At 61.5% G+C, this 57,671-nt stretch carries 45 protein-coding genes and 1 pseudogene (2 of these 46 only partly in view); 21 read left to right on the top strand and 25 right to left on the bottom strand.

The annotated features are described in order from the left end of the window. Positions 1-1,009: the 5' portion of a Na+/H+ antiporter family protein gene (locus tag HKK53_RS30870; protein ID WP_169374322.1), read on the bottom strand. It extends 308 nt beyond the left edge of the window; 1,009 of the gene's 1,317 nt are visible here — the first part of the coding sequence; its start codon is at positions 1,007-1,009; the stop codon falls past the left edge of the window. Between the two features lie 396 nt (positions 1,010-1,405). On the opposite strand from HKK53_RS30870, the pseudogene HKK53_RS33135 reads away from it, so the two are divergent. The 3 genes and pseudogenes from HKK53_RS33135 to HKK53_RS30860 all read left to right on the top strand — a co-directional run. Beyond that, positions 1,406-2,695, top strand: a pseudogene (locus HKK53_RS33135) (HAMP domain-containing protein); the annotation flags it as partial. Between the two features lie 102 nt (positions 2,696-2,797). Then, a complete protein-coding gene (locus HKK53_RS33130; protein ID WP_429527938.1) occupies positions 2,798-3,553 on the top strand; it encodes a methyl-accepting chemotaxis protein in 756 nt (251 codons plus the stop codon). 286 nt (positions 3,554-3,839) lie between these two features. Continuing rightward, positions 3,840-5,522, top strand: a complete 1,683-nt coding sequence (locus HKK53_RS30860; protein WP_169373880.1) for an MFS transporter — start codon at positions 3,840-3,842, stop codon at positions 5,520-5,522. Between the two features lie 60 nt (positions 5,523-5,582). Here the strand turns inward: HKK53_RS30860 and HKK53_RS30855 are convergent, their stop codons facing one another. The 4 genes from HKK53_RS30855 to HKK53_RS30840 are packed head-to-tail and all read right to left on the bottom strand — an operon-like array spanning position 5,583 to position 8,178. Beyond that, positions 5,583-6,896 (bottom strand): sensor histidine kinase, encoded by a 1,314-nt coding sequence (locus HKK53_RS30855; RefSeq protein WP_169373879.1) that lies wholly within the window; start codon positions 6,894-6,896, stop codon positions 5,583-5,585. Further along, positions 6,893-7,561 carry a response regulator transcription factor gene (locus tag HKK53_RS30850; protein ID WP_169373878.1) on the bottom strand — a complete coding sequence of 223 codons (669 nt, stop codon included), beginning with the start codon at positions 7,559-7,561 and terminating at the stop codon, positions 6,893-6,895. The genes HKK53_RS30855 and HKK53_RS30850 overlap by 4 nt, the downstream gene beginning before the upstream one ends. Positions 7,562-7,564: 3 nt before the next feature. Then, complete coding sequence (locus HKK53_RS30845; RefSeq protein ID WP_169373877.1) at positions 7,565-7,870, bottom strand: PepSY domain-containing protein; 306 nt, start codon at positions 7,868-7,870, stop codon at positions 7,565-7,567. After that, a complete protein-coding gene (locus HKK53_RS30840) occupies positions 7,870-8,178 on the bottom strand; it encodes a PepSY domain-containing protein (RefSeq protein ID WP_169373876.1) in 309 nt (102 codons plus the stop codon). Before HKK53_RS30840 ends, HKK53_RS30845 begins: the two co-directional genes overlap by 1 nt. Positions 8,179-8,420: 242 nt before the next feature. On the opposite strand from HKK53_RS30840, the gene HKK53_RS30835 reads away from it, so the two are divergent. From HKK53_RS30835 to codA, 6 genes are all read left to right on the top strand, one after another. Then, a complete protein-coding gene (locus HKK53_RS30835; protein WP_169374321.1) occupies positions 8,421-9,500 on the top strand; it encodes a patatin-like phospholipase family protein in 1,080 nt (359 codons plus the stop codon). A 75-nt stretch (positions 9,501-9,575) separates the two neighbouring features. Continuing rightward, positions 9,576-9,932 (top strand): 6-carboxytetrahydropterin synthase QueD, encoded by a 357-nt coding sequence (gene queD, locus HKK53_RS30830; RefSeq protein WP_123409926.1) that lies wholly within the window; start codon positions 9,576-9,578, stop codon positions 9,930-9,932. A gap of 111 nt (positions 9,933-10,043) precedes the next feature. Further along, entirely contained in the window at positions 10,044-10,496 is a 453-nt protein-coding gene (locus HKK53_RS30825) for a GNAT family N-acetyltransferase (RefSeq protein ID WP_169373875.1), read from the top strand. A gap of 110 nt (positions 10,497-10,606) precedes the next feature. Then, on the top strand, positions 10,607-11,431 hold the full coding sequence (locus HKK53_RS30820) for an alpha/beta fold hydrolase (RefSeq protein WP_169373874.1): 825 nt from the start codon (positions 10,607-10,609) through the stop codon (positions 11,429-11,431). Positions 11,432-11,701: 270 nt separating this feature from the next. Then, positions 11,702-12,973: a cytosine permease gene (gene codB, locus HKK53_RS30815; protein ID WP_169373873.1), complete on the top strand. Its 1,272-nt coding sequence runs from the start codon at positions 11,702-11,704 to the stop codon at positions 12,971-12,973. 13 nt (positions 12,974-12,986) lie between these two features. Beyond that, on the top strand, positions 12,987-14,231 hold the full coding sequence (codA, locus tag HKK53_RS30810; protein WP_149661325.1) for a cytosine deaminase: 1,245 nt from the start codon (positions 12,987-12,989) through the stop codon (positions 14,229-14,231). 99 nt (positions 14,232-14,330) lie between these two features. On the opposite strand, the gene HKK53_RS30805 is transcribed toward codA, so the two are convergent. Continuing rightward, complete coding sequence (locus HKK53_RS30805; protein WP_169373872.1) at positions 14,331-15,323, bottom strand: diaminopimelate epimerase; 993 nt, start codon at positions 15,321-15,323, stop codon at positions 14,331-14,333. A gap of 205 nt (positions 15,324-15,528) precedes the next feature. Here HKK53_RS30805 and HKK53_RS30800 point away from each other — a divergent pair, with 205 nt between their 5' ends. Continuing rightward, complete coding sequence (locus HKK53_RS30800; protein ID WP_169373871.1) at positions 15,529-16,185, top strand: carboxymuconolactone decarboxylase family protein; 657 nt, start codon at positions 15,529-15,531, stop codon at positions 16,183-16,185. On the opposite strand, the gene HKK53_RS30795 is transcribed toward HKK53_RS30800, so the two are convergent. Beyond that, on the bottom strand, positions 16,172-16,948 hold the full coding sequence (locus HKK53_RS30795) for an AraC family transcriptional regulator (protein WP_169373870.1): 777 nt from the start codon (positions 16,946-16,948) through the stop codon (positions 16,172-16,174). The genes HKK53_RS30800 and HKK53_RS30795 overlap by 14 nt on opposite strands. Before the next feature lie 92 nt (positions 16,949-17,040). On the opposite strand from HKK53_RS30795, the gene HKK53_RS30790 reads away from it, so the two are divergent. Continuing rightward, positions 17,041-17,292, top strand: coding sequence for a hypothetical protein (locus tag HKK53_RS30790; protein WP_169373869.1), 252 nt, complete (start codon positions 17,041-17,043; stop codon positions 17,290-17,292). A 137-nt stretch (positions 17,293-17,429) separates the two neighbouring features. Then, positions 17,430-18,581: an MFS transporter gene (locus tag HKK53_RS30785; RefSeq protein ID WP_169373868.1), complete on the top strand. Its 1,152-nt coding sequence runs from the start codon at positions 17,430-17,432 to the stop codon at positions 18,579-18,581. A gap of 84 nt (positions 18,582-18,665) precedes the next feature. Here HKK53_RS30785 and HKK53_RS30780 read toward each other — a convergent pair whose 3' ends face one another. From HKK53_RS30780 to HKK53_RS30755, 6 genes are all read right to left on the bottom strand, one after another. Beyond that, entirely contained in the window at positions 18,666-21,089 is a 2,424-nt protein-coding gene (locus tag HKK53_RS30780) for a TonB-dependent siderophore receptor (protein ID WP_169373867.1), read from the bottom strand. Between the two features lie 97 nt (positions 21,090-21,186). Next, a complete protein-coding gene (locus tag HKK53_RS30775; RefSeq protein ID WP_169373866.1) occupies positions 21,187-22,161 on the bottom strand; it encodes a FecR family protein in 975 nt (324 codons plus the stop codon). 40 nt (positions 22,162-22,201) lie between these two features. Next, positions 22,202-22,702: a sigma-70 family RNA polymerase sigma factor gene (locus HKK53_RS30770; RefSeq protein ID WP_054617329.1), complete on the bottom strand. Its 501-nt coding sequence runs from the start codon at positions 22,700-22,702 to the stop codon at positions 22,202-22,204. A gap of 103 nt (positions 22,703-22,805) precedes the next feature. Beyond that, complete coding sequence (locus tag HKK53_RS30765) at positions 22,806-23,189, bottom strand: c-type cytochrome (RefSeq protein WP_169373865.1); 384 nt, start codon at positions 23,187-23,189, stop codon at positions 22,806-22,808. Positions 23,190-23,817: 628 nt separating this feature from the next. Further along, positions 23,818-28,317 (bottom strand): hemagglutinin repeat-containing protein, encoded by a 4,500-nt coding sequence (locus HKK53_RS30760; protein WP_169374320.1) that lies wholly within the window; start codon positions 28,315-28,317, stop codon positions 23,818-23,820. A gap of 92 nt (positions 28,318-28,409) precedes the next feature. Continuing rightward, the gene (locus tag HKK53_RS30755) at positions 28,410-30,128 is read right to left on the bottom strand and encodes a ShlB/FhaC/HecB family hemolysin secretion/activation protein (protein WP_169373864.1); all 1,719 of its coding nucleotides are present in this window, start codon (positions 30,126-30,128) and stop codon (positions 28,410-28,412) included. Positions 30,129-30,365: 237 nt separating this feature from the next. Here HKK53_RS30755 and HKK53_RS30750 point away from each other — a divergent pair, with 237 nt between their 5' ends. Continuing rightward, positions 30,366-31,484: an HlyD family secretion protein gene (locus tag HKK53_RS30750; protein WP_169373863.1), complete on the top strand. Its 1,119-nt coding sequence runs from the start codon at positions 30,366-30,368 to the stop codon at positions 31,482-31,484. Then, entirely contained in the window at positions 31,481-33,070 is a 1,590-nt protein-coding gene (locus HKK53_RS30745; protein WP_169373862.1) for a DHA2 family efflux MFS transporter permease subunit, read from the top strand. The genes HKK53_RS30750 and HKK53_RS30745 overlap by 4 nt, the downstream gene beginning before the upstream one ends. Here HKK53_RS30745 and HKK53_RS30740 read toward each other — a convergent pair whose 3' ends face one another. The 3 genes from HKK53_RS30740 to HKK53_RS30730 form a co-directional block, all read right to left on the bottom strand. Beyond that, a complete protein-coding gene (locus tag HKK53_RS30740) occupies positions 33,071-33,511 on the bottom strand; it encodes a carboxymuconolactone decarboxylase family protein (protein ID WP_169373861.1) in 441 nt (146 codons plus the stop codon). Between the two features lie 92 nt (positions 33,512-33,603). Next, positions 33,604-35,046: a mechanosensitive ion channel family protein gene (locus tag HKK53_RS30735; protein WP_169373860.1), complete on the bottom strand. Its 1,443-nt coding sequence runs from the start codon at positions 35,044-35,046 to the stop codon at positions 33,604-33,606. 72 nt (positions 35,047-35,118) lie between these two features. Beyond that, positions 35,119-35,985, bottom strand: a complete 867-nt coding sequence (locus HKK53_RS30730) for a pirin family protein (protein WP_169373859.1) — start codon at positions 35,983-35,985, stop codon at positions 35,119-35,121. A gap of 205 nt (positions 35,986-36,190) precedes the next feature. Here HKK53_RS30730 and HKK53_RS30725 point away from each other — a divergent pair, with 205 nt between their 5' ends. Further along, positions 36,191-36,730 carry a PaaI family thioesterase gene (locus HKK53_RS30725; RefSeq protein ID WP_169373858.1) on the top strand — a complete coding sequence of 180 codons (540 nt, stop codon included), beginning with the start codon at positions 36,191-36,193 and terminating at the stop codon, positions 36,728-36,730. A 158-nt stretch (positions 36,731-36,888) separates the two neighbouring features. Further along, positions 36,889-37,692 carry a 2,5-didehydrogluconate reductase DkgB gene (dkgB, locus tag HKK53_RS30720; RefSeq protein WP_169373857.1) on the top strand — a complete coding sequence of 268 codons (804 nt, stop codon included), beginning with the start codon at positions 36,889-36,891 and terminating at the stop codon, positions 37,690-37,692. Positions 37,693-37,699: 7 nt separating this feature from the next. Here dkgB and HKK53_RS30715 read toward each other — a convergent pair whose 3' ends face one another. The 8 genes from HKK53_RS30715 to HKK53_RS30680 all read right to left on the bottom strand — a co-directional run bounded on the left by HKK53_RS30715 (position 37,700) and on the right by HKK53_RS30680 (position 49,316). After that, complete coding sequence (locus tag HKK53_RS30715) at positions 37,700-40,912, bottom strand: transporter substrate-binding domain-containing protein (protein ID WP_169373856.1); 3,213 nt, start codon at positions 40,910-40,912, stop codon at positions 37,700-37,702. A gap of 12 nt (positions 40,913-40,924) precedes the next feature. After that, positions 40,925-41,545: a response regulator transcription factor gene (locus HKK53_RS30710; RefSeq protein WP_169373855.1), complete on the bottom strand. Its 621-nt coding sequence runs from the start codon at positions 41,543-41,545 to the stop codon at positions 40,925-40,927. A 142-nt stretch (positions 41,546-41,687) separates the two neighbouring features. After that, complete coding sequence (locus HKK53_RS30705) at positions 41,688-42,122, bottom strand: response regulator (RefSeq protein ID WP_169373854.1); 435 nt, start codon at positions 42,120-42,122, stop codon at positions 41,688-41,690. A gap of 76 nt (positions 42,123-42,198) precedes the next feature. After that, positions 42,199-43,404 carry an EAL domain-containing response regulator gene (locus HKK53_RS30700; RefSeq protein ID WP_169373853.1) on the bottom strand — a complete coding sequence of 402 codons (1,206 nt, stop codon included), beginning with the start codon at positions 43,402-43,404 and terminating at the stop codon, positions 42,199-42,201. Positions 43,405-43,529: 125 nt separating this feature from the next. Further along, positions 43,530-43,919: a response regulator gene (locus HKK53_RS30695; RefSeq protein WP_169373852.1), complete on the bottom strand. Its 390-nt coding sequence runs from the start codon at positions 43,917-43,919 to the stop codon at positions 43,530-43,532. Between the two features lie 217 nt (positions 43,920-44,136). Next, on the bottom strand, positions 44,137-46,842 hold the full coding sequence (mgtA, locus tag HKK53_RS30690; protein ID WP_169373851.1) for a magnesium-translocating P-type ATPase: 2,706 nt from the start codon (positions 46,840-46,842) through the stop codon (positions 44,137-44,139). A gap of 522 nt (positions 46,843-47,364) precedes the next feature. Beyond that, positions 47,365-48,702 carry a lysine N(6)-hydroxylase/L-ornithine N(5)-oxygenase family protein gene (locus HKK53_RS30685; RefSeq protein ID WP_169373850.1) on the bottom strand — a complete coding sequence of 446 codons (1,338 nt, stop codon included), beginning with the start codon at positions 48,700-48,702 and terminating at the stop codon, positions 47,365-47,367. A 131-nt stretch (positions 48,703-48,833) separates the two neighbouring features. Then, positions 48,834-49,316: a sigma-70 family RNA polymerase sigma factor gene (locus tag HKK53_RS30680; protein ID WP_149661304.1), complete on the bottom strand. Its 483-nt coding sequence runs from the start codon at positions 49,314-49,316 to the stop codon at positions 48,834-48,836. 318 nt (positions 49,317-49,634) lie between these two features. Between HKK53_RS30680 and HKK53_RS30675 the strand changes: the two genes are divergently transcribed. From HKK53_RS30675 to HKK53_RS30665, 3 genes are read left to right on the top strand one after another with little or no spacing between them, the layout of a single operon-like run. Further along, positions 49,635-50,807 carry an efflux RND transporter periplasmic adaptor subunit gene (locus HKK53_RS30675; RefSeq protein ID WP_169373849.1) on the top strand — a complete coding sequence of 391 codons (1,173 nt, stop codon included), beginning with the start codon at positions 49,635-49,637 and terminating at the stop codon, positions 50,805-50,807. Next, on the top strand, positions 50,808-52,781 hold the full coding sequence (locus HKK53_RS30670) for a MacB family efflux pump subunit (protein WP_169373848.1): 1,974 nt from the start codon (positions 50,808-50,810) through the stop codon (positions 52,779-52,781). A gap of 7 nt (positions 52,782-52,788) precedes the next feature. Beyond that, the gene (locus HKK53_RS30665) at positions 52,789-54,177 is read left to right on the top strand and encodes an efflux transporter outer membrane subunit (protein WP_169373847.1); all 1,389 of its coding nucleotides are present in this window, start codon (positions 52,789-52,791) and stop codon (positions 54,175-54,177) included. 137 nt (positions 54,178-54,314) lie between these two features. Here HKK53_RS30665 and pvdP read toward each other — a convergent pair whose 3' ends face one another. After that, positions 54,315-55,934: a pyoverdine maturation tyrosinase PvdP gene (pvdP, locus tag HKK53_RS30660; protein WP_169373846.1), complete on the bottom strand. Its 1,620-nt coding sequence runs from the start codon at positions 55,932-55,934 to the stop codon at positions 54,315-54,317. A gap of 251 nt (positions 55,935-56,185) precedes the next feature. On the opposite strand from pvdP, the gene pvdM reads away from it, so the two are divergent. Together pvdM and pvdN are read left to right on the top strand one after the other, a co-directional pair. Continuing rightward, positions 56,186-57,556 (top strand): pyoverdine-tailoring dipeptidase-like protein PvdM, encoded by a 1,371-nt coding sequence (gene pvdM, locus HKK53_RS30655; RefSeq protein ID WP_169373845.1) that lies wholly within the window; start codon positions 56,186-56,188, stop codon positions 57,554-57,556. Then, on the top strand, positions 57,553-57,671 hold the 5' portion of the coding sequence (gene pvdN, locus HKK53_RS30650) for a pyoverdine-tailoring periplasmic protein PvdN (RefSeq protein ID WP_169373844.1). It continues 1,162 nt past the right edge of the window; the window shows 119 of its 1,281 coding nt (coding positions 1-119); its start codon is at positions 57,553-57,555; its stop codon lies off the right edge, out of view. Before pvdM ends, pvdN begins: the two co-directional genes overlap by 4 nt.

Here is a 57,671-nt window from a genome sequence, read left to right as displayed (position 1 = left end):
ACATCAACAACGCGCCGACGCCTTTGCTGTGACCAATCCACGACGCCGAAGCCTGCACCAGCGACTGCACGTCACCGGTGGCTTTCATCACTTCGGCAAACCCCGAGGCGGCGATCATGATGAAGCCGATCATCGCCATCATCTTCATGCCTTCGGTGAACAGGTCGTCGGTGTCGCGCCACTTCACGATGCCCGACACCGAGAAGATCAGGAAACCCGCCAACGCACCGATGATCATCGAATCCAACAGCAACTGAATGATGAACGCCGCCGCGATGGCCACGCCGGCGACCATCAGGCTCAGCGGGTTGTACTCCACCGCGACCTGCTCGACTTTCTCGATTTTTTCCAGGTCGTAGACGCGTTTCTTGCGGTAGCTGATGAACGCGACGGCCAGGCCCACCACCATGCCCAACGCCGGAATGCCCATGGCATGGGTGACGTTGATGCCACTGATGTCGACGCCGCTGCGGGCGACGTTGGCCAGCAGGATTTCATTCAGGAAGATGTTGCCGAAGCCCACCGGCAGGAACATATACGGCGTGATCAGGCCAAAGGTCATGACGCAAGCGATCAAGCGCCGATCCAGTTGCAGTTTGGTCAGCACATATAAAAGCGGCGGCACCAGCAACGGAATAAAGGCGATATGTATCGGCAGAATGTTTTGGGAAGCGATGGCCACCACCCACAGCAAGCCGATCAGCAGCCACTTGACCGAACCGCCGCCGCTGGCGTGTTGACGATCAACCATCGCCAAGGCTTTGTCCGCCAGGGCATGGGCCAGGCCGGACTTGGCAATCGCCACCGCAAAGGCACCGAGCAAGGCATAGGACAACGCCACCGTCGCCCCGCCGCCGAGGCCACTGTTGAAAGCTTTCAGTGTCGCGTCGATGCCCAGGCCACCAGTCAGGCCACCCACCAGCGCGCCGACGATCAGCGCGATCACCACATGCACGCGGGACAGGCTGAGTATCAGCATGACGCCAACCGCGGCAATTACAGCATTAATCATCGTTACCTCAGGGCAAGCGGAATGAGCTCCGCCGGCAGTCTGCGAAGCGCCGCCAGCGAAATAAGGAATGGGTTTTATTAGAGGGCGCGCACTGTGCCGCACGGTCGCCACCTTGTCAAAGCCAACGCCGCTCCTTTTTCAACGCGAACGCCGCCCCTTGTAGCAGCTGCCGAAGGCTGCGTTCGCCCGCGAAGCGGTCGTAAAACCTGTGTGCACGCTCCTCCTGACACACCGCGTCAGCTGGAACACGACTGCTGCGCAGCCGAACGCAGGCTTCGCCAGTTGCTACAGGGTTTTGTGTGACTTCTTATTTAGTTGAACAGATAAAGAAAGCCGATTCGCAGCCGTTACAGTGCAAAGTCTCAGATAAATATCGAATAAGGACGTCTCTCCATGTCGCTCAGACAACTCTCCATCCAATGGAAAATCACCCTGCTGGCCGGGCTCTGCCTGGCGGGGATCGTGACGCTGCTGGTGGGTCTTTCGCTGTATCGCATGGAGCACAGCTCCGCGCTGGTGAAAGCGTCGAGCATGGAGATGCTCACCGAATCCGCCCAGGCGCGGATCGAGTCCCAGGGTGAAAACCAGGCGCTGGGGATTCGCCAGCAGTTCATGGACGCCTATCAATATGGCCACGGCTTTTCGCGGCAGGTGCTGTTCCTGCGCGAGCAGGCGGAGAAGCGCTTTCTCGATGCCTTCGACCTGCGCGAAGACCTGACCCGCCAGGTCAAGTCGGCGCTGCAAGCCAACCCGGAACTGCTTGGCTTGTCCCTGGTGTTCGAAGCCAATGCGCTGGACGGCAAGGACGAACTGTTCGCCGGTCAGGCCGAGCTCGGCAGCAACGACAAGGGTCGCTTTGCCCTGTACTGGTCGCAGCCGACAGCGGGCAAACTGACCTCGATGTCGCTGCCCGAAAGCGACATGGCCGACACCAGCACCGGCCCCAGCGGCGAAGCGGCCAATGCCTGGTTCACCTGCCCGCGCACCACGCTCAAACCGTGCGTGATCGAACCCTACTTCTATGTGATCGACGGCCAGAACGTGCTGATGACCAGCATCGTGTTCCCGCTGATGGTCAACGGCAAAGTCATCGCCTCGTTGTCGGTGGACATCAACCTCAACAGCCTGCAAGCGGTCAGCCAGGGCGCGAGCAAAAAGCTCTATGACGGCCAGACCAGCGTCAGCATCCTCAGCCCGGTCGGCCTGCTCGCCGGTTACAGCCCGGACGCCAGCAAGCTCAGCCAGCGCCTGGATGCCGTGGACAAGATCAACGGCGCCGAGCTGATTCGCCTGCTCGGCACCAGCAGCAAAACCACCAGCCTGCACAGCAACGAGCAGTTGAAAGTGCTGTCGCCGTTCCAGCCGATTCCAGGCGGCAAGTCCTGGGGCGTGTTGCTCGACGTGCCGGAGAAAGTCCTGGTCGGCCCGGCCGAAGCGCTGAAAAAACAGCTCGATGACAGCAACCGTGCCGGCAGTCTGGTCGAACTCGGCCTCGGCGTACTCGCCGCGTTGATCGGCCTGTTGCTGGTGTGGTTGATGGCGCGCAGCGTGACCAAGCCGATTCTCGGCGTGGCCCACATGCTGGAAGACATCGCCAGCGGCGAAGGTGATTTGACCCGGCGCCTGGCCTACGACAAGCAGGACGAACTGGGCCAGTTGGCCGGTTGGTTCAACCGTTTCCTCGACAAGCTGCAACCGATCATCGCCGAAGTGAAGCGCTCGGTGCAGGACGCGCGCAGCACCGCCGACCAATCCTCCGCCATCGCCACCCAGACCAGCGCCGGCATGGAGCAGCAATATCGCCAGGTCGATCAGGTGGCCACCGCGTCCCACGAAATGAGCGCCACCGCCCAGGACGTCGCCCGCAGCGCAGCCCAAGCCGCTCACGCCGCGCGCGATGCCGACCAGGCGACCCGTCAGGGCTTGACCGTGATTGACCGCACCACCACCAGCATCGATAACCTCGCCGCCGACATGAGCGCAGCGATGGTGCAAGTCGAAGGGCTGGCGGCGAACAGCGAGAAGATCGGTTCGGTGCTGGAAGTGATTCGCGCCATTGCCGAGCAGACCAATTTGCTGGCCCTCAACGCTGCGATCGAGGCGGCCCGTGCCGGTGAAGCCGGCCGTGGTTTTGCCGTGGTCGCCGATGAAGTGCGCAACCTGGCGCGGCGTACCCAGGAGTCGGTCGAGGAAACCCGTCAGGTGATCGAGCAATTGCAAAGCGGCACTCAGGAGGTGGTCGGTTCTATGAACAACAGCCATCGCCAGGCCCAGAGCAGCGTCGAGCAAGTCAGCCAGGCCGTGACCGCCCTGCGCCAGATTGGTGAGGCGGTGACGGTGATTACCGACATGAACCTGCAAATCGCCAGCGCTGCGGAAGAACAGAGCGCGGTGGCCGAGGAGATCAACAACAACGTGGCGACCATTCGCGATGTGACCGAATCGTTGTCCGGGCAGGCAAATGAATCGGCCAGAGTGAGTCAGTCGCTTAACAGCCTGGCCAATCAGCAGCAGAGTTTGATGGACCAGTTCCGGGTTTGACCTGAGGTAACTGATCGTTCCCACGCGGCCCGTGGGAATGCAGCCCGGGACGCTCCGCGTCCCATTCAAACGCGGACGCAGAGCGTCCATTGAGGCATTCCCACGCAGAGCGTGGGAACGATCGACTGACTGGCGTTAGGGTTTGCGGGCCGGCGAGTGGATATTTGCGCGAAGCTGATTATGCTTCTAAGGGCAATCCGACAACATCAGCCCCAGGGCCTGGGTGCGGCAACACGGGTATTTTGAGGTGCTCCGGCCTACAACAAGAGCAAGACGGAGAAAACCCATGGCCGTAATCGACAGCACAACCACGGGCACAGGCAGCGCGCCCCACCACGGCATCACCAAGGAGGAGCGCAAGGTCATCTTTGCCTCGTCCCTGGGCACTGTGTTCGAGTGGTACGACTTTTACCTCTACGGCTCCCTCGCCGCGATCATCGCCAAGCACTTCTTCGCGGGCGTCAACGAGACCACCGCCTTCATCTTCGCCCTGCTCGCCTTTGCCGCAGGCTTTGCCGTGCGGCCCTTCGGCGCGATTGTGTTCGGCCGGTTGGGCGACATGATCGGGCGCAAGCACACCTTCCTGATCACCATTGTCATCATGGGTGTCTCCACGGCCGTGGTCGGTTTCCTGCCCGGTTACGCGACCATTGGCGTCGCGGCGCCGGTCATCCTGATTACCCTGCGCCTGTTACAAGGCCTGGCGTTGGGCGGCGAGTACGGTGGCGCGGCAACCTACGTCGCCGAGCATGCGCCGAAAGGCAAACGCGGCTACTTCACCTCGTGGATTCAAACCACCGCGACCCTCGGCCTGTTCCTGTCGCTGCTGGTGATCCTCGCCTGCCGCACCGCCCTCGGCACCGAAGCGTTCGAGGCCTGGGGCTGGCGGATTCCGTTCCTGCTGTCGATCCTGCTGTTGATCGTCTCGGTGTACATCCGCCTGCAACTCAGCGAGTCGCCGGTGTTCCTGAAGATGAAGGCCGAAGGCAAGTCCTCCAAGGCGCCGCTGACCGAATCCTTCGCCCGCTGGGACAACCTGAAAATCGTGATCATGGCCCTGCTCGGCGGCACCGCCGGCCAGGCTGTCGTGTGGTACACCGGGCAGTTCTATGCGCTGTTCTTCCTGCTGCAAACCCTGAAGATCGACCCGCAGACCGCCAACCTGTTGATCGCCGGTTCGCTGCTGATCGGCACGCCGTTCTTCGTCATCTTCGGCAGCCTGTCCGACCGCATCGGGCGCAAGGGCATCATCATGGCCGGCTGCATTCTCGCGGCGGTGACCTATTTCCCGATTTTCCATGCACTGACCCAGTACGGTAACCCCGACGTGTTCATCGCCCAGGAGAAAAATCCGGTGACGGTGATCGCCGATCCTGACCAGTGCTCGTTCCAGTTCGACCCGGTGGGCAAGGCCAAATTCACCAGTTCCTGCGACCTGGCCAAAACTCTGCTGGCGAAGCGCGCGATTCCCTACACCAACGTAAAGGCTGAGCCGGGCACCGTCGCCCAGGTGCGCATCGGCGACAAGGTGATCCCGAGCTTCGAAGGCACCAGCCTGCCGGCCGCGGACTTCAAGACCCGCAACGACGCGTTCACCGCGACCCTCGGCACGGCGCTCAAGGACGCCGGTTACCCTGAAAAGGCTGATCCGGCCAAGACCAACTACCCGATGGTGCTGTTGCTGCTGACCATCCTGGTGATCTACGTGACCATGGTCTACGGCCCAATTGCGGCGTGGCTGGTGGAACTGTTCCCGGCGCGCATCCGCTATACCTCGATGTCGCTGCCCTATCACATCGGCAATGGCTGGTTTGGCGGGTTCCTGCCGACGGTGGCGTTTGCGATGGTCGCGGCCACGGGGGATATCTATTACGGGTTGTGGTACCCGATAGTGATTGCGGTGATGACGGCGGTGCTGGGGATTTTCTTCATGCCGGAAACCAAGGATCGGGAGATTCATCACACGTAGACGACGTTTCGTACCACCCCTGTAGGAGCAAGCTTTGCTCCTACAGGAGGTGGTTCTGGATCAGCGCTTGGGCAATTCGATCACGACCTTCAACCCGCCCCACTCGCTTTCCTGCAACAGCAATCCACCGCCCCAGGTGTCGACGATGTCGCGCACGATGCCCAGGCCCAGGCCATGCCCATCGGTCTGTTCATCCAGCCGTGTGCCGCGACTGAACACCTGGTCGCGCTGGTTTTCGGGAATCCCCGGACCATCGTCTTCCACGCTCAGCTCAAACTTTTCAGGCATGTCGACCACGCTCAAGCGAACCTCGGCGTCCGCCCATTTGCAGGCGTTGTCCAGCAGGTTGCCGAGCAGTTCCAGCAAGTCCTCGCGGTCCCAGGGCAGCAGCAAACCGGCCGGGGCGCGGTAGCTCAAATCCAGGTGCTCACCGTGGATCATGTTCAACGTGGCGAGTAACCCTGGCAGCTCCGCATCGCAATCAAACAGCACCCCCGGCAACGCGTCGCCGGACAAGCGCGCGCGGTTGAGTTCGCGATTGAGCCGTTGCTGCACCTGTTCCAGCTGTTGCTGGATGACCTTGCGCAACTCCGGATGGGCGTCGAGTTTTTCGCTGGACGCCAGGCTGAGCAACACCGCCAGAGGGGTTTTCAAGGCGTGGCCGAGGTTGCCCAGGGCATTGCGCGAACGCTTGAGGCTGTCTTCGGTGTGGGCCAGCAAATGGTTGATCTGCGCCACCAGTGGCTCCAGTTCTACCGGCACCTGATCGTCGAGTTGCGAGCGTTGGCCCTGCTGCAATTGAGCGATCTGCTCGCGGGCTTTTTCCAGCGGACGCAAGGCACGCTGCACGGTAATGCGTTGCAGCAGCAGAATCAGCAGCAACCCCGCCAGACCGAGGCCCAGCCCGACCTGTTGCATGCGCATGAAACTCTCGCGCACCGGCGTGTAATCCTGGGCCACGCTGATGGAAATCGACTGGCCGAGCCGTCGGTAGTCCGAGCGCAAGATCAACAGTTGCTGGCCTTCCGGCCCCAGTTGCAGGTTGCTGTGCAACCCGGCGTGATCCAGTTTTGGCAGTTCCTGGTCCCACAACGAACGGGAGCGCCAGTGGCTGTCGGCAAAATCGATGCGAAAGTAATGCCCGGAAAACGGCCGCTGGTAGGCCGGCGCCAAGTGTCGCTCATCCAGTTGCAAGCCCTGAGGCCCGCGCACCAGGGCCGACAGCAGGTTCTCGCTGTCGTTGCGCAACCCGGCTTCGAGGTAGCGCTGCAAGCCCATTTCGAACAGCCACAAACTGGTTTGCGCCAGCACCAGGCCGACGATCACCATCACGCTGATCAGCCCCAGGCTCAAGCGGCGCTGGATCGACCTCACTGCGCTTGCCCACCGAACAGGTAACCCTGGCCGCGACGGGTTTCAATCACGCTGCGGCCAAGCTTGCGCCGCAAGTGGTTGACGTGGACTTCGAGCACGTTGGAATCGCGTTCGGTTTCGCCATCGTAGAGGTGTTCGGCGAGGTGGCTTTTGGAGAGGATCTGTTCCGGGTGCAGCATGAAATAGCGCAGCAGGCGGAATTCAGCGGCGGTGAGTTGAATGTCGGCACCGTCGCGGGTCACGCACTGACGGCCTTCATCCAGGTGCAAGCCGTTGGCCTTGAGCGTCGGCTGGTTGGCCTGGCCGTGGGACCGGCGCAGCAACGCCTGGACCCGCAGGTGCAGTTCTTCCGGGTGAAAGGGTTTGGTCAGGTAATCATCGGCGCCGGCCTTGAGGCCTTCGATGCGCTCGGCCCAGGAGTCGCGAGCGGTGAGGATCAGCACCGGCGTCGACAAGCCACCGGCACGCCATTGGGTCAGCACCTCAAGCCCCGGCAAACCCGGCAAGCCGAGGTCGAGGATGATCAGGTCATAAGGCTCGCTGCTGCCCTGATAGACCGCGTCGCGCCCGTCGGCCAGCCAGTCCACGGCGTAGCCCTGGCGGTTGAGGCCGGCCATCAATTCGTCGGCCAGGGGCACGTGGTCTTCCACCAGCAGCAATCGCATCGGTCAATCTTCCTTGTCTTTCAATAAACGGCCGGTTGCGGCCTCGATGTCCAATTCGCGGACCACGCCTTCGGTGGTCAGCAACTCGACTTCATAAATGTAGACGTCGTGTTTTTCTTCCAGCTCGGCTTCCAGCAATTTGGAGCCGGGATAGCGATCGAGCGCCTGCTGCAACAGCTGCTCCAGCGGCAGGATCACGCCCTGCTGCCGCAAGCGCAGCGCCTCGTCCTGATCCAGGTCGCGCGCCACGACCACCGAGCAAAACGTCAGCAACACCAACGCCGTGCGTGAAAATGAAAGCACCTTCATTACGTATCCTGATGATCCTTGAGAACCTGCCCGCTGACAGCGTCCAATTCCAGGTCCCACTCAATGCCCTGCGGGTCGCGCATTTCCACCTGATAGATGTACTTGCCGTACTCTTCTTCCAGCTCGGTTTCGGTGATGGTGGAACCGGGGTGTTTGGCCAGTGCAGTGGCGTTGAGCTTCTCGAAAGACACAATGGTACCAGCGTCGCGCAGTCTCAGGGCTTCATCGGGACCGAGGTCACGGGCGTGGGCGAGGTTGGCGGTCAGGCCGATGATGGATGCGGTGAACAGGGCAGTCAGGGTTTTCATGGGGTGTCTCCGTATTTTTTTGTGTGTTGCCTACGGAGTGCACCTTAACGGGGCGAACTTAACTGAAACTGAATTGCCATCATTGGTCATGACAACACAACATTACAGACCTGCACAAAACCCTGTAGGAGCCAGGTTTGCCGGCGAAGGCGTCCATGAAATTGCCTTCGCCGGCAAGCCTGGCTCCTACGGTGGACAAGACACATGTCTATAATCCCCGCCTGCCCGACATCGAGACCGGTATGACCGCTATCCACATCAAGTTCCCTTCCTTGACCCTCAAGGCCGGCCCTCGGGCCTTTGCGCGAATTCGTGAAAACGGCCTGGACGCTGCCGATGTCGGCACGCTGCCGGGAGCGGCCGGTGGCCCCAAGGCGTTGGGGATTCAAGGTCTGGACCTGGCGCTGTTCGGCGAATGGCTGCCCGCGGCGCCACGGGAGCGTTCGTTGATTGGCGCCTCGGTGGGTTCCTGGCGGTTCGCCAGCGCGTGCCTGCCGGATGCCGCCGAAGGTATCCGCCGCCTCGGTCATCTGTACACCGAGCAGAACTTCGACAAGGGCGTGACCATGGCGCAGATCAGCCAGAGCTCACGGCGCATGCTCGATGAGTTGCTGGACGGTCGCGATGCCTTGATTCTCGACAACGCCCATTACCGACTGAACATCATGGTGGTCAAGAGCCACGGCCTGCTCGCCCACGACCATCGCGGCCGCCTGGGGTTGGGCCTGTCGTCGGTGATCGCCGACAACCTGCGAGGCCGCGCGCGGCTATCGAAGCATTTCGAGCGGCTGATCATCCACGACCCGCGCCTGGCGCCGCCGGTCAATGCGCTGACCGATTTCCCGTCGCGCTTCGTCGCCCTGAATGCCGGCAACCTGCGTCAGGCCTTGCTCGCGTCGGGTTCGATCCCGATGGTCATGGAAGGCGTGCGCGACCTGCCGGGTGCGGGCGCCGGGACGTTCCGCGACGGCGGTCTGCTGGACTATCACCTCGACCTGCCTTACAGCGGCAATGACATCGTGCTCTATCCGCACTTCACTGATCGGGTGATTCCCGGTTGGTTCGACAAGACCCTGCCGTGGCGCCGTGCCTGTTCGAGCCGCTTGCAGGATGTCCTGCTGCTGGCGCCGTCCAAGGATTACCTGTCGCGCCTGCCCTACGGCAAGTTGCCGGACCGTAACGACTTCAAGCGCTTCATGGGCGATGCCCCGAACCGGCAGAAATACTGGCGCGCGGCGATGGATGAAAGCCGCCGCATGGGCGACGAATTTCTGGAGCTGGCCGCCAACGGTCGCCTCGGCGAACGCCTGCTGACCCTTTAGTCAGGACAAACTGGTAAACTCGCCGCCTGCCCACATCGCCGCGGCGATCGCCACCTGACAGAGCTGAAAATCACTGTGGAAATCTTCAAAGAGTTTACGTTCGAATCTGCCCACCGCCTGCCCCACGTACCGGAAGGCCACAAGTGCGGTCGCTTGCACGGTCACTCGTTCAAAGTGGCGATCCATCTCAGTGGCGACCTCGATCCGCACACGGGCTGGATCCGCGACTTCTCGGAAATCAAGGCGATCTTCAAGCCGCTCTACGAGCGCCTCGATCACAACTATTTGAACGACATTCCTGGCCTGGAAAACCCGACCAGTGAAGTGCTGGCCAAATGGATCTGGACCGAGCTGAAGCCCCTGCTGCCGGAACTCAGCGCGATTCGTATCCATGAAACCTGCACCAGCGGCTGCATCTATCACGGTGAGTAAAACCACCTGATCGAGAAGAACCACCGGCGACGGTGGTTTTTTTATGCCTGTCGTTTCGCTCTCACGCCGAGTACAGTCGGGCCCCATCCTTGGCCCAAAGGAACCCGTCCCATGTCACCGCTTATTCGCCCCGCTACGCTTGAGGATATCGCGCAGATCGAGGCCATCGTCGAGGCGGCTTACTCGCCGTACATCGAGCGCATCGGCCGAAAACCCGCGCCGATGCTGGACGACTACGCCAGCCAGGTGCTGGCCCGGCGCGTCCATGTGCTCGCCGATGAACAGGCACTCAACGGCTTCGTGGTGTTGATCGACACCGAAGAATACTTGCTGCTGGACAACATCGCGGTCAGCCCGGCAGTCAAGGGCCAAGGTTATGGCCGGCAGTTGCTGGACTTCGCCGAACGCCACGCGCTCGACGCCGGTTACCCGTCCATTCGGCTGTACACCAACGAAGCGATGAGCGAGAACATTGCGCTGTATCTGCGCCGCGGTTACGTCGAAACCCATCGAGTCGAAGAGAACGGTTTGCGCCGTGTGCACATGCGCAAGGCGCTGGGCTAAGGCTCCCACACCGCGCCATGCGTTTCGTCAGTTAGTCCAAAAGCCATCTTCAGCGGTGGTTTTTTTATGCCTATGCTTTTTGGCTCACATTTGCCAAGAGGACACCCCCGATGACTGACTGGCCGCTGCCCCAGACCTATCGCTTCAATGGGCATTCCGTGCGCTTTGCCGTACGGGGCGACGGCCCGCCGTTGGTGTTCGTGCATGGCACGCCATTTTCTTCTTACGTGTGGCACCGGATTGCGCCGCACTTCATCACCACCCATCGCGTGCATTACTTTGATCTGCTGGGTTATGGACAGTCCGCACAACCCGACAGCGACGTGTCCCTCGGTGTGCAAAACGAACTGCTGACGCAATTGCTCGAGCATTGGGGCCTGGATAGCCCGGACGTGGTGGCCCACGATTTCGGCGGCGCCACCGCCCTGCGCGCGCATCTGCTCAACGGCAAGCACTACCGCAGCCTGACGCTGATCGACCCGGTGGCGCTGACGCCCTGGGGATCGCCGTTCGTGCAGCATGTGCGCCAGCATGAGGCGGCGTTCAGTGGATTGCCCGATTACATTCAGCGGGCGATTGTGCCGGCCTATATTCGCGGCGCGATCCAGCGTGAAATCCCCGACCATGAGCTGGCGCCGTATGTGCAGCCATGGCTGGGGGAGCCGGGGCAAGCGGCGTTCTACCGACAGATCGCGCAGATGGACCAGCGCTATACCCGTGAGGCCGAAGGGCTGTACCCGACGATTCGGTGCCCGGTGCAGATCCTGTGGGGGGAGGATGATCAGTGGATTCCCATTGAACGCGGGCGGGCGTTGCATGGAATGATTCCAGGATCGCGGTTTCAGGCGATTCCGAATGCCGGGCATTTGCTGCAGGAAGATGCGCCCGAGGCCATCGTCGCGGCGCTGCTGCGGTTTTTGCCCTCGATCAGTTGATGATCGTTCCCACGCTCCGCGTGGGAATGCAGCCCGGGACGCTCCGCGTCCCCTCCAGAAGCGATTGCTGCGCGTCCATTGAGGCATTCCCACGCAGAGCGTGGGAACGATCATCACGCCATCATCGCTCCTACATGAGTCTTGAGGTCCATCCGTTGCACCGTTTTCGCGCTCTGGTTCCCCGCCTCGTCTATAAATAACCCCAGCACCCCACGCCTGGCACGACCACTGCAACCCCCTTCGCGTCTCTCATCCAGCAAGGAACGCCCCATGACGCAGAACGACCCGGGTAACGATTACCCCCTCAGCGAAGTCCCGATGCACGCCCGCAAAGGCCTGGCCTCCACGGCCATGGTACTGCTGGGTTTCACCTTCTTCACCGCGACCATGTTTGCCGGCGGCAAGCTCGGCGTAGCGTTCAGTTTTGGCGAGATGATGGCGGTGATTATCGTTGGCAATCTGCTGCTGGGGATTTACGCCGCCGGCCTCGGCTACATCGCCTTCAAGAGTGGCCTCAACTCGGTATTGATGGGCCGCTTCTGCTTCGGCGAAGTGGGCAGCAAGCTCAGTGACTTGATCCTCGGCTTCACCCAGATCGGCTGGTACGCCTGGGGCACGGCCACGGCCGCCGTGGTGCTGGGCAAGTATTTCGAACTGGAGCAAGGCTCGGTGCTGGGGCTGATGGTGCTGTTCGGCCTGGTGTTTTGCGCGACGGCGTATGTCGGTTATCGCGGGCTGGAGATTCTGTCGTACATCGCGGTGCCAGCGATGATGTTGCTGCTGATGCTGTCGATGTGGGTCGCAACGGTGAAGGTCGGCGGGCTCGACGGCTTGCTCGCGGTGCTGCCGAGCGGCACGCTGGATTGGTCGACCGCGATTACCCTGGTGTTCGGCACCTTCGTCAGCGGTGCGACCCAGGCGACTAACTGGACGCGCTTCTCGCGCTCGGCGCGGGTGGCGGTGTTGGCGAGCCTGATCGGCTTCTTCATCGGCAACGGCTTGATGGTATTGATCGGCGCCTACGGGGCGATCGTCTATCAGCAGCCGGACGTGGTCGAAGTGCTGCTGTTGCAAGGTTTCGCCATGGCGGCAATGGCGATGTTGCTGCTCAATATCTGGAGCACCCAGGACAACACCATCTACAATTTCGCCGTCGCCGGTTGCAACCTGCTGCGCACCGGCCGGCGCAAAACCGTGACCCTGGCCGGCGCCGTGATCGGCACGCTGCTCGCGCTGCTGGGCATGTACGACCTGCTGGTGCCCTACCTGATTTTGCTCGGCACGGTGATTCCGCCGATTGGCGGTGTGATCATGGCGGACTTTTTCTTTCGTTATCGCGGTCAATATCCTCGTCTGGCCGATGCCCGGCTGCCGGCGTTCAACTGGCCCGGCCTGAGTGCTTATGCGGTCGGCACGATCGCCGCGTTCAGCTCGCCGTGGGTCGCGCCGCTGGTAGGCATCGCCGCTGCCGCGCTAACGTATGTGATATTGACCGGCGTGCTGGGTGTCCGCACTGCCGATGCACCACTACAAGATCTCTAAAAGGATTCGCCTGATGCACATCATCAACGCCCGCCTGCGCAACCAAGAAGGCCTGCATGAGTTGCACCTGGAAAACGGCCTGATCGGCAACATCGCCCGCCAGACCGAAGCCCCGACCCTGGGGCCCGACGACCTCGACGCCGGCGGCAACCTGGTGGTGCCGCCCTTCGTCGAGCCGCACATTCACCTCGACGCAACGCTGACGGCCGGTGAGCCACGCTGGAACATGAGCGGCACGCTGTTCGAAGGCATCGAATGCTGGGGCGAGCGCAAGGCCACCATCACCCTGGAAGACACCAAGACCCGCGCCAAAAAAACCATCCAGACCCTGGCAGCCCACGGCATCCAGCATGTGCGCACCCACGTCGATGTCACCGACCCGACCTTGACCGCGCTCAAGGCGATGCTCGAAGTGCGCGAGGAAAGTCGGCACCTGATCGACCTGCAAATCGTCGCGTTCCCCCAGGAAGGCATCGAGTCCTACCGCAACGGTCGCGAGCTGATGGAAGAAGCCATTCGCATGGGCGCCGATGTGGTTGGCGGCATTCCGCATTTCGAATACACGCGGGATCAAGGCGTCAGCTCGGTGAAATTCCTGATGGACCTGGCCGAACGCACCGGTTGCCTGGTGGATGTGCATTGCGACGAAACCGACGACCCGCATTCCCGCTTCCTCGAAGTGCTCGCCGAAGAAGCCCGCAGCCGCGACATGGGTTCGCGCGTCACGGCCAGCCACACCACGGCGATGGGCTCTTACGACAACGCGTACTGCGCCAAGCTGTTCCGCCTGCTCGGGCATTCCGGTATCAGCTTCGTCTCCTGCCCCACCGAAAGCATTCACCTGCAAGGCCGCTTCGATAACTTCCCGAAACGCCGCGGCGTCACCCGCGTCAACGAGTTGCTCGAAGCGGGGATGAACGTGTGTTTCGGCCAGGATTCGATCGTCGATCCGTGGTATCCGCTGGGCAACGGCAACATCCTGCGCGTCCTCGAAGCCGGCTTGCACATCTGCCATATGCTCGGCTACCGCAACCTGCAAAGCGCGCTGGATTTGGTGACCGACAACAGCGCCAAAGCCATGGCCCTGGGTGATCGCTACGGACTTGAGCGTGGGCGGCCGGCGAACTTGCTGATCCTGTCGGCGGACAGCGATTACGAAGTGATTCGCAGCCAGGGCCTGCCGCTGTATTCGATTCGCGGGGGTGAGGTGTTGATGAAGCGGCAGATGCCGGTGGTGGAGTGGCCGCAACAGGTGTGAATGTTCGCTGACTGGGCGGGCCTCTTCGCGGGCAAGCCTCGCTCCTGCAGGATGCGTAACCTGTAGGAGCAAGGCTTGCCCGCGATGGCGATCCTGAATTCACCCCATCAACCGCGCCGAACCGAATAACCTCACCCGACTCAATTCACCGCCCTGCTCTTCCAACAAAATCGGCGCCGTGCCGCCCGGCATGACCACCTTCACCTCGCCCGCCTTCACCCAGCCCACCCGCCACGCCGCGCACGCCACCGCACTGGCGCTGGTACCTGAGGATGCGGTCGGACCTTCCCCGCGTTCGAACACTCGGGCCACGATTCGTCCTTCGGATTCGAGCATCGCCCATTGCAGATTCACCCCCGCCGCACAGGGCTGCCCGGCGCCGGTCGGCGTGGCATAAGCGATGCGTGTCAGCCCTTCGGATAACGCCGGTTCGCGCATCTGCTCATTGCTCGGCAGAGTGGCGGCGTCGGTGAGCAGCGTCACGCAATGGGGATTGCCGATGCGCACAAACTGACTCCGCGCCCAGGCTGGATCGAGCGCCGACAACGGTTGCACATGGCTGATATCTCGGCCATTCAGCGTCATGTTTTCAACCCCCAGCGCGCCCACCGCTTGCGGCCCGAACGAGGGTTGGCCCAAGTCCAGCCAGAACCCGCGAACGCCATCGACCTCGGCCGGTTTCACTGAGGTCTCCACCGGCGAAACCGCATCGCTTTTGTCGTGATGAACCCGCAGCACGCAAGTTTCCTCGCGCGGCAGCAACCCTTGCTCACTGAGTGCCTGAGAGAAAATCGTCAAGCCATTGCCACTGCGCTCGGCCAAGGTACCGTCGGTGTTGACGATCAGCAGGTCAAAGGGCGGCGCTGCCTGGAACGGGCCGACCAGCAGGCCGTCGCAGCGATGCTCCTTGCTGCCGGGCGGTCGGGTGCCCGGAGCCCAGCCGCAAAATGCCTCGATGGCCAATAACGCCCAATGCTCGCGGGTTTGCGCGGCATGGTCTGCCTGTGCGGGCACCTCGACACCGCAGTGCCGCACGGCATCAGGCGTCACGACCGCGTAGATATTGCCTCGGGCATCGTAAAACGGCGTCATGGATCGGTCCTTAAGTCAGCCGCAAAAGAGTCCGTACTGTAGGGGCTGCCGAGAAAAATCTCACCTGGCGCAAAAGACTGGCTAAGGTGAAATCATCGACGTACGCATGCCGTCGATGCCCACAAATCACCGAGATGGACGCCCTGTGATGCCGTAGTTCGCGCGTAGTTGAACAGACGCCATCCTCTTTGCAGAGGACGCGACAATGAGCAACAAACACCCTGCTTCCCCCATGGCCACGCTGTATCACGAGGGCCGGGAAACCTTTATTGATCTGGTCCCGGACGGCGGCGCTCGCCTGGATGCGCTGTTTCACACCGTTCCGGCCTTGGGCGAATTGGCGGTGGGGGTGGTTTATGGCCACTTGCACAGCCGCCCAGCCCTGGACCCGCGCCTGCGTGAGGCGGTGTCGTTTGCCGCGATTATCGCGGCGGGCATGGTCGGACCGCCGCTGAGTGTGCATTTCAAGACCGGACTGGCCTCGGGGCTCGCCCCCGGCGAGGTGGTCGAGGTGCTGTTACAGGCGTCGGCATTCACCGGGTTTCCCAGGGCGGTGGCTTCGGCGGATCAACTCAATCGGCTGTTCGATGACGCGGGCTTGGAGTCGCCGCCGGCTCCGTCGCCACGGACCGTTGTGCTGGTATTTTGCGAAAAGGTTCGCCAAGGCAAACCGCCGATTCCCGTCAGCACGGGCATCAAGCGACTGTTAAAGCAATCGGAACGTTTCGGCGTTCAGGCGACGGCAGCGCAAACGGTGATCGTCGAATGTTTCGACCATGAGCATTCGACGCCGTCCGGGTTGCTTTATCTGTGGGTGGAGGGCGAACAGGTCAGCAAAGTGACGCTATTTAAGGCCCAGTGAAATACCGCCCCGGCGTCACCCCAAACGTGCGCCGGAACATCGCAATAAACGCGCTGACATTGTCATACCCCAACTCCAGCGCAACGGTGGTCACCGGCTCACCTGTCGCCAGCAGTTCCAGCGCCCGCAACAACCGCGCGCGCTGGCGCCATTGGCTGAAGGTGAAGCCGGTTTCGCTGACAAAGCGTCGGGCCAGGGTTCGCGCCGATAATCCACCCCACTGCGCCCATTGCTCCAGCGAGCGGTTGTCGGCCAGGTCATCGACCTGCGCCTGGCTGATGCGGCGCAATCGTGGATCGTGGGGCAGCGGCAAACCGAACGGCTCGGCGGGCGATGCGGCAATTTCGTCGAGGATGAGTTGGGCGATCCGTTCCCGGCGTTGATCCCGCGCGCCCTCGTCCCAGGTCGCGGCGCGATCTACGGCTTCGCGCAGTAGGCCCGAGGTCGCGATGATGCATGGCTCTCGCGGTAGCGTGGCACATGCCGGCGCCGCCACGTAGACGCTCCAGCCATGGAACGGACCATGGGAGCGCAAGCCGTGCGGGCAGTCCGGTGGAATCCACACCGCATGAGTGGCCGGCACCACCCAATGGTGATCCGCCGCGTCCACCGACAATAACCCGCGCCGCGCGCCCAGTAATTGTCCACGAGCATGCTGGTGCAACGCGCTTTGGCGTTCGACCGAGCTGTCCAGCGTGACGGCAATCACCGGCGCAGCGGTCGAGGACTGCACCAGTTCGGTGGATATCAGCGGCATAACCATTGGCAGTTTTACGTTATCGAATGACCTGGATGACGCAGTTTAGCCACAACCAACCCTTTAGGCTGAGCACTCTTTCAACAGGAGTCACCGTTATGCGCGCCGAAGACCTGCTTCCCGACCATCTCGACCAAGGCGAATTCAACGGCACCACCGTGCGCAAAGGCACGGTCGGGGCTTTCCTGATCAATGCACGAGTACTCGCCGATCCGCATGCCAGCGATGAACTGCGGCGCCAGGCCGAGCAGGACATTGTCTCGGCTTTGCCGGCGCTGCGGGCGTTGGGTTTGTTCGAGATTCTGCAAGTGCGAGACGAACAGCTTCGTCGATTGTGCGCAGGACAGTGACACCCGCGCTCGCGATGGAGGGTCAGGCTGTGCAAGGATGTCACCCTGCCTGACCGCGAACCGCTGCGGACGCTGATCGAACCTGACCGGTAAGTCACTGTCCCTTGGGTACGCGACGTTTTTTGCCAAGGATCGATATGACCAACCTCAACACGCAAGCCGCCTTTGTTCCCGGACGCCTGGAACAGATGTCCACCCGCATCGCCTTTTTCATCGCCGGTTTCGGCATCGCCGCGTGGGCGCCACTGGTGCCGTATGCCAAGGCGCGGGCCGGGCTGGACGAAGGGACCCTCGGCTTGCTGCTGTTGTGCCTGGGGGTGGGCTCGATTATTGCGATGCCGGTGGCGGGGATTCTGGCCACGCGGTTTGGCTGTCGTCGCGTGGTCAGCGCCGGGGTGTTGCTGATTTGCGCGGCGCTGCCGTTGCTGGCGACGGTGTCGTCGATTCCGGCGTTGATCGCGGCGCTGTTCATGTTTGGCGCGGGCCTGGGCACGGTGGATTCGACGGTGAACCTGCAAGCGGTGATCGTCGAACGGGCCAGCGGCAAGACCATGATGTCGGGCTTCCACGGCTTGTTCAGCCTGGGCGGGATCGTTGGGGCTGCGGGTGTCAGCGCTTTGCTCGGCCTGGGGGTTTCGCCGCTCGGCGCGACGCTGGTGGTGATCGTGATGCTGATCGTGGCCTTGCTGAAAGCGGCGCCGCATCTCTTGCCTTACGGCAGTGAAAGCTCCGGTCCGGCGTTCGCCGTGCCCCATGGCATCGTGCTGTTTATCGGCATGATGTGTTTCATCGTGTTCCTCACCGAAGGCGCGGTACTCGACTGGAGCGCGGTGTTCCTGGCCTCCGAGCGCGGGATCGACACGGCGTATGCCGGGCTCGGTTATGCGGCATTTGCGCTGACCATGACCGCCGGGCGTTTGACCGGGGATGCGATTGTGCGGCGCCTGGGCGCTACGAAGGTGATGGTGTTTGGTGGGCTGACGGCCGCTGTGGGCCTGGCGCTGGCGACGTTTGCTCCGACCTGGGAAGCGGCGCTGGTGGGTTATGCACTGGTCGGCGCGGGGTGTTCGAACATCGTGCCGGTGCTGTACACCGCAGTGGGCAAACAGACGGTCATGCCGGAAAGCATCGCCGTGCCGGCCATTACCACCCTCGGCTACGCAGGGATTCTCGCCGGGCCTGCGCTGATCGGATTTATCGCCCATGGCAGCAGTTTGAGTTTTGCGTTTGGGTTGATGGCGGTGTTGCTGGTGGCGGTGGCTATTGGCGGGAAGGTGTTGAAGGTTTGAAAAGCATCGCGGGCAAGCCTTGCTCCTACAGGATTGATTGTCTGTAGGAGCATGGCTTGCCCGCGATGAAGCCACCTCGGTCTATCAGAACCCGACGCTGGCCTGCACAAAGAACGTGCGCGGCGCACCCACGTAAATGCCCGAGTTGTTGTCGCTGGAACGGGTGAAGTACTGGTGATCAAACACGTTCTTCACCCCGGCGCCGAGTTTCAGGTTCGACAGTTGCGCACCGAAGTCATAGCCGCCACGTACGTTCCAGGTCACATAGCCCGGCATGTTGCCGAACTGCCCATCGGCGCTGCCGTCAGTGATGTAGTTGCCGTTGAAGCTGCCATCGGCGTTCACCCCAGTGCCCGGCGAGTGCTGCTTGGACTGGGCGAAACCATCGATGTTGTAGGTCCAGCGATCGATGTCGTAACGCAAACCGACGGTGGCCACCTGGCGCGAATAGAACGGCAGGTCACGGCCCTTGAAGCCCGGAATCTCGCCTTCATAGGTGGCGCGGGTGTAGGTGAAACCGGCGTTGGCGGTCAGGCCGTCGAGCCGTGGGTCGAGTGCGGACATGTCGTAATGCACCGACGCTTCCAGACCCTGGTGCTTGGTCGCGCCGAGGTTGGTCCAGCCCACGTCGTTGCTGATGTATTGCAGTTCGTCATCGAAATCGATGTAAAACAACGTCACTTCGCCGCCCCACACGTCATCGTTGTAGCGCGTACCGATCTCGTAGGTCTTGGCCTTTTCCGGGCTCAAGCCGTTGGCGGTGCTGTCACCCGAACCGCCCTGGCCAAGCTGGAAATATTGCAGGCTGCCGAACGAGGTTTCGTAGTTGGCAAACAGCTTCCAGGCATCGGACAAGTGATACATCACACTCAGGGCCGGCAGCGGTTCGTTGCTTTCGATGCTGCGGTTTTTTTCCGGAACGCGCTTGCCAGCAGTGTCGAGGACGGCGCGGTCGTGCCAGTCGGTGCTGATGTGTTCGAAGCGAATGCCCGGGGTGATGGTCCAGTTGCCGACGTCGATTTTGTTGTCGAGGTACACCGAGTTGGCTTCGGTGCCGCCAGTACGGTCCTGGAACACATGGCCGTCAGACGTCGGGGTGATCACCGGTTGGTTGTTCACCAGCGCCACGCGGCTTGATTGTTCGTGCATCGCTTCTTTGAGGTAGCGATAACCGACGCTGACTTCCTGGGTGGTCGGGCCGACATCGAATACATGGGACACCCGCGGCTCGACGCCCAGGGTGTAGTAGGAACGCGGATAGGAACTGAGGGTTCTCTGGTCGCGAGCGGCGATGGTGCTGCCACGGAAACTGTCGGTGTAATACGTCAGCACTTCGGCCTGGGTGCGGTCGTCGATCTGCCGCGCCCATTTGAAAGACACGTCCTTGCGACGGCCAGTGAAGTTGTCGTAGTCGCGGTCGGACTGGAACGGGCTGGCGTCGTACTGCTTCTGCGTCAGGCCGCCGGGCATGTCGGCGTTGGCGTCGTAGTAGTGGAAATTCAGGCTGAAATCGTCAACGTCGGTCGGCGCCCAGTGGGTCTTGAGGATCACGTCGTCGATGTCGTTGCCGTTGTTGCTTTCGCGGTAACCGTTGCCATTGACCCCGGTATACAACAGCGCCACGCCCATGCCGTTGTCTGCGGTGCCGCCGATAAACGCGGTGTCGATGTGTTTCCAGCCGCCGTGCTGGGAAGTTTCCAGGGTGGTGCCGATTTCACCGGTGGCTTTCTCCGGGATGGCGCGGGTGACGAAGTTGATCACGCCGCCGACGTTCTGCGGCCCATAACGCACGGAACCGGCGCCGCGCACCACGTCGATGCTGTCGAGGTTGCCCGAGGAGATCGGTGCCATCGACAGTTGCGGCTGGCCATACGGGGCAAACGCGGCCGGTACGCCGTCGATCAACACCGTGGAGCGCGGCGACAGGCGCGAGGTCAGGCCGCGTACGCCGACGTTCAGGGCGATATCGCTGCCGCCGGTGCCGTTGGCGTCCTGCACTTGCACGCCAGGGACACGGCGCAGCACGTCGCCGACGTTCATTGCGCCCTGCTCGATCATCGCTTCGCGGCGGATCACGGTGCGGGCGCCGGGGTGGTTTTGCACCACGGCGGCGTCGGCGTCACCGAGCCAGTCACCAACCACCTTGATGTCGGTCACGCCCAGTTCCAGCGGGCCGTTGGACGCGGCCGTCGGCGCGGGTGTCAGGGTCACCGAGCCTTCATTGATCTGGTATTCCAGGCCACTGCCCTGCAGCAATTGGCGCAGCGCCTGTTCCGGCGAAAGATTACCGTCCACCGCCGGGGCCTGTTTGCCGGCGACCAGTTCCGGGCTGAAAAAAACCTGTAGCGAGGTTTGCTGGCCGAGCTGACTCAGGGCCTGGCCCAACGGCTGGGCCTGGATATGAATGGCATCGGCGGCGAACGCCTGAGGCAGCGCGGCGCTGACAGCCAATGCCAGCGCGAGCGGCAGCCAAGGTGATTTGTTGTTTTTAGCGATGGTTTTTTTCACGTCGAACGTTGTCCTGTGGATCGCAAGAATACGCGGCTGTTAATGCAAACCAGTTGCAGTTGGACAAGAAGACGAAGAACTCGAAAAAAACCTGAATCTATCGCGCAATTATTTCCTGACTGCCGTCGGCAAGGGTGCGCACGGCCACCGGCAGAATGCTCGGCAAGGCCTTGAGCAGCGCGTCGGTGTTGTCGGATTTGAACACGCTGGTCAGGCGCAGATTGCCCACTTTGTCGCTGCTGACCGTCAGCGGCTTCTCGCGATAGCGCGACACTTCGGCGGCGACTTCGGCCAGGCTGGCGTTGTTGAACACCAGTTTGCCGCTGCGCCAGGCGGTCAGTTCCTGCGGGTTGACCGCGTACGCCGTAGCCACTTTGCCCTGGGCATCGATATGCGTACCGAGGCCTGCGGTAAGGCTGATGAAATCGGCGCCGTAGCCCTGAACTTTGACTGTGCCCTGCTCCACCGCGACCTTGGTTTGGCTCAGGTCCCGGCGCACATCGAAGCGGGTGCCGGTGACCGTGACCTGGCCGTTGCCCGTTTCAACCACGAACGGCCGGCGGGTGTCGTGCTCGACGCTGAACATCGCCTCGCCTTCACTCAGCTCGATGCCGCGCCGATTCTTTTCAAAGCGCACCTGCACCCGGCTGCGGCTGTTGAGGTCGATGATCGAACCGTCCGGCAACGCCACATGCCGGCGCTCGCCCAACGCCGTGGAAAATTCCGCGGTGTAGGTCGTCGGATGATTCAAGCCGCTGAACAGGCCCAACCCGAGCGCCACCGCCAACACACTGGCAGCCACCGCGTAACGCACTAGCGGCCGACGTTTGCGTCGTTCCGGTGGCGCTTCGCACAAGGCTTGCAGACGCTTGGCCGGCAACAGGTCGGCCGCCGTCCACAAGCCCTGGAGCAATTGAAATTCATCTTGGTGCTGAGGATGTTCATGCAGCCAGGACTCGAAGCGTCGATGTTCCACGACGTCTACCGCCGGCTCCTGCAAGCGCACAAACCAGCGTGCCGCCTCGTCGCGAACCGCTGTTTGCCCGCACGCGCAATCACGAGTATCCATCATGGAAATTCCTGTTGGGCCGCTGATGAAAAGGCGCGGCCGCTCATGGCTGCAATCCGTCGAGGCGATCACGCAAGTGCCGCAGGGTGCGGATCATATACTTTTCCACCATGTTCTTGGACAGCCCCAACCGCTCGGCGATTTCCGCCTGGGTCAGGCCTTCGATCTTCTGCCAGACAAACACTTTGCGGCAGTTGATCGGCAACTCGGTGAGCGCCCGTTCAATGGAATCGGCCAACTGGATCGCATGCATGAAATGCTCCGGGTCGCCGGACGACGACACACTGTGATCAATCGCCTCGGACTCCATGGCGCCCCGCCGATCCTCACGCCGATAACCATCCACCGCAATGTTGCGCGCGGTCTGGTGCAAATATGCCCGAGGCTGCTCCACCGCCGCCGAATCCGACTCAAGCACCCGCACAAAGGTGTCGTGGGCCAGGTCCTCGGCCTGCTGACGATTTCTCAGGCGACGGGTCCAGGTGCCGATCAACTCTTCGTAATGCTCGAAAAAGCCGTGGGTGCGGGGCAGCTTGGGGGTCATTGCGGTGTGCTGTGAGAGGAAGGCGTGAATAGTAATGCTTCCTATTAAGCCCGGCAAATCATTCCTCAGGGGGTCGATGCCTGTGCTCGCGTCTCATCTCAGATCATCGTTGTTTCGAAATCACACCACTCATGTATTCATGTAAATCGCGAAAATCATTAACACTCCAAGCATGCGGCGGAATCTTTACACCATTCTCTCGCAATGTTTTTGGAATCAAGTCCCCATTGGGGCGCAGTATGATCGACGACACGATAACGCCCGGATATTCATTGAGGCGTTGCTTGAAAATGGCGGTTGTAAGGTCAGGTGTTGGAGGATTGCTCTTATTAGCCAATGGCCCTGTTCCCTTGATATCTGCGCCATGGCACACGGAACATCGCTGTAAATAGAGGTTCTTCCCATTGAGATTATCTGCAAAGGACAGTGATGTTTGAACTGGTAATAAAACTCCCAGTAAAGCGATGAATGTTATTTTCACTTCCATATGGCCTTGTTGGATAAATCAGATCTGAATCAAGGGTAAATCCCAGAAGTGCCACTGTTTCGCATTTGCTTCTGGATAAGTCAATATTCAAAAATCAGATTGACAAAGCCTTTACTAGAAGAGACTTCTTAGCGGCGAACCGCGGCCTCATCCTTGATCATTTCCCCGCGCAACTGGTCGCAATCCATCAATCCCCTCCCTGCCCCGCGCCCTGACATTCCCCAGGTACGCACCAAACAACTGGGCGGATTCATCTGCTTCAACCTCGCCCCGGCGGCACCGTCCCTACGTGATCTGTACCCCGATGCCGATGAGGAGACGCGCCGGGTAGGCCGCGCGCCAGGCATTTGATGAGGGGCCGTGACCGATAATGGCCGTCACCGAGCGCCCGCAACTGATGCAACGGATCGCCGGATTGATCGAGTAGGACGCCGATTACCTCGCGAGCCTGGAAACCTTGAACGCGGGCAAGACCCGATTGGCTGCTCAATAACGCTGTTGGATGATCGTCCCCACGCTCTGCGTGGGAATGCAGCCCGGGACGCTCCGCGTCCCAGAAGCGGACGCGGAGCGTCCATTGAGGCATTCCCACGCAGAGCGTGGGAACGATCAAGGGTGATATGGGTGCCTAGATGTTTTTCTCATCAATCCCGGCCTGCAGCGACTGGCTGTCGTAATGACCGCCGATTGTCACGGGACCGAGTTTGACGTTGTGTTCACCCACAAGCGAAACCTCGGGTGTGCTGCCCTCGGCTTTCGGTTTTTCAGGCAGATCGAGACCGGCCGTTACGCCGTAGTCGCGGTTGCTCAGGTCGGTGGAACGGACTTTCGAGCCGCCCAGATCGACCCGGCCTTCGGTCGAAGCAATCCGTGCGCCGGTCAGCTGCGTGGCGCCGCCGACGTTCAGGTTAACGCCTTGCGTGCCACTGATACCGGAAGCCTGACTGACACTGTCTTTATGCTCGTAACCGCCATCGATCTTCAGTGTTGGCTTGTAGTCAGTCCCGCCCTTGGCGACGTTTTCCTTCTCGGGAGGCGCGGCTTTCTTGCCGGTAAGGCCCAGGTCGATATTAACCTTGGCACTGGTCTGGCTGTCCTGACGACTTTCCACGCTCAAGTCACCGCCAACCGTGCCGCTGACCGTCGCCGCATCAATCCGCGCGCCGCTCAACTGCACATCCCCCGTGCTGTTCAACACCACGCTGTCAGCCTTGATCTGACTATTGTGCTGAGTGGTGCCTCGCAAGTAATCAACACCAACCTTGGCTCCGGCATTGAAGCCGTGATCACTCGTGGCGACGTTCTTTTCATCCACGACCGTCGGCGTGCTGTTGCTCAGGTTACCGCCGGCATTGAGCGCGACATTCCAGTTTGTGCGGTTCTGCGTGGACTGCGCCGGCTCCTGAGTGATCCCGCCCTTCTGCGCATCAAGGCTCACGCTCGGGGCGCTGACCTGGGTGCCTTGCAGATGGATCGCATCGCCGCTGAGGGCAATCTTGTCCTGGCTGTTGAGCTGGCCACCGGTCAAGGTCTGGGTGTTTTCGTTGACCCGACCGATATTGAAATTGGCACTCAGGTTGCCACCCTGATCAGCACTTTTCTCGGTAGTGGTTTTGCTGCCACCCACGTTCAGGCCACCGCCGAGGTTGCTGCCGGTAGCGGTGTGCGTGTCGGTCGCCGCTTGCAGGTCGAGTTTGCCGCCGGCCTTCAGGTCGATGCCGCCAATGGTGTCGACCTTCGTCCCTTGTAGGATCTGATCGCCGCCACTGCTCAACAGCACCGGGCCCTTGCCCTGAATGCTCGCTACCTGAGCCTGACTGTCCCGCGTCTGATTGCCAGTGTGATCAAGCTGGAAACCCGCCCCCAGATCGACATTGGTGCCGTTGGTACCCGGTGCCGTACCGACATTCAGCGAGCCGTTACCACGCAGGCTTGAGGTGTCGCTGTTCTGCCGGTCGTTGGCCTGGTTCAACGCCAGCTCACCGCCAGTCTTGATCGAAACACCGCCCTGCCCGCCATCGAAATGGCTGCCTTCGAACTGACCGTTCCCACGCAGGTTGATGTTCACCCCTTCGCTGCCGGCGTAGCGGCCGACCACGGCGGTGGCGTTGTCCTTGCGGGTCTGGCTGCTGCCGCCCGCGCCGCTGGCGGCGACGTTCACGTCCTCACCGGTCTTGGTGTAGACCCGCACATCAGCCTTGGCGTCCAGTGCCTGATCGCGGCTGCTGTGGGTGTTGCTTGCGGCGTTTGCCACCAGGGAGTCGGCGCCGATGTTGACCTTGCCCGCGCTCGCCTGGTACTGCGTGCCCTGGTCCTGCAACGTGCCGTCGACCTTCACGTCTACGGTGCCGCCCTTGTACTGACTGACCACGGCGTTGGTGTTCTGCTCGGTGTGGCTCGCCTCCTGATGCCCGATGGCGAGGTCGATGCCGAGATTTGGCTGCCCGAGATTGGCCAGTGAGTCCTTGTCCGGCACCTTGCCGTTCCACACGTCTTTGACCGCTCCGGCGATGGGCCGGGCGATGTCCTTGTACTCGACGTTCGCGCCAATGTCAGCGGACCAGTTGCTCTCTTGATGAGTGCTGCTGTCGGTGTTGCTCGCGGCCCGGTTGTCGACCTCGACCGCCGCGACATTCAGCCCTTTGCCGGCATCAACACGCGCGCCCTCGGTGGTGAGTTTGCCGGTGTTGATGTTGAGGTTGCCGCTGCTCTGTACACCGGTGGTTTGCGCCGTGGTTTTGCCGGTGGTGTCTTGCGAAGTGGTGTGGGCGAAATCGACGCCACTGCCCGCACGATCAAGGCCGCCGGTGTAGTAGAAGCCGCCGCCGGTGCTGGTTTTATCGGTCGAGGTGGTGTGGCTGTCCTGCTCGGCCAGCAGCGAGACGTTTTGGCCAGTCAGGGTCGCGTCACCATTAGTGGCTTTGACCTCGGCGCCTTTGAGCGTCAGGTCGCCGTCCGCCGCCAGTTGCACAGTGGCGCCGCTGAGGCTGGAGCCTTGCTGCTTCACATCGTTGCTGCTCACGGTTTGCTGTTTGTCTTCGTAATGCACCCCGGCGCGGTATTGGCCGGCGTCCGGGCCATTCTCCTTGGCGTAGGCGTCGAAGCCGCGGGTCTCGGTGGTCTTGCTGGTTTCGCGGGTGTTCTGGGTGGAATGCACCTTCACATCCCCCGCCGCTTCCGCGCTCAGGGTGCCGTCAGCCTTGACCGTGGCGCCGGCCACTTCGATGTCCTTGGCGCTCTTGAGCTTGAGGTTGCTGTCCGATGTCAGCTCGCTGCGCAGCGTGGTGCTGTCCTTGGCGTTCTGCCGGGATTCATCCTTGGTGATGCCGAAGAACTTGCTGTCCTTGTCGTGGCTGTTGGCGTGGGAGGTGTCCTGCACGCCATCGATGATCAACGAACCCTTGTCGCTGATCACACTGGCTTCGGTACCGCCGCGCACCTGGCTGCCGCTGATGCGCACGTCATCGGCCTTGACGATCAGTTTGCCGGCGGCGTTGACCTTGCTGCCCTGGTTCTGGGTCTTGCCCTGATCGGCATCGCCGGTCTTGCCGAAGAAACCGCCGCCCACCAGATCGCCGGAATAACGGTTGTCACTCTTGCGCTGGGTGCGGCTGGCGCTGGTGATGTCGACCTGTTTGCCGGCAAGGTTGATGTCGCCCTTGCTGGTCAACTCAGCGCCTTCGGAACGCAGCAACGCCGCCGAAGCCAGGGCAATATTACCGCCCTTCAACTGGCTGGTGATGCTGCGTTGTTCTTCGCTGCTGCTGTCCCAGTCGGCTTTCCACAGGTGTTTGCGGTGGTTGCCCTGGTCGGTTGTGGTGTGGCTTTCAGTGGCGGCGTTCAGGCGCAGATCGCCGCCGCTCTGGACGCTCAGTTTGTTCGCCGCGTCGATCTTGGCCGCCTTGAGTTCGGTGTCGCCACCGGACGACAACGCAGCATCACGACTGGCGAGAATCTGGCTGCCGTGCTGGCGCGAATCGCTATCGGTCTGGATCCGGTCGTAGGTTTCCCAGGTGATGCCGATGGTGCTGTTGTTCCAGTTTTCGCGGGTTTGCTGCAGCTTGCGGCTTTCGACGGTGCTCAAGGTCAGGTTGCGTTTGGCGTCGAGTTTGACGTCGCGGCCACTGACGTCGGTGGCGGCCAGGGTCAGGTCCTTGCCGCTGTGCAGAGCAACATCGCCCTGGCTGCTGCGCACGCCGGCACGCACCACATCGAGGCTGTCCGGAACCGCTTGGCCGCTGATGCTCAAGTCACCGGCGGAACGAATCTGCACGCCATCGCGGCCCGCCACTTGCACCGGGCCGACCCGCACACCCGCGCCTTCAGCGGTGCTGACAATGTTGATGCGTCCGGCCTGCATGGCGCCGAACAGGCTGGCGTCGATGCGTTGGTCTGCGGTGTTACCGGCCGGGTCCACGGTTTTCACCTGGCCGCTGGCGTAATCCACCTGATTGCGCCCGACCGTAAGGTTCAGTTGATCACGGGCCGCAAGACTGCCTTGGCTGTCGATGCGTGGCGCGATCAGGTTGATCGAGCCTTCGCGGTTTTGCAGGCCCGCGCCTTGAATCTGCAAATTGCCCGAGGCGTCGCGGGTGCTCAGGGCTTGCAACTTGCCGTCGTTCAATTCGGGACGACCGACCACCAGATTCGCGTTCGGCGTGTTGATGAAGCTGCCGCCATTCACCGAAATACCGTTGGGGTTGGCCAACACGTAATCGGCGGATTTGCCGAAGATTTCCTGGGCGCCGTTGAGGGTCGAGGCGTTGCGACTGATCACTTCGTTGAGGATCACGCTCGCGGCCTGGCCCTGGAGTTGCGGGTTGGCTGCCAGTTGCCCGGCGAGCTGGGATCGCCCGGCCTGCAAGGCGTTGTTCAACACCAGGCCCTGGCGGTCGACGTTGTAATCAAGAAACTGGTTGTGCGACAGGCCGGAACCATTGGGCGCAACAATATTGACGATGGGCACGCCACCCTGGGTTTGCAGTTGCGCGGTGCCACCGGGACCTGGCGCGACCACCACGCCACCCGCAAGGGCATTGGGCAAGTGGGCAATCAGGAACAGGCTGGCAATCGCCCAACGCAGTTTTCCCCGGGGGGAAAGATGAAACGCAAATGTCTGTGCAGGCATAAAAACCTCTCGATAAAAGTGCGGCATCACGTGGCGCGCCGAGTTGTTGGCCGTGGTTGTGGCGCTCAGGTCCGACGGCTGTTTTTCTGAATTCATAACGCCAGCCCTACGCGCATCAGCCAGGTCTCAGGCTCATGCTGCAAACCGCTGGGGGTGTTGAGGTTGCGTTGGTAATCGACGTCCACTTGCAGGTTTTTCCAGCTCAGGTTGACCCCGGCGCTGGCCCCGCTCAGGCGTTGGCCCTGGGCGCCGTGGTCAGCTTTGATCCAGCCGTTGTCGAGGCCCAGGCGCGGGGTGATCTGCGGTGGTAAACCGCTGCGTAGAGGCAGGCGCAAGGTGTTGCGCCAGATCGCGCCGCTGGCGCCCGAGGTACTGTTGACCCGGTAACCGCGCACCGCCGAATCGTCGGTGCCCAGCAGTTGTTCGATGGCCGGTAGCGGATCGGGGCTGTATTGCACGTTGAATTGGCTCTGCCATTGCCAGGCTTGCTGGCCGAACTGGCCGTTGCGCCATTGGCTCAGGCCAGCGCGGTACTTGCGAAATTGCGCCTTGGGCTGGTTGTTGACCTGGCGGTTGGCATCGTCATCGGCACCGAACCAGCGCAGGCCCTGGGCGACATTGACGTCGAGGTTCCATACCGCGCTGTTGAGCCAGAACAGGTTCAACCCGGCTTCGGCCACGGTCAGGGTCGGGCTCTGGATGCCGAGGCGCACGCTCTCCAGATAACTGTCGACGTCTTTGTGCGCCAGTTGCAGGTTGGCGCTGAGCTGATGACTTTGATCGCGCCAAAGCACCCGGTCGGCGCGCAGGCTGAGCTGGTCGGTGATGCCGGTGCTGTGGAACGTCACGCTGGGGAGTTTGAACGGCGCGCGGTATTCGGCGTGGCTGGCGAAGGCACTGAACGTCCAGTAGCCGTAAGGGATCGCGTAATAGAGGCTGGCGTTGCGGCTGTAGCGATCACCCTGGTTGAGGGTGTCGCTGGCGCTGAGGTTGAGTGAGTCGTTGAGCTGCAACGGGCTGTCGAGGCTCAGGCTCAGGGTGTCGCGATCACGTCCGGTGCTGGCGCTGCCGAGGTTGTCCGCACCCAGGCCCAAGGCCCAACGCGACTGGCCGCTGGTGCGCGAACGCAGGATGATCCGCGAGGCGCCGGGCTGGCTGCCGGGGGCGATGTCGGCGGTCAGGTCTATCGAGCGCAGGCGGTTCAACTGATCCAGGCCCTGCTCCAGATCGCGCAGGTTCAGCGGCTTGCCGAGCATGCCGGGGAAGGCGCCGCCGAGGGACACCGGCAGGCTCTGGTCGGCCAGCTCGACGGACTCGACGTAACCTTCATCGACCACGATATCCAGCGACTGCCCCGCCGCTGGTGCGCTGCTGAGATACGGACGGCTGGCGATGTAACCGGCGTCCACGTACAGCGCGGTGATGGTCGCCAGCAGATGATTGATCTGGCCGACGCCCATGCACGCCGAGAGTTGCGGCTTGATCTGTTCGTTGAGTTTTTTGCTGCTGATCAAAGTGACGCCGCCGATGCGCGTACCGCTCAAGGGCCAGCAGCGTTCATCCGGGGTCACTTGGGCGGACAGCGCTGGCGTGACTGGCGGCGCACTGAAGCTGCCGCGTTCCAATTGCCGGCGGCGTTGCTCCAGTTGCAGTTGTTGCAGATCGCGCTGTTGTTGCTGCTGCTGGCGCAACACTTCCTGGCCGGGGCTGGAGGGTTCCGCGGCGTACAGCGACGAAACAACCAGGCTCAACAGCAGCGCCGATAACAGCGTGCGACTACGACGAGGAATAGCGCAAAACGAATACGGCACTCAACATCCTTGCGATCATCAAATGGCTTAATGCCACTCCATCAATTTGCGTGATAGTCAGATCCATCCCACGCAAATGCAAGACGCGTCCTACAACGCTTACATTTCTTAAACAATTGATCAGCTTTTTGCCGCCGTCCTCTACCTGACGACTGGCAGCAAAAATAAATTGCCACAATATATTACCTGCGTCATATTACATCCGTAATAAAGACCCGCTTCCCACAGGTATTTCCCATGACCAGCATGCCCACCGTTGAACCCGACCTGGCTGTCCCGGTGACCACAAAGCCGCCCGTGCTCAAGCGTTTGCTGCTGATGACGGTGGCCGTTGCGGTGCTGGTCGGTGTCGGGCTGTACGGCGCGCACTGGTGGAGCGCCGGGCGTTTCCTTGAAGAAACCGACGATGCCTACATTGGCGGCGACGTCACGGTGATCGGGCCGAAAGTCGCGGGGTATATCGAAGAAGTGCTGGTCACCGACAACCAGAAGGTCAAGGCCGGCGATGTGTTGGTGCGCCTGGATTCACGCGACTACCGCGCCAACCTGGCCAAGGCCGAAGGCGCGGTGGCGGCTGAGGAAGCGCTGCTGGCCAACCTCGACGCCACCGAACAATTGCAACATGCGGTGATCGGTCAGGCGCGCGCCGGGATCGATGCCGCTGGTGCCGAAACCGCCCGTTCGCGGGATGACGATGCGCGCTACAAAAAACTGGTGAGCAGTAATGCGGTCTCGGTGGAAAGCGCGCAACGCGCCAACGCGACCTTCAAGACCGCTCAGGCGATCAGTGCCCGGGCTCAGGCGGAATTGCTGGCTTCGCAGCGTCAACTGGACGTGATCGAAACCCAGAAACAACAAGCCCGCGCCGCACTGATGCAAGCCAAGGCTGAGCGGGATCTGGCGCAGTTGAACGTCGGCTACACCGAACTCAAAGCGCCGGTGGATGGCGTGGTCGGCAATCGTCGGGCGCGGGTGGGCGCGTATGCCCAGGCCGGTTCGCAATTGCTGTCGGTGGTGCCATCGAGTGGACTGTGGGTCGATGCCAATTTCAAGGAAGACCAACTGGCGCGGATGACCTCGGGCCAACGGGTGATCATTCGTGCCGATGTGCTTTCCGGCCAGGTATTCCACGGTCATCTCGACAGCCTCGCCCCGGCCAGCGGCGCGCAGTTCAGCGTGTTACCACCGGAAAACGCCACCGGCAACTTCACCAAAATCGTGCAGCGGGTGCCGGTGCGGATCGTCCTTGATCCGGCTGATGGCGTGCTCGGTCACCTGCGTCCCGGCCTGTCGGTGACCGCTGAAGTCGACACCCGCGCCGAGGACAAAACCCCAGCCGTGGCCAGCGCACCATGAGCACCGTCGCCGCCCCCGCGCAGCCATTCAACCCCGCGAACATGGCGACGGCGACCAAAGTCTTCGCCTTCGCCAGCATGTGCATCGGCATGTTCATTGCGCTGCTGGACATCCAGATTGTTTCCGCTTCGTTGCGCGACATCGGCGGCGGACTCTCGGCTGGCACCGACGAAACCGCGTGGGTGCAGACCAGTTACCTGATCGCTGAAATCATCGTGATTCCGCTGTCGGGCTGGCTGTCCCGGGTGTTCTCCACCCGTTGGCTGTTCTGCGCTTCGGCGGTGGGTTTTACCCTGGCGAGCCTGCTCTGCGGCGCGGCCTGGAATATTCAGAGCATGATCGCCTTTCGCGCCCTGCAAGGTTTTCTCGGCGGTTCGATGATCCCGCTGGTGTTCACCACCGCGTTCTTTTTCTTCACCGGTAAACAACGGGTGATTGCCGCTGCGACCATTGGCGCGGTGGCTTCGCTGGCACCGACATTGGGCCCAGTGATTGGTGGTTGGATCACTGACATTTCTTCGTGGCACTGGTTGTTCTACATCAACCTGGTGCCGGGGATTTTCGTCGCCGTGGCCGTGCCGATGCTAGTGAAGATCGACCAGCCGGAATTGTCGCTGCTCAAGGGCGCCGACTACATCAGCATGGTGTTCATGGCGCTGTTTCTCGGCTGCCTGGAATACACCCTCGAAGAAGGACCGCGCTGGAACTGGTTCAGCGACAGCACGATTTTGACCACGGCGTGGATCAGCGGCCTCGCCGGCCTGGCCTTTATTGGCCGGACGCTGCACGTGGCCAATCCAATCGTCGATTTGCGCGCCCTGAAAGACCGCAACTTTGCCCTCGGCTGCTTCTTTTCGTTCGTCACCGGGATCGGACTGTTCGCCACGATTTACCTGACGCCGCTGTTTCTCGGTCGGGTGCGTGGCTACGGTGCGCTGGACATTGGCCTGGCGGTTTTCTCCACCGGGGTGTTCCAGATCATGGCGATTCCGCTCTACGCCTTTATGGCCAACCGCATCGATCTGCGCTGGATCATGATGACCGGCCTGGGGCTGTTCGCGTTATCGATGTGGGATTTCAGCCCGATTACCCATGACTGGGGGGGCAAAGAATTGATGCTGCCGCAAGCCCTGCGCGGGATTGCCCAGCAACTGGCGGTGCCGCCAGCGGTGACCTTGACCTTGGGCGGCCTGGCGCCGTCGCGGCTTAAACATGCTTCGGGGTTATTCAACCTGATGCGTAATCTGGGTGGCGCGATTGGCATTGCGGCCTGTGCAACCATCCTTAATGACCGCACCAACCTGCACTTCACGCGGCTGGCCGAGCATTTGAACAGCACCAACGAAGCACTCAACCAGTGGCTGTCCCAGGTCGGCAATAACTTCGCCGCCCTCGGCCAAAGCGGTGACGCCGGGGTCACCGCCAGCCTGCATCAGCTGTGGTTGCTGACGTATCGCGAAGCCCAGACACAAACCTATGGCGACGCGTTTCTGATGATCATGGTCTGCTTCATTATCGCCACGGCGATGGTGCCCTTGATGCGCAAGGTGCAACCACCGGCCGCGCCGTCAGCAGATGCTCATTGATCAGGCTTGAGGCATTTTGCGGAAACCAATCGCCAGGCGGTTCCAGGCGTTGATGGTGGTAATGGCTACGGTCAGGTCGACCATTTCCTTGGAGCTGAATTCGGAGACCGCCAGGTCATAGTCTTCGTCCGGGGCGTGGGTCTGGCTGATCAGGGTCAGGGATTCGGTCCAGGCCAGGGCCGCACGTTCACGGGGGGTGAAGAACGGCGTTTCGCGCCAGGCCGACAAGGTGGCCAGGCGACGCTCGTCTTCGCCGCCCTTGCGGGCATCGGCGCTGTGCATGTCGAGGCAGAAGGCGCAGCCGTTGATTTGCGAGGAGCGCAGCTTGACCAGTTCGATCAGGTTCTTTTCCAGCGGCAGTTTCGACACCGCGGTTTCCAGGGCGATCATCGCTTTGAGGGCGTCCGGGGAAGCGGTGTAGAAATCGATACGGGGTTTCATGGTGGGGCTCCGTCACAAGTGGGTGTGGCGCTAAGTTAATCCCGCCCGTGGTTTCGACAAATAGCCAATATTCGAGAAGACGAGGAGGCCATTCAGGCGCGACTTCTGAGCCACTGCAAAAACCCCTTCTTCGGCACCACCACCGGTTCGTCCTGGGTCAACGTCCGCGCCTTGTGCAAGCGGAAATCGAGCAAGGCTTTCATGGCATCGTTGATGTCGTGACGGGCATCCAGGCACGGTTTGAGGTAGGCCTTTTCGATGCGGTACAGGGCGCAGAAGGTCTTGGCGGTAAATGCAGCGGGCACCGAGGTATCGGACAGGATGCCAGCCTCGCCAATCACCTCGCCCGGCCCCATGCGCCCGGACTCGAACGGTGTGCCGTGACGTGTCAGGGTCACCGAAATCACCCCGGACTCAATGATGAACAAGTGATCGCTGACCTCCCCCGCCGCCAGTATCGTCTCGCCGGCGCGGAAGGTTTGCAGGGTCATGTTCTGGCTGAAGGTTTCTTTTTCTTCCTGGCGCAGGGTCGAGAAAATCGTCGAACTTTCCAGCAGCGCCCGTGGCCGGGAAAAACTGCTCGGCGCGAGGGGTTCCACGCTCGACAGCAGATTGATGCCGGAGGCCTGCAAGTGCCGGTACGCCAGGTCGAACAGCAGGTTGCGCACCGTGCGTTTCTGGTCCATCGAGGCGACAAACCCGCTGATTTCGTATTCCACGCCCGTGCTGCTGGAGCTTTTCAAGGCGACACTCGGTGCCGGGTGATCAAGCAGAAGACGGCAACCCTGCATCGCACGTTCGAGGGCTTCGACCACGGTGTTGGGTCGCGCGTGGGGGCTCAATTGCAGGCTGATGGACACGCCGAACATGTCGCTGGGCCGGCTGAAATTGATGATCTTGGCCTTGGCCGCCAGGGAGTTGGGAATCACCGCCAGGCTGCCCTGGGCGGTTTGCATGCGCGTGGCGCGCCAGTCGATGTCGGTGACCCGGCCTTCGGTGCCGTCGATGGAAATCCAGTCATCGATTTGATAAGGCTTGGTGGTGTTCAGAACGATGCCGGAGAACACGTCGCTGAGGGTACTTTGCAGCGCCAGGCCGACGATGATTGCCACCGCGCCGGAAGTGGCGAGCACGCCTTTGACCGGCAGGTCGAGCACGTAGGCCATGGCCGCGATGATCGCGATCAGGAAAATTACCGCGCCGAGCAAATCCTGGAGCAAACGCCCGGTGTGCCCGACCCGTTGCATCATCACCGCGCCGATCAGCACCGTCAGGGTGCGCGCGCCGAACAGCCACCAGCCGATCTGCAAACCGGTGGCGGCCAGGTGCAGCGGTACGTTGTCGACCCACGGTGCCGGCTCCATCGGGTTCAGGCCTTCGTTGAACAGCAGGACGCTGAACAACCCGAAAATCACCAGCCGCACGACCAGTTTCCAGTTGCTGCCATTGGTGCTGATCAAGCGCCACAGCCCCAGATCAATGAGGATCAGGGCCAGGGCGGCGAGCAGCGGGTGATTGGTGAGCAGTGACAGCATCAAGCAACTCCAGCGAGGGCCAATGGCGCGAAGATCTCACACATTGTAGGAGCTGGCGAAGCCTGCGGGTGGTTAACCTTTCATCCGCCCAAACCGCCCTGACTGGAAGTCGGCAAACGCCTGGTGGATTTCCTGCTCGGTGTTCATCACGAACGGACCGTGACCGACGATGGGTTCGTCGATCGGCTCGCCGCTGAGCAGCAACACCACTGCATCGCCATTGGCTTCGAGGGTGAGTTGAGCACCGTCGCGTTCGAACAGCGCCAACTTCCCTTCCCGCGCCAGTTCCAGGCCATTGACCTGCACCGTGCCGCGCAGCACCACCAGCGCGGTGTTGCGACCTTCGTGCAAATCCAGGGTCAGCAACTTGCCGGCGTTCAAGCGAATATCCCAGACATCAATTGGCGTGAAGGTGCGCGACGGCCCGGTATGGCCGTCGAACTCACCGGCGATCAGGCGCAGGCTGCCCGCGTTGTCCTTGAGCGCAATGTTCGGGATGTCGCGGTCGAGAATCGTCTGGTAACCGGCGTCGGCCATTTTGTCCTTGGCCGGCAGGTTGACCCACAGTTGCACCATTTCCAACTTGCCGCCGCGTCTGGCGAAATCTTCGGAATGGAACTCCTCGTGGAGGATCCCCGAGGCTGCCGTCATCCATTGCACGTCGCCAGGGCCGATGATGCCGCCACTGCCAGTGGAATCCCGGTGTTGCACTTCACCGTCGTAGACGATGGTCACGGTTTCGAAACCACGGTGCGGATGCTGGCCGACGCCACGCCGTTCGGTGGTCGGGGTGAATTCGGCGGGACCGGCGTGATCCAGCAGCAAAAACGGGCTGATGTGTTTGCCCAGGGTGTCATAGGAAAACAGCGTGCGAACCGGAAAACCGTCGCCGACCCAATGGGCCCGTGGACTGGTGTAGATACCGATGATGTTTTTCATCGTGCCTCCGAAAAAGGTGGGTGAAGCCATGAACCCAGCTTAAATCTGATAGCAATTCTGCACTAGACGGCAACAACCGGCCTCAGCGTTCCACCAGTAGAACAATGCACGGATTGATTCAAGCAATCGAGGGCTGGCAAGGTTTTTATTTCGGACATAATATCGACGCAGATTACAGCCGTAATATCCAACCAAGGACATGACCATGCAAAGCCCCACCCGCGACGCCACCCTCGCCCAATGGATCGCCCAGGAACAGACCATGCGCGCCCGTCTCGCCGGCCCTGGCAGTTTGTCCATGGCCGAAGTCAGCGCCCTTTCGCCAACGGAGTTTTTCGAGGGCATCGGCAACGGTGAACTGCCCTCACCACCGATTGGCACGCTGATGGATTTCATCCCGATCGAATGGTCAGCCGGGCTGTTCATCTTCCAGGGCACCCCGGATTCCCGGCACTACAACCCATTGGGCAGCGTGCACGGCGGCTATGCGGCGACCTTGCTGGATTCGTGCATGGGCTGTGCGATTCACACGCAATTGAAGAAAGGCCAGGGCTACACGACGCTGGATTTGCGCATCAGCTATGTGCGCGCGTTGACCGGTGCCAGCGGACCGGTGCGGGCCGAAGGCAAGATTGTGCATCTGGGGCGTTCGACGGCGTTGGCCGAGGGGCGGATTTATGACGTGGATGGGCGGTTGTATGCGACCGGGTCGACGACTTGCATGATTCTTGAGGCGCGGGGGTAAGGTTCCGGAACCACGGCCCGCGATGAGGCCAGAACAGTCACCCACAATTTCTCGATTCATGACTTTCAGTCAACATTGACTTGACCCACCTGCGGTTTTTCTCAAGGGCATCGGCGCGGATACTCGTGCCCATTCCCACTGCAACCCTGGAGTCATTGATGTCTATTCCCGCATTCGGTCTTGGTACGTTCCGCCTGCAAGGCCAGGTGGTCATCGATTCGGTGAGCACCGGCCTTGACCTGGGCTACCGGGTCGTCGACACCGCGCAAATCTACGAGAACGAAGCCGACGTCGGCCAGGCCATCGCCGCCAGCGGCATTCCCCGCGAAGAGCTGTTCATCACCAGCAAGATCTGGGTTGCCAACTTCGCCAAGGATCGCCTGATCGACAGCCTCAAAGAGAGCCTGAGCAAGTTGCAAACCGACTACCTCGACCTCACGCTGATCCACTGGCCATCCCCGGAAGACCAGGTGCCGGTGGAAGAATTCATGGGCGCCCTGCTCGAAGCCAAGAAACTGGGCCTGACGCGCCAGATCGGCGTCTCCAACTTCACCGTGGACCTGATGCAACAGGCCATCGTCGCGGTCGGTGCCGAGAACATCGCCACCAACCAGATCGAGCTGCACCCGTACCTGCAAAACCGCAAGGTCGTCGAATTCGCCCAGAGCCAAGGCATTCAGATCACCTCCTACATGACCCTGGCCTATGGCGAAGTGTTGAAGGACCCAGTGATCCAGCAGATTGCCGAGCGCCTGCAAGCGACACCGGCACAGGTCACCCTGGCCTGGGCCATGCAACTGGGTTACGCGGTGATCCCGTCGTCCACCAAACGCGCCAACCTGGAAAGTAACCTGCAGGCGTGCACCCTGACCTTGAGCGACGCCGACATGGCGCTGATCGCCGGCCTGGATCGCGGCCAGCGCTTGACCAGCCCCAAAGGCATCGCCCCACACTGGGATTGATCTTGCGCTAGCCAAGACTCTTGTCGAGGCCCGCCATGGTCTGCTGCAAACGCTCGACGGCCTCGTCGATCAGCGCCGCACGACCTTCGGCGCAGGCCAGTTCCAGTTGCTCGCAACACTCGATCAGGCGGATCGCCCGGACCATGCGCGCACTGCCCTTGATGCGGTGCGCCAGGTCCTTGAGATGCTGGCGATCATCCGCCGCGTGCGCCTGAAGCAGGTGTTGGCGATCTTCGCGGTTGGTCATCGCCAGATCGTGCACCAGGCGATTGATCAACGTGCGGTCGCTGCCGACGTATTGCTCAAGACCGCTCAAGTCGATCTCTGACGCCGGCGGCTCCTGAATTTTCACGGTCGATTCGCCTGGAAACCGCGCCGCCAACCACGCACTCAGGTCCCCCAGGCGAATCGGCTTGAACAGGCACTCATCCATGCCGGCTTCGAGGCAACGCCGCTTTTCCTCGGGCTGGGCATTGGCGGTAAAGCCCAGGATCAGCGTGGCGGGCAAGCCTTGCGCGCGTTCTTCATCACGGATCGCCATCGCCAGTTCATAGCCACTGAGCACCGGCATGTTGCAGTCGGTGATGAGCACATCGAGCGGCTGTTTGCGCCATTGTTCCAGCCCTTGTTCGCCGTCCTCGGCCTCCAGCACCCGGTGCCCCAGATAACTCAGTTGCCGCGACAGCAACAGGCGATTGCCGGGGTAATCATCGACCACCAGAATCGTCAACGGCCGGGTCGGCAGTGGCCAATCGCTCGACGGCACAGCGTCGCTTGCCAACGGTTGCAGGGCTGGCACCTCCAGGCTGAGCTCGACCCGGGTCCCCCGACCAAGGTGGCTGTGAAGCTGCAATCGACCGCCCATCATTTCGCACAAGGAGCGGCTGATCACCAAGCCCAATCCTGAACCGCTGCGCCCGGTCGCCGGACTGTTGCCAGCCTGGATAAACGGGCTGAACAGTCGTTGCTGATCGGCGGCGCTGATGCCGATGCCGCTGTCTTCAATCGTCACGTTCACCGTCAGCTGGCCGGGCAAGCCAGGCTTCACGTGCAGGGCCAGGCTGACCTCGCCGTCTTCGGTGAACTTGATGGCGTTGCTCAACAGGTTCGACAGTATCTGCTTGAAACGCAGGGGGTCGATCAACACATCGCGGTTGCTCTGCTCGTCCAGTTCGACCCGCCACTCCAGTGCCTTCTGCCGCGCCAGCCCTTCGAAAACCCGGCCTGTTGATTCTGTCAATTGGCGCAGGTTGGCCCGTTCCGGTGTCAACGATAAATGCCCGGATTCGATGCGCGCGATGTCCAGAATGTCGCCGATCAACGCCAGCAGCTGCTGCGCGGAACTGGACGCCACCTCAATGGCGAAACGGTCGGTGATGCCTTCTTCGGAGCGTTTGAGGGCCAGTTCGAGCATGCCGATCAGGGCATTCATCGGCGTGCGGATTTCATGGCTCATGGTCGCCAGAAACGTGGTTTTGGCGCGGTTGGCGTCGTCGGCGGCGTCCTTGGCGTCCTGCAATTGCTGCAACCATTGCTGGCGCTGGCGAATCTGCCGGCGTTGCCAGACGATCCAGCCCAACGCCAGCAACAGCAGCAACCCGCCAGCGGCGAAGGCCTGCAAAATCCCTTGGCGATGGCGCAGCCAATAACTGTCATCCACCGCCACGTCGTTGCTCCAGCGCGCCACCAGCTCGTCCATCTCCTCGGGCGAGATGCTCAGCAAGGCCTTGTTCAGAATCGAGTGCAGCTCAAGCGCACCGCGATCGGTGGCCAGGGTGATACGCGCCGGTTCGTCGCCCACCGTGCTGTTGATTTGCAGGCGCTCGCGGTATTGCCGGGCAATCAGGTAACGGGTCAGGATTAATGAACTGAGTGCCGCATCAGCCTGCCCTTTCATGACCGATTCCAGGCCTTGGGCCGGGCTTTGCACTTCAACCAGGCGAATGCCCGGGGCGCGCGCCTGAACATATTCGCGCAACGGATGACTGTGGTTGATCGCCAGACGTTTTCCGGCCAGATCGTCCAGGGTTTTCGGGCTGCCCGGGGACGCGGTGCTGACCAGGACGAACGGGTTGCTCAAGTAAGCGCGGGTGAAGCGCAACTCGCCCTCGCGTTCGCGGCTGGGAATGATCGCCGGCAACAGGTCAATCTCACCGGCCTTGAGTTGCTGGACCTGCTGGTCCAGTGAACGGCTGCGTTGCACCTTGAAGGTCAAGCCACTGCGCTGGCTGATCAAGGTCAGTAATTGCGCGGTCAATCCACTGAAGCGACCCTGGGCATCGAAAAACGTCAGTGGCGCAAAGTCTTCGACAACGCCCACGGTCAACGTCGGATACCGAGCCCGCCAGCGTTGTTCGCTGGGACTCAATTGCACACTTTGCTGACCTGAAATGTTGGCCCTGCCAGCACTCCAGCGTTGCTCGATGGCAATACGTTGCTCCATGGGAATCGCCGCCAGTGCCTGATCGACAATCCTCGACAGACGCGTATTGCTGCGGGCCAGGGCAAAGCCGAACGGATTGGCATCCAGGCCGGAAGGCCCCGCCAGGTGGACGTTGTTGAGGTAGTTATTGTTGATCAGGTAATTGGCACTGATGAAGTCGCCCAGGTAGACGTCATCCTGCCCAAACGCTACGGCACCGAGCGCTTCAAGTGTCGAGGGGTAAAGGTGCAGGCTCGCCTCGGGATAGAACGCCGTGATGCTTGAGGCGGGCAGATAGTCATCGACCATGGCGATGCGCTTGCCGGCGAGATCCTCGGGCATCCGCTCGTCCAGTCGGGTGACCAGCATGGGTTGATCTTCGGCGTAGGCGCGCGAACTCGTCAGTTCGGGATCGGCCGCTTCGAAGTTGTTCGAGGTTCCGAGCAAATCCAGCTCATCGGCTTTGAGCGCCTGCATGGCGGCCTCGCGCGTGGCGTAACGCAGCACCTCGATCCTGACGTGCAGCAACTGGGCCAGCAAATCAGCGTAGTCGGCGGTGATGCCTTCCAGTTCATCGTGGTTGCGCGTCAACTCGAACGGCGGGTAGTCCGGGCCGGTGACGCCTAGACGCAAGACCCGCTTGTTGCGCAGCCATTGCCAGTCTTTGTCGTCGAGGCGGACTTCGTAGCCGTCCACAGTCGAGCGTCCGAGCAAACGCTGCGTCTTCGCCCCGTTGAGCGACTCGGCCGCAGCAAGCACTACGGAGAACAGCAGCAACAGGAAAAGACACGCACGCATAGTCTGGCTCGTTCAAATCAGATGGTTGCGTTTGGCGAATTCACGCAAGTACACCGACGAAGGCACCCTGAGTTTTTCAGTCAGGCGCGTCTTGTAGGTGCTGACGGTCTTGTGGCTCAGGTGCATGAGCTCGGCGATGGCCTTGTTGCTCATGCCGCGAGCCAGGTGCTGGCAGATGGTCAGTTCGCGATTGGAGAGCAGGTCGATCAGTTGTTTTTCAGTGCTTTGCAGACTGTCCCGCGATACCGCTGGCAACTGGGTGAAATAGGTGTAGCCGGCCATGAGCGCGTGCACCGCTTCGTGCAAATGCCTCAAGTCGTTGGTTTTGGAGACATAGGCCAGGGCCCCGGCACGCATGCAACGGTCTTGAAAATGCTGCGGGTCCAGGGACGAGAAAACCAGTACCCGGCACGACTGATCACTGGCCTTGATTCGCTCCAGCACATCAAGCCCGTCGAGGGACGGCATGACCAGATCGAGCACCAACAGCTCCGGCGAATGCTCGCGCAACAGCGACATCACCTCGCTACCGTTCGACGCCTCAAAAATGCGTCTGAAGCTCTTCTGCTCAAGGACAATTTTGACTGCGGCCCGTACCACCGGATGATCGTCCACAATCAACGCTGACTTCATGGCAACTCCTTGTGCAAAGACATGACGACTGCACACCGAATACCACCGGGATTGGCTCGGGTAGACGCAACGGCTGCGCAATGACTTTTGCATGGGAGAACAGGCAAAACCACCTGTCAGATCTGACAGTTCCGACGAACGGTCAACCCTGCTGTTGCTTGTACAACCGGGTCAACCAGGGTTGCTCTTCAGCCGGCATCGGCGGATCGACCACCGTCATCAACTGCACCAGAGTGCCCAGATCGGGCAGCACGCCATGGCTGACCTGAACCTTTTGTTGCGCACATCCCGGAATCGGCGGCAATTGGGCCTGCTCACCGTCATAGATCAAGGCGTAATGAACTTGCGGGTTGTTCAGAAAGAACCCCAACCAGTCCAGCGCCCCGTTCGCTATGGCCGCGTTGACCACCACCAGATCGAACGGCTCGCAACCGTACTCCACCAGGGTCAGCAGTTCTTCGAGACTTTGCGCGGGTGCAACCCGGAAGTAATCGAGTTGATTGAACAGCCGCTCGATTTTCATCCGATGGAAATGCTGCTCATCGGCGATCAGGATTCGTAAGGCTTTATTCGGCATCATTGCCCCGGGAGAGTGAGTGATTCATGTCGCGCAAGGCTACGGAACACCTGTTGAATTTTCTGTAGGACCTTTCCTAAAAATCACTTCTCACCGCCCCACGCAAAGGCAGCCATTGCAGCAAATCCTCACCGCTCATGGGTCGCGCGTACCAGTAGCCCTGCCCTTGCGTGCAACCCAGCGCCAACAATTGCTGGCGTTGCGCCTCGGTTTCGATGCCTTCGATGACCACCGACATCCCCAGCGCCTCACCCAACGCCAGGGTGCTGCTGATCACGGCGCGGCAACGAGGTTCGTGTTCCAGGGTTCGGACAAATTCGGCATCGAGCTTGATCTCGTTGAACGGCAACTGACACAGGCGTTGCAGCGAGGAAAACCCGGCGCCGAAATCGTCGATGGACAACTGGCAGCCCATCATCCGCAAACGCACCAGGCTTTCGAGGCTGGTGGCCGGGGCCTCCAGCAGACCGCTTTCGGTGAGTTCAAACGTCAGGCTCGCGCCCACCGTGGCGTGCCGGGCCAGGATGTCCTTGATGGTGAACGTCAGCTCGGTATTGGCCAGTTGCGCGGTTTGCAGGTTGAACGCCATGTTCAGGGTGAAGCCATGTTGCCTGGCCTGTTGTTGCAGGCTCAACGCCTGATCCAGTTGGGCAAACAGCAACTCATCCATCAACCCGCACCGCTCCAGCACCGGCATGAACACCGCAGGCGACAACACACCCTCGATCGGATGCAACCAGCGACATAGCACCTCGACCCCACACACGTCACCGGTTTGCAGGTTGAACTTGGGTTGATACCAGGCCTGCAATTGCCGGGCGGCCAGCGCCCCACGCACTTCCTGCTCGGTGGCCAGCTCCGGGATTTGCATCGACCAAGGCTTGGCAACCGGGCTGTTGAGGTATTTGTTCAACAATTGCGCCAGCACCTCACCATGCAGCGGTTTGCCGACATCGCCGAGCAGCGCCAGGCCCGACAGCGACACCATCTGATGCACGGCCCGACGCAAATCCGCCGACAACACACTGCTGATGATGATCGACTTCACCTGCCCCGAAGCGCCGACCCGCTGCAAAAAGGCCAGGCCGTCCATGCCTTCCATCTGCAAGTCGCACAGGGCGATATCCACTGCGCCGACCGCATCCAGGACCTCCAGCGCTTCGGCGCCGTCGCTGGCTTCGAATACCTCGTGGCAACCCAGCGCGCCCAACATGTTCACGGCGACGGAACGCTGAAAGGTGTGATCTTCGAGCACCAGGACACGCAGTGGCAGGTTGGGCATGGAAGGCGTCGACTCGTCGGTTGGGGTGCGACGATTGTCCAGGAACCACGGGGCAAGCTAATTAGGAAACGTCTGAAACTCTGTAGGAAACGTCCCATAAACCTTCTAGTGCCGGTAGAACTGGATCACCACCCAAGGCTTTGCATAAAAGCCTGGAGCGCTTGCCGGTCCGGCGTACCAATGAGGCTCAGTTGTCGTCGGCACGAAGTAAACAGCAACTCGGGCTTTTCCTGGCCGCGACGTGCGTCATGGATCAAACCGTGGCGGACCTGCGCATTGCGCATGAAAAACCGGTGAGGATCGGCACCGGCACTGCTCAGTAACTCGCCGTTGATAATCAGCAGGTCGAATGCCTCGAAGGGCTCGTAGGAATAGTGGGTCAAGTCCAGAAGTTCACGCAGGGAGGTCGCCTGGGTGATGCGTCGATAGCCCAGTTCGTTGAGGTGTCTGGCCATGCGTTGTTGTAGAAGTGGCTGGGGTTCGGCGATCAGGATGTGCAGGGGTTGAAGCGACATGGGTTTCGACTGGCTGGGGTTTCCCTCACGCTAGACGAAACACCTTGATACCGATGTAGGACGGTTCTGAAATGTGTCTTCAGCAGGTCCCACACCGATGTGGCGTTGGCGCAACACCTGTGGCGAGGGAGCTTGCTCCCGCTGGGCTGCGAAGCGGCCCCCTTCGACGACGGCTTCGCCGCCGAACGGGAGCAAGCTCCCTCGCCACAACAGCGATTTATTGCCAGCCAAACCGGCGAATGTAGAAGCCTTTCACCGCCTGGGTCAGGCCCATGTACGCCAGCAGAATCACTGGCAAAAACACAAAGTACAGCGACGGCAGCGCCTGCAGTTTGAAGTAGTGCGCGAACGGCCCCATCGGCAGGAAGATGCCGATGGCCATGATGACCCCAGTCATGATCATCAGCGGCATGGCCGCGCGGCTTTGCAGGAACGGGATCTTCGGCGTGCGGATCATGTGCACGATCAGGGTCTGGGTCAGCAACCCCACCACGAACCAGCCGGACTGGAACAGGGTCTGGTGGTCCGGGGTGTTGGCGTCGAACACGTACCACATCAAGGCAAAGGTGCTGATGTCGAAGATCGAACTGATCGGGCCGAAGAACAGCATGAAACGGCCGACATCCGCCGGTTGCCAGCGCTGTGGTTTTTTCAGCATGTCTTCATCGACGTTATCGAACGGGATGGCGATCTGCGAAATGTCATACAGCAGGTTTTGCACCAGCAGGTGCATCGGCAGCATCGGCAGGAATGGGATAAACGCACTGGCCACCAGCACCGAGAACACGTTGCCGAAGTTCGAACTGGCGGTCATCTTGATGTACTTGAGCATGTTGGCGAAGGTCCGCCGCCCTTCGAGCACGCCCTCCTCCAGCACCATCAGGCTTTTTTCCAGGAGGATGATGTCGGCCGCTTCCTTGGCGATGTCCACCGCGCTGTCCACTGAAATGCCGATGTCGGCCGCGCGCAGCGCCGGGGCGTCGTTGATGCCGTCGCCCATGAAGCCGACGACATGGCCGTTGCCCTTGAGCAAACGGACGATGCGTTCCTTGTGCGATGGCGTCAGTTTGGCAAAGACGTTGGTGGTTTCCACGGCCAGCGCCAGTTCGGCGTCGCTCATGCGTTCGACGTCGCTGCCCATCAGCAGGCCTTGTTGCTCCAGGCCGACTTCGCGGCAGACCTTGGCGGTCACCCGTTCGTTATCGCCGGTCAGCACTTTCACGGCGATGCCATGCTCGGCCAACGCACGCAGGGCCGGCGCGGTGCTTTCCTTGGGCGGATCGAGGAACGCCACGTAGCCGATCAGGGTCATCTGTTGCTCGTCGGCGATGCTGTAAATCGCTTGGTCTTTCGGCGTATGCCGCGCCGCCACGGCCACTACGCGCAAGCCTTCTTCATTGAACGACGCGGTGACTTCACGAATCCGCGCCAACAGTTCATCGCTCAGCGGCTCGTCGTGGTCACCGTGGCGAACCCGGGTGCAGCCGGCGAGGATTTCTTCCACCGCACCTTTGCACACCAGCAAGTGATGCGGCTGATCGTGCTCGGCGACCACCACCGACATGCGCCGCCGGGTGAAGTCGAACGGCACTTCATCGACCTTGGCAAACGCCGTGGCCACTTCCAGTTCGCGGTGCACTTCGACGTGTTGCAACACCGCCACGTCCAGCAGGTTTTTCAGGCCGGTCTGGTAGTAGCTGTTGAGGTAAGCCATTTCCAGCACGTCATCGGACTCTTCACCCCAGACGTCGACATGGCGGGCGAGGAAGATCTTGTCCTGGGTCAGGGTCCCGGTCTTGTCGGTGCACAGCACGTCCATGGCGCCGAAGTTCTGGATCGCGTCCAGACGTTTGACGATGACCTTTTTGCGCGACAAGAACACCGCGCCCTTGGCCAGAGTCGAGGTGACGATCATCGGCAGCATTTCCGGGGTCAGGCCCACGGCGATGGACAGCGCGAACAGCAGCGCCTGCATCCAGTCACCCTTGGTGAAACCGTTGATGAACAACACCAGCGGCGCCATCACGAACATGAAGCGGATCAGCAGCCAACTGACTTTGTTCACGCCGTTCTGGAACGAAGTCGGCGCGCGGTCGGTGGCGCTGACCCGTTGGGCCAAGGCGCCGAAATAGGTGCTGTTGCCGGTGGTCAGGATCACCGCAATGGCTGAACCCGACACCACGTTGGTGCCCATGAACAGAATGTTGTCGAGGTCCAGCGGGTTGGCTGTGTCGCTGTCCTGCTGACGGGGAAATTTTTCCACCGGCATCGATTCGCCGGTCATGGCCGCCTGGCTGACGAACAGGTCCTTGGCGCTGAGCACCCGGCAATCGGCGGGGATCATGTCGCCAGCCGAAAGCACGATCAGGTCCCCGGGCACCAGCTGCTTGATCGGCAATTCGATGCGTTGCGCACCCTGGCGCAGCACGGTCGCGGTGTTACTCACCATGGCCTTGAGTGCATCGGCGGCCTGGTTCGACTTGGCTTCCTGCCAGAACCGCAGCAAGGTCGACAGCACCACCATGGAGAAAATCACCACGGCGGCCTTGAGGTCTTCCGTGAACCACGACACCGCCGCCAACAAGGTCAACAGCAGGTTGAACGGATTTTTATAGCAGTGCCACAGGTGCACCCACCACGGCAGCGGCTGCTCATGCTCGACTTCGTTGAGGCCGAATTGCTCGCGCAGGGTGTCGGCTTCGAGCTCGCTCAAGCCATCGCTGTGACTGCCGAGGTTATCCAGCAACAGGCCGGTGTCGCTGTTGGCCGCGGACACCAGGGTCTGCGCCAACGTCGGCGGTACTTCACGGCTGACCGTGGTGTCGTTGATGCTTTCCAGCAAGGCCAGGCGACGGAAGTGCCGGGCGATGTGGCGGGTGCGCAGGAATCCGACAAAGAATTCCTTGAGCAAGGTCAGGTTCATGGCAGTTACCCCCCAGGGTCAGCCGGGGAAACCGTCGAGCAGGCGCGTCGAGTCGCCGCGATGACGACATAAAAGTCGAGCATCACGCACGGTTCAGCGTCGATGAGAGGGACGTCGGGAATCGCGCCGCCACAGGCCGCGATCGGGATGCCGCTACTCGCTTTTCAGCAAGTCAACGGCACAAAAAAAGCTGCGCGTCAGCTTGCCGAGAAGGTGCCGGTTACTGAAACCGGCCGACGACTGTCACTCGAACAAGTACCCACTGTGGGTCTCCGCTATTGATGAAAACGCGCGAAGCTTACGCCCCGATTTCTGGAGAGTAAACGATGCCGGGGGCCGTGCCGGGGGAATCGGCGGGTTCTTCAGGAAGGGTTCAGGATGATCAAAAAACTGTGGCGAGGGGGCTTGATCGTTCCCACGCTCCGCGTGGGAATGCCTCCAGGGACGCTCTGCGTTCCAATGGGACGCGGAGCGTCCCGGGCTGCATTCCCACGCGGAGCGTGGGAACGATCAGGGTGGGGATTAGCTGGCAGTGGCGAGTAACAAATCCATCACCGAACGACCATGCCCGCGGGACTTGCCATGGTCATACAGCGAGCCTGCGATCTCATCCGCGCGAATCGGCAGGATCGACAGCAAGGTGTCGCTCAAGCCATGGCTGGCCTGGCAGAAGCCCTGCATGTAGATGCCGGCCTTGCAGCGCTCGTCGGTGATCAGTTTGTAGTTGCGATCAACTTCGAAATCGCCCAGGTACGCTTCCAGCGGCGCCAGCAGTTTGCGGTGCATCTGGCGCTCGTAACCGGTGGCCAGCACGACGGCGTCGTAATGACGAACCGTGACTTCGCCGGTGGCATTGTTGCGCACCGCCAGTTCGATGCCGTGCTCGGTGGCGGTGGCTTTTTCGATGGTGGTCAGGGTGCGGAACACATGACGGGCAATCCCGGAAACCTTCTGACGATAGAAGATGCCGTAGATGCGTTCGATCAGGTCGATGTCCACCACCGAGTAATTGGTGTTGTGGTACTCGTTGACCAGGCGCTCACGCTCGCTGCTTTCCTGCTGGAACACCAGGTCGGTGAACTCCGGCGAGAACACTTCGTTGACGAACGGGCTGTCGTCCGCTGGCTTCAGCGCCGAACCACGCAGGATCATGTCCACCTGCACCGACGGGAAGCTGTCGTTCAAATCGATGAAGGCTTCCGCCGCGCTCTGCCCGCCACCGATGATCGCGATACTCATCGGCTTGTTGTTCACGCACGGCTGCTTGGCCATTTGCGCCAGGTACTGCGAATGGTGGAACACGCGGCCGTCATCTTTCATCGCTTTGAACGCTTCGGGAATACGCGGCGTGCCGCCCGCGCTGACCACGATAGAACGGGTGGTGCGCACGTGCTGCTGACCCTGGGTGTCGCGGGAGATCACGCGCAACGCTTCGACCTGCTGGTTGTGCAGCACCGGCTCGATGGTCAGCACTTCTTCGCCATAGCGACTTTGTTCAGTGAACTGCCCGGCCACCCAGCGCAGGTAGTCGTTGTACTCCATGCGGCACGGATAGAAGGTGCCCAGGTTGATGAAGTCCACCAGGCGCCCGTGGTGCTTGAGGTAATTGACGAACGAGTACGGGCTGGTCGGGTTGCGCAGGGTCACCAGGTCCTTGAGGAAGGAAATCTGCAACTCGCTCTGGGTCGACAGGGTGTTGCCGTGCCAGCTGTAGGTGGCCTGCTTGTCGAGAAACAGTACATCCAGCTCACCCTGGCTCGGCCCGCGCTCTTGCAGGGCGATAGCCAGCGCCAGGTTCGAAGGGCCGAAACCGACGCCGATCAGGTCGTGAACGATGGGCGATGCAATTGCCTGTGTCATTTCCAGTGTCCTCTGGATGAACCCCTCAACAAGGGGAGGAAGCCTAAGTGACCTGGCCGGCCCGGAGCAGGACAGCAGATCGTCTGTTGAGTAGGAACGAGGACAATGAAAAAAAATTTAATGGGAGGGGATCAATGGGCGTCCCATTGCTTGATGCGCACCCGGCAATGCTTCATGGCATTGACGATGTGTTTTTCCACCAGCGCCCGGGAAATCCCCAGGTGTTCGGCGATCTCGGGGTGCGACAGGCCATCGATCTTGCGCAGCAGAAAACTCTCGCGGCACAACTTGGGCAATTCCGCCAGGGCACGCTGGAGCATGGCCAGGCGTTGGCCGTGATCGAGGCTTGTATGCGGTGACGGCGTGAAGTAGCGCTCTTCGGTATCGAGCACTTCCAGGGATTCGACTTGGCGCAGGGCATTGCGTCGATGGTCGTCGATCACCAGATTGAGCGCGGTGCGATAAAGGAAGGCCCGGGGCTGCTCGATCGGCGTGTCGCTGGAACGCTCCAGTACGCGCAGATAAGCGTCATGCACCACATCTTCGGCCACCTGACGGTTGCCCAGCTTGGCGTTCAGGAAACACACCAGCTCGCGATAGTAGTTTTCCAACATGACTCCCGGCCGCACAGGGTGCGGTTTCTGTCCTTGCGCCAGATCCACGACCGCCAAATGGGCAGTAGCGGATGATGGCAATTTGAGTCGCGTAATTTATAGTAATTCTCATATAGATTTAAAGTGCTGTTTCGGTTTGCCCGACAAATAGTGCCGCGCTATACCTGTAACTCTGTGTTTCCGCGCTTAAATTCCACCCTTCCCGCCTCGTTTACAGGACAGCTCCCCGTCTCTGTCGCCCCGCGACAGCCCTCAGCTGTCGCCTGAATGTGCGCGCAACCTGAGTGACGGGCCGATTTCCATTGGCCGGAACCCTGCATGAAACGTCCCCGCACCGCACGACGCGCCTTGCTTGCAGCACTGTGTCTGATCCCCGTTATCGCCGTCGCCGCCTGGCAGATCCTCCCGCCCGGCCGCGATCAGTTTGCCACGGTGCAAGTCAGCCGCGGCGACATCGAAAGCAGCGTCACGGCTCTCGGCACCCTGCAACCGCGACGTTATGTCGACGTCGGTGCCCAGGCTTCAGGGCAGATCCACAAGATTCATGTGGAAGTCGGCGACGTGGTCAAGGAAGGCGATCTGCTGGTGGAAATCGATCCGTCCACGCAACAGGCCAAACTCGACGCCGGGCGTTTTTCCATCGACAACCTCAAGGCCCAGTTGCAGGAACAAAAGGCCCTGCACGAACTGGCCCGGCAGAAATTCCAGCGCCAGCAGAACCTCGCTGCCGGCGGCGCGACCCGTGCCGAAGACGTGCAAACCGCCCAGGCTGAATTGCGCGCGACCCAGGCTCGGGTCGAGATGTTCCAGGCGCAGATTCGCCAGGCCCAGGCCAGCCTGCGCAGCGACCAGGCCGAACTCGGTTACACGCGCATTTATGCACCGATGAACGGAACCGTGGTCGCCCTCGATGCCCGGGAAGGCCAGACCCTCAACGCTCAACAACAGACGCCATTGATTCTGCGCATCGCCAAACTGTCGCCGATGACGGTCTGGGCCGAGGTCTCGGAAGCCGATATCGGCCACGTCAAACCCGGCATGACCGCCTGGTTCACCACGCTCAGCGGGGGCAAGCGCCGCTGGAACAGCACGGTGCGGCAGATTCTGCCGATCCCGCCCAAGCCGCTGGACCAGACCAGCCAGGGCGGCGGCAGCCCCGCCAGTTCGAGCAAAAGCGGCACCGGCCGCGTGGTGCTCTATACGGTTTTGCTCGACGTCGACAACGCCGATAACGCCTTGATGGCGGAGATGACCACTCAGGTGTTCTTCGTCTCCGATCAAGCAAAAAACGTCCTCACCGCGCCGATTGCCGCGCTGCAAGATGGCCCCCAGGCCGACAGCCAGACCGCGCAAGTGGTCGCGAAAAACGGCGCCATCCAGCAACGTGAGGTGCGCACCGGCATCAGTGACCGGCTGAAAGTGCAGATCCTCGACGGCCTCGAAGAAGGCGATCACCTGTTGATCGGCCCGGCCGACGGGAGTGGCGGCTGAATGCAGACGCCCCTGATCGACCTGCAGGACATCCGAAAAGCCTACGGTGGCGGCGACGCCCCGCAAGTTCACGTGTTGCGCGGCATCGACCTGGCGATCCATGCCGGTGAATTCGTGGCGATCGTCGGCGCGTCCGGCTCCGGCAAATCGACACTGATGAACATCCTCGGCTGCCTCGACCGACCGACCTCGGGCGAGTACCGCTTCGCCGGGGAAAACGTCGCCGCCCTGGACAGCGATGAACTGGCCTGGTTGCGCCGCGAGGCGTTTGGCTTTGTGTTCCAGGGTTATCACCTGATCCCGTCCGGTTCGGCCCAGGAAAACGTCGAGATGCCGGCGATCTACGCCGGCACCCCGGCGGCCGAACGCCACGCCCGCGCCGCCGCCCTGCTCGACCGCCTCGGCCTGGCCACGCGCACCGGCAATCGCCCGCACCAGCTCTCCGGCGGCCAGCAGCAACGGGTATCGATTGCCCGCGCCTTGATGAACGGCGGCCACATTATCCTCGCCGACGAACCCACCGGCGCCCTCGACAGCCACAGCGGCGCTGAGGTCATGACCTTGCTCGACGAGCTGGCGAGCCAGGGCCACGTGGTGATCCTCATTACCCACGACCGCGAAGTCGCGGCGCGGGCCAAGCGCATCATCGAAATCCGAGACGGCCTGATCATCAGTGACAGCGCCCACGACGATCCCACCGCACAAACCTCGGCCAACCCCGGCGCCTTGCAGGCGGTGGACTTGCGCAAGCGTCTCAGTGAAGGCGCCGAGGCCACTGGTGCCTGGAAAGGCGAACTGGTGGACGCTGTGCAAGCGGCGTGGCGGGTGATGTGGATCAACAAGTTCCGCACCGCCCTGACGTTGCTGGGGATCATCATCGGCGTGGCGTCGGTGGTGGTCATGCTGGCGGTCGGTGAAGGCAGCAAGCGCCAGGTGATGGCGCAGATGGGTGCGTTCGGCTCGAACATTATTTACCTCAGCGGCTCGGCGCCAAACCCGCGTACACCGCCGGGCGTGGTGACCCTGGACGACGTCGCCGCCCTCGCCAGCCTGCCGCAAGTGCGGCGGATCATGCCGGTCAATGGCGCCGAGGCCGGGGTACGCTTTGGCAACGTCGACCACATGAGTTACGTCGGCGGCAACGACACCAATTTCCCGGCGATCTTCAACTGGCCAGTGGTCCAGGGCAGCTATTTCACCGAGGCCGACGAACGCAACGCCGCGGCGGTCGCGGTGATCGGCCACAAGGTGCGCAGCAAATTGCTCAAGGATGTTGCCAACCCCATCGGCCAGTACATCCTGATTGAAAACGTGCCATTCCAAGTGGTTGGCGTCCTCGCTGAAAAAGGCGCCAGTTCCGGCGACTCCGACAGCGATAACCGCATCGCCATCCCCTATTCGGCAGCCAGTGTCCGCTTGTTCGGCACGCACAATCCTGAATACGTGGCCATCGCCGCAGCGGACGCCCGCAAGGTCAAGGAAGCCGAAAAAGCCATCGAGCAATTGATGCTGCGCCTGCACAACGGCAAGAAGGATTTCGAACTGACTAACAATGCCGCGATGATCCAGGCCGAAGCGCGCACGCAAAATACCCTGTCACTGATGCTCGGCTCGATTGCCGCGATTTCGTTGCTGGTGGGCGGGATCGGCGTGATGAACATCATGCTCATGACCGTGCGCGAACGGACCCGCGAGATCGGCATCCGCATGGCCACCGGCGCCCGTCAGCGCGACATACTGCGCCAGTTCCTCACCGAAGCGGTGATGCTCTCGGTGGTCGGCGGCCTGGCCGGGATTGCCCTGGCGCTGATCGTCGGCGGCGTGCTGGTGCTCAGCGAAGTCGCCGTGGCGTTTTCCTTGATGGCGGTGCTCGGCGCCTTCGGCTGCGCCCTCGTTACCGGTGTTGTCTTCGGCTTCATGCCGGCCCGCAAAGCTGCCCGGCTTGACCCGGTCACGGCCCTTACCAGTGAATGATCGATCTATGAAGCCGCCACTCAGTCTATTGACCCTTTGCCTGCTGCTCAGCGCGTGCGGCAGCCCTGCCCCGCGCCCGGACAGCGGCCTCGCACCGCCCGCCACTTGGCAATCGCCCCACAGCGCCACGCTGGATAACCGGCAATGGTGGACGCAATTTGGCAGCCCGCAACTGGATCGCCTGATCGAACAGGCCAGGATCGGCAGTTTTGACTTGGCGGCAGCGGTCGCCAGAGTACGTCAGGCCCAGGCCGGGACGGTGATTGCCGGCGGTTCGTTGCTGCCGGAGGTCAAGGCTGCGGGGAATGCCAATCGGCAAAAACTGCTACGGGGCAAAGGCTACAGTCAGCTCGATGCCGACAGCAGCAATCAGGCGGTGGACTATTTCGATGCCAACCTCAGCGCCAGTTATGAAATCGATTTCTGGGGCGGCAAACGTGCGTCTCGCGACAGTGCGCAATGGGGCTTGAAGGCCAGCGAGTTTGATCAAGCCACGGTGGAGCTGACCTTGCTCAGCGGGGTGGCCAACAGTTATGCGCAAACCTTGTCGCTGCGAGAGCAAAGCCGTATCGCCGAGTTGAACCTGGCCAATGCGCAAAACGTCTTGAAGCTGGTACAGACCCGTTTTGATTCAGGCTCGGCCACCGCACTGGAACTGGCCCAGCAGAAAAGCCTGGTGGCCGCCCAGCAACGGCAATTGCCGCTGGTGCAGCAACAGGCTCAGGACGCACTGATCAGCCTCGCCGCCCTGCTCGGCCGTCCGGTTCAGGAACTGGACCTGAGCCAGGAACCCTTTGATCGACTGCAATGGCCGACCATCGGCGCCGGCCTGCCCAGTGAGCTGCTGAGCCGCCGCCCGGACATCGCCCGGGCCGAAGCGCAATTGGCGGCGGCCCAGGCTGACGTCACCGTCGCCCGCGCGGCCATGCTGCCGACGGTGACCTTGAGCGCCAACATCGGTTCAGGGGCCAACAGTTTCTCCGACATCATGCGCAGCCCCTTCTACAACCTCACCGCCGGGCTGGTCGCGCCGATCTTCAACAACGGCCGCCTCGGTGCCGAGCGCGACAAGGCCACCGCGCGCCAGGAAGAGCTGCTGGAAATCTATCGCGGCGCAATCATCAACGGCTTCGCCGACGTTGAAAAAGCCCTCAATAGCATTCGCGGATTGGACGAACAACGGCAGTGGCAGAGTGAAGAGCTGAATCAGGCGCAGACGGCGTTCAACATCGCGCAAAGTCGTTATCAGGCTGGGGCCGAGGATTTGCTGACGGTGCTGGAGACCCAGCGAACGCTGTATGCGGCGCAGGATTTGAATGTGCAATTGCGGCTGGCGCGGGTGCAGGCCAGTGTGGCGTTGTACAAGGCGTTGGGTGGGGGGTGGCAGGCGTTGTAATGGCAGTGATGCCAGGCAAGTAACCTGTGGCGAGGGAGCTTGCTCCCGCTGGACTGCGCAGCAGTCCCCTTCTTTTCAGGTAGAGAGCGGGCCGCTTCGCGCCCCAGCGGGAGCAAGCTCCCTCGCCACAGTGGGGTTCAAGCCTGACTCTGCTTGGCCTTCAAATTACGCGCATACCACGGCCGTTTCGGCACCCGACGGAACAGGTCGGCGAGTTTCTTTTCGTCTTCGCCAAAGGTGATGCGCAAGGCGAGTTTCATGGTTTCCGGGTCCATTTCCACTGACTTGCCAGCCTGCAATCCCGGCGTGGTGCTGCAGCCGTGGGTAGTCGGGCCAAGCCACGGGTCATCGACCTCAACCCAGCGCCCCGGCGCAAACCAGTGCACGCCGTTGACTTCCAAACGGCTGACTTCACCCGGATGAAAACGCTCATGGGCGCGAAACCAGTCTTCGACCCGGTCATCGATCCAGCCGTGGAAGTGCCAGAACACCGGGTTCACATGGGACGAAAACGGATCGCCGAGAAAGTCGTTTTCCGGGGCAAACCAGCGCGCGGCAAAGTCGTCCAGGTCCCGCGCCAGTGGCACCGGTGCGCCGTTCGAAGGGTCGCGCGGCACCGAAGCCCAACGCATGTGCAGCCAGTCGTGCAGGCCCAGCTCCACCTCGGAACCGAACTGCCCCAGGGTCAGCTTCGACAAGTATTGCGGATCGCGGTACTGCGATTCCCAGACCTGGAAATTGGTCTGGTAAGTCTCGGCCGTTTTCAGATCGGCCACCCACTGGGTGTACTCGTCATCGCCCTCGGCCAGCCAGGTCGGCGGCAGCGCGGTGCCGTCGTGGTTGTCGAAATAACGGGCGAAACCGGCGCGGTCACGCACCAGCTCCGGCTGCGGCAGCGGGAAGTACTGCCAGGACGGCAAGTCCTGCATCGAGCGCGCCGTGCCGAGCATGTGCCGGTGCATGAAAAAGAAATCGATCCCGGAGCCGTTGCGATCCTTGTGCTTGCCCCGGGCATCACGCTCCTGGTCACGCGGCCCCGGCTGCCAGCCAATGCCGCGCAGGGCATCGCGCTTGTCCTCGGACAAGGTGTGCCATTTGTCCCGGGAGGCATGCCAGAGCTGGTGGAACAACCGATGCTCGGGCGACACCAGCCAGGCCAGCAGCGGCGGGTTCAGTGCGGTGCGTTCCCGGGCCTCGGGGAATAAATGTTTGACGGCGATAAAACGATTGTCCTGGGCGGGCAGAACCAACGGACGATCGAGGCGCGACACCCGGCCACTGAGGCTGCCGCTGCCGGCATTGCCAAACGCGGCCCAGACCTCGTCCAGGCGCATGTTGAATTCGTAATCGGTCTTGCCACCGGGGCCGACCAGTCGCCAGCTCAGTTGCGCGGCATTGGCCTCGGCCAGGTCGCCGAAGATCCGGTAACGCGGGGCATCGGCACCGCGCAGATGCTCGGCAGTGTCGAGAAAACCACTGACCCCGCGCCCCTTGTGGCCAATGTCGAGAAACACTTCGAGCCCGTCCCGGGGCACGCCGTCGAGGCCGGCGTCGTTGCCTTCGAAGCGAATCGTCCAGACCCCGCGCAAGGCATCCGCCAATCGCTGGCCGGTGACGTCCGCGACATCGAACGACGCTTCACCGGGGGTGATCGTCGGGTCCGGTTTCGTCCATTCGCGATGCCCATAAAAAACCGCAGGCACGGCGGCGCCAGTCAGCGCCAGGCCCGCCATGAACCATCGTCGAGAAATCGTCATTGCCCTACCTGTGTCAGCCATGAAGCAGGCTTTATCCAAGCTAGAACGTTCGTCCCCGTCACAAATTTAAGAGCTTCGCGGGCAAGCCTCGCTCCTACGGGTTTGGCGCACGACACATCACCTGTAGGAGCGAGGCTTGCCCGCGAAGGGGCCATCACATTCACCTAAATTCTCACGTGGGTCACTCGTTCTTTCCAGATAGCAAAGGCCCCTGCGCCCGCACCGGGGCGGCGAACCTGACTGAGATGGCAATGACAAAACCTCGTTCGAAAAAGGCTCTTTACATCGGCCTGCCGCTGGCCCTGGCGATCAGCGCCGGTACAGGTTTTGCGGTTTGGGATCACTGGTTCAAGGACAATCCCGGTTATCCGCTCAAAGTGCTGCAACAGGCCGATGAGCTGCACGAACGCATGCTCTCTTTCGACAGCCACATCACCGTGCCCCAGGATTTTGGCACCGTCGGCAACGAGATCGACAAAGACGGCACTGGCCAGTTCGACCTGGTCAAAGCCAATCGCGGACGCCTGTCTGGCGCGGCGCTGACGATTTTCGGCTGGCCGGAATTGTGGAACGGCCCCAACGCGCCGCACAAACCCACCGCCGGTTTTGTCGCCGAAGCGCGTAACCAGCAGGAGATCCGCTACAAGATCATCTCCGGCATGGTCCGCGACTTCCCCAATCAGGTCGCCATCGCCTACACCCCCGCCGACTTCCGGCGCCTGCACGGTGAAGGCAAGTTCGCGATTTTCATGAGCATGCTCAACGCCTATCCCCTGGGCCATGACCTGAACCTGTTGGATCTGTGGGCCGCCCGTGGCATGCGCATGTTCGGCTTCAGCTACGTGGGCAATAACGACTGGGCGGATTCCTCGCGCCCGTTGCCGTTTTTCAATGATTCACCGGACGCCCTCGACGGTTTGTCGGACATCGGCAAGCAAGCCGTACAGCGGTTGAACGACCTGGGTGTGATCATCGACGTGTCGCAGATGTCGACCAAGGCCCTGGAGCAAGTCGCGCAATTGAGCCGCGCACCGTTGGTGGCCTCGCACTCGGCACCGCGCGCCATGGTGGATATCCCGCGCAACCTCAGCGACAAGGAATTGCAGCTGATCAAGAACAGCGGCGGCGTGGTGCAAATCGTCGGCTTCTCCCAATACCTGCGCCCACTGACCCAAGGCACCCAGGACAAACTCAACGCCCTGCGTGCCCGCTTCGACCTGCCACCGCTGCCGAACCTCGCCTACGCCTTGATGCCGGGTGACCCGATCATCGCCGCGTGGTCCGAGCAGAAGTTCGGCGAGTACGCCAGTCAGCTCTACGCCATCCTCGAGGAAGAACCCAAGGCCGGCCTCAAGGACCTGGGCGACGCCATCGATTACACGGTGCGCAAGATCGGCATCGACCACGTCGGCATCAGCTCCGACTTCAACGAGGGCGGCGGCGTCAAAGGCTGGGAGAACGTCGGCGAAATCCGCAACGTCACCGCCGAATTGCTGTCGCGCGGTTACTCCGAGGCGGACATTGCCAAGCTGTGGGGCGGCAACTTTCTGCGGGTCTGGGACCAGGTGGAAAAATTGTCGAAACCGTCGCTGATTTCTGCCCGGGAAGCCGCCAAGCCATGAGCAATCGTCGTGACTTTCTCAAGCAGGCCGGGATTCTCGCGGCCGCCCTGCCCTTGGGCTCGGGGCTGAACAATGTCGCCGGCGCCGCCACGACTGCGCCGCAGCCAAAGGGCAA

This window comes from Pseudomonas sp. ADAK7 (assembly GCF_012935675.1).
GTDB lineage: Bacteria > Pseudomonadota > Gammaproteobacteria > Pseudomonadales > Pseudomonadaceae > Aquipseudomonas.
The sequence above is the reverse complement of the archived record's forward strand: the minus strand, read 5'-3'. Positions and strand labels throughout refer to the sequence as shown.

Excerpts from the sequence above, each read along its gene's own strand:
- HKK53_RS33130 (WP_429527938.1), top strand. The coding sequence starts at position 2,798 with ATGGAGCAGCAATATCGCCAGGTCGATCAGGTGGCCACCGCGTCCCAC.
- HKK53_RS30860 (WP_169373880.1), top strand. The coding sequence starts at position 3,840 with ATGGCCGTAATCGACAGCACAACCACGGGCACAGGCAGCGCGCCCCAC.
- HKK53_RS30850 (WP_169373878.1), bottom strand. The coding sequence starts at position 7,561 with ATGCGATTGCTGCTGGTGGAAGACCACGTGCCCCTGGCCGACGAATTG.
- HKK53_RS30845 (WP_169373877.1), bottom strand. The coding sequence starts at position 7,870 with ATGAAGGTGCTTTCATTTTCACGCACGGCGTTGGTGTTGCTGACGTTT.
- HKK53_RS30840 (WP_169373876.1), bottom strand. The coding sequence starts at position 8,178 with ATGAAAACCCTGACTGCCCTGTTCACCGCATCCATCATCGGCCTGACC.
- HKK53_RS30835 (WP_169374321.1), top strand. The coding sequence starts at position 8,421 with ATGACCGCTATCCACATCAAGTTCCCTTCCTTGACCCTCAAGGCCGGC.
- HKK53_RS30825 (WP_169373875.1), top strand. The coding sequence starts at position 10,044 with ATGTCACCGCTTATTCGCCCCGCTACGCTTGAGGATATCGCGCAGATC.
- HKK53_RS30820 (WP_169373874.1), top strand. The coding sequence starts at position 10,607 with ATGACTGACTGGCCGCTGCCCCAGACCTATCGCTTCAATGGGCATTCC.
- codB (WP_169373873.1), top strand. The coding sequence starts at position 11,702 with ATGACGCAGAACGACCCGGGTAACGATTACCCCCTCAGCGAAGTCCCG.
- codA (WP_149661325.1), top strand. The coding sequence starts at position 12,987 with ATGCACATCATCAACGCCCGCCTGCGCAACCAAGAAGGCCTGCATGAG.
- HKK53_RS30805 (WP_169373872.1), bottom strand. The coding sequence starts at position 15,323 with ATGACGCCGTTTTACGATGCCCGAGGCAATATCTACGCGGTCGTGACG.
- HKK53_RS30800 (WP_169373871.1), top strand. The coding sequence starts at position 15,529 with ATGAGCAACAAACACCCTGCTTCCCCCATGGCCACGCTGTATCACGAG.
- HKK53_RS30795 (WP_169373870.1), bottom strand. The coding sequence starts at position 16,948 with ATGGTTATGCCGCTGATATCCACCGAACTGGTGCAGTCCTCGACCGCT.
- HKK53_RS30790 (WP_169373869.1), top strand. The coding sequence starts at position 17,041 with ATGCGCGCCGAAGACCTGCTTCCCGACCATCTCGACCAAGGCGAATTC.
- HKK53_RS30785 (WP_169373868.1), top strand. The coding sequence starts at position 17,430 with ATGACCAACCTCAACACGCAAGCCGCCTTTGTTCCCGGACGCCTGGAA.
- HKK53_RS30775 (WP_169373866.1), bottom strand. The coding sequence starts at position 22,161 with ATGATGGATACTCGTGATTGCGCGTGCGGGCAAACAGCGGTTCGCGAC.
- HKK53_RS30770 (WP_054617329.1), bottom strand. The coding sequence starts at position 22,702 with ATGACCCCCAAGCTGCCCCGCACCCACGGCTTTTTCGAGCATTACGAA.
- HKK53_RS30765 (WP_169373865.1), bottom strand. The coding sequence starts at position 23,189 with ATGGAAGTGAAAATAACATTCATCGCTTTACTGGGAGTTTTATTACCA.
- HKK53_RS30760 (WP_169374320.1), bottom strand. The coding sequence starts at position 28,317 with ATGCCTGCACAGACATTTGCGTTTCATCTTTCCCCCCGGGGAAAACTG.
- HKK53_RS30750 (WP_169373863.1), top strand. The coding sequence starts at position 30,366 with ATGACCAGCATGCCCACCGTTGAACCCGACCTGGCTGTCCCGGTGACC.
- HKK53_RS30745 (WP_169373862.1), top strand. The coding sequence starts at position 31,481 with ATGAGCACCGTCGCCGCCCCCGCGCAGCCATTCAACCCCGCGAACATG.
- HKK53_RS30740 (WP_169373861.1), bottom strand. The coding sequence starts at position 33,511 with ATGAAACCCCGTATCGATTTCTACACCGCTTCCCCGGACGCCCTCAAA.
- HKK53_RS30735 (WP_169373860.1), bottom strand. The coding sequence starts at position 35,046 with ATGCTGTCACTGCTCACCAATCACCCGCTGCTCGCCGCCCTGGCCCTG.
- HKK53_RS30730 (WP_169373859.1), bottom strand. The coding sequence starts at position 35,985 with ATGAAAAACATCATCGGTATCTACACCAGTCCACGGGCCCATTGGGTC.
- HKK53_RS30725 (WP_169373858.1), top strand. The coding sequence starts at position 36,191 with ATGCAAAGCCCCACCCGCGACGCCACCCTCGCCCAATGGATCGCCCAG.
- dkgB (WP_169373857.1), top strand. The coding sequence starts at position 36,889 with ATGTCTATTCCCGCATTCGGTCTTGGTACGTTCCGCCTGCAAGGCCAG.
- HKK53_RS30715 (WP_169373856.1), bottom strand. The coding sequence starts at position 40,912 with ATGCGTGCGTGTCTTTTCCTGTTGCTGCTGTTCTCCGTAGTGCTTGCT.
- HKK53_RS30710 (WP_169373855.1), bottom strand. The coding sequence starts at position 41,545 with ATGAAGTCAGCGTTGATTGTGGACGATCATCCGGTGGTACGGGCCGCA.
- HKK53_RS30705 (WP_169373854.1), bottom strand. The coding sequence starts at position 42,122 with ATGCCGAATAAAGCCTTACGAATCCTGATCGCCGATGAGCAGCATTTC.
- HKK53_RS30700 (WP_169373853.1), bottom strand. The coding sequence starts at position 43,404 with ATGCCCAACCTGCCACTGCGTGTCCTGGTGCTCGAAGATCACACCTTT.
- HKK53_RS30695 (WP_169373852.1), bottom strand. The coding sequence starts at position 43,919 with ATGTCGCTTCAACCCCTGCACATCCTGATCGCCGAACCCCAGCCACTT.
- mgtA (WP_169373851.1), bottom strand. The coding sequence starts at position 46,842 with ATGAACCTGACCTTGCTCAAGGAATTCTTTGTCGGATTCCTGCGCACC.
- HKK53_RS30685 (WP_169373850.1), bottom strand. The coding sequence starts at position 48,702 with ATGACACAGGCAATTGCATCGCCCATCGTTCACGACCTGATCGGCGTC.
- HKK53_RS30680 (WP_149661304.1), bottom strand. The coding sequence starts at position 49,316 with ATGTTGGAAAACTACTATCGCGAGCTGGTGTGTTTCCTGAACGCCAAG.
- HKK53_RS30675 (WP_169373849.1), top strand. The coding sequence starts at position 49,635 with ATGAAACGTCCCCGCACCGCACGACGCGCCTTGCTTGCAGCACTGTGT.
- HKK53_RS30670 (WP_169373848.1), top strand. The coding sequence starts at position 50,808 with ATGCAGACGCCCCTGATCGACCTGCAGGACATCCGAAAAGCCTACGGT.
- HKK53_RS30665 (WP_169373847.1), top strand. The coding sequence starts at position 52,789 with ATGAAGCCGCCACTCAGTCTATTGACCCTTTGCCTGCTGCTCAGCGCG.
- pvdP (WP_169373846.1), bottom strand. The coding sequence starts at position 55,934 with ATGACGATTTCTCGACGATGGTTCATGGCGGGCCTGGCGCTGACTGGC.
- pvdM (WP_169373845.1), top strand. The coding sequence starts at position 56,186 with ATGACAAAACCTCGTTCGAAAAAGGCTCTTTACATCGGCCTGCCGCTG.